A 55,053-nucleotide genomic window follows, 5' to 3' on the forward strand; every position below is an offset into this window, starting at 1 on the left:
CGTCGGAGCGGCCGCCCGGGCGGCCGCGCGGCCCCACATCGGCCGGATCACCACCGACGACATGACGGTGAGCGACCTGGCCTGGATGCCGACGACGCGCCGACTCCTCGGCGAGGCCGGCGTCACCTTCCAGCGCGCGCTCTCGCCGCACCCGCTGTGCTGCCCCGCCCGTGCGGCGATCCTCACCGGCCAGTACGCCCAGAACAACGGCGTCACCTCCAACCAGGCGCCGTTCAACTACGCCGCCCTGCACGAGGAGACCGCCCTGCCGGTGTGGCTCTCCCGGGCGGGCTACCGCACCGGTTTCACCGGCAAGTACCTCAACGGTTTCGGCACGAAGGGGCCGCGCCAGCCGGGCTGGGACTACTGGGACCCCACGATGATCGGCCAGTACGCCTACACCCCGTTCCAGATGTACAACAACGGCCGGCGCACCTGGTACCGCGGCATCAACAACGTCGACTACATCAACCGCAAGGTCGTCGACCTCGTCGAGGACTTCGCCGGCACCCGGCCGTTCTTCCTCTGGGCCTCGCAGGTCGCCCCGCACGGGCGCGTCGACCCCGCCAACGGCTACCCCTCCAGCGCGGTGGCCGTGCCGCCGCAGCGCTACCGGCGCGCGTTCGCCAACGTGCCGTCGCCGTCGCTGCGCGACCCGGGCTACCTCAGCGACGACGTGTCGGACAACAACGAGCTCGTCCAGTCCAAGAACCGGCCCGGCGCGGCGAAGATCAACGAGATCTTCCGCTCCCGGATCCGCAGCCTGCAGGCGGTCGACGACGGCGTCGCGATGCTGATCGCGGCCCTGCAGCGCACCGGTGAGCTCGAGGACACCTACATCTTCTTCACCAGCGACAACGGCTTCCTGGTGGGGGAGCACCACCTGGTCACCAAGAACGTGCCCTACCGCCAGTCCATCCGCGTGCCGCTGCTCGTGCGCGGCCCCGGGGTGCCGGCCGGCGAGGTGCGTGACCAGCGGGCGCTGATGATCGACCTCGCCCCGACCTTCGCCGACCTCAGCGGGGCCACCCCGCTGGTGCAGCAGGACGGCGTGTCGCTGGTGCCGACCCTCGAGGACGACGCCCCGCTGCGCCAGACCGTGCTCATCCAGGCCGGGCAGTCCAAGCAGACCGACGACGGCGGCACCGGCTGGTGGTGGCGCGGCGTCACCACCGAGCGCTACACCTACGCCCACTTCAACGGCGAGGACCTCGACGAGCTCTACGACCACGCGGTCGATCCGGCCGAGAACCACAACCTCGCCGACGACCCGCGCTACGCCGGGGTGCTGGCCGAGCTCCAGCGCCGCACGCAGGCCCTGCTCTCGTGCGCCGGCATCGAGGTGTGCAGCCGCGACTTCGGCCCCGAGCCGCTGCCCAGCGGCGACTGACGACGGCGCCGCTAGGCTGAGGCCGCCCGCCCCCGACCTTCCCGAAGGACCTGCACCGCCCTATGGACGGCTCCCCAGAACCGAGCCCGGACCCGAGCCCACATCCGAGCCCGGATCCGGGCCCCGCTCCGTCGCCCCGAGGTGACGGCGCGTGACGGCCTGGCTGCTGCTGGCGCTCGCCCTCGGCCTCGTGCTGCTCTGCGGGGTCTTCGTGGCCGCGGAGTTCTCCTTCGTCACCGTCGACCGCGCCCAGGTGGAGCGGGCGGCGGCCGAGGGTGACGCCCGGGCGGAGGGCGTGCAGCACGCGCTCCGGTCGCTGTCCACCCAGCTCTCGGGGGCCCAGGTCGGGATCACCGTCACCAACCTCGGGATCGGCTTCCTGGCCGAGCCGGCGATCGCCGAGCTGCTCCGCGATCCGCTGCGGGGGGCCGGCGTGCCCGCCGGCGGGGTCGCGCCGATCGCCCTCGCGACCGGCCTGGTGCTCTCCACGGTGCTGACGATGATCTTCGGCGAGCTGGTGCCCAAGAACATCGCGATCGCGGTGCCGCTCGCCACGGCCCGCGCCACCCAGGCGCCCATGCGGCTGTTCACCGCCGCGATGGCGCTGCCGATCCGGGTGCTCAACGGCTCGGCCAACGCACTCGTGCGCCGGCTCGGGGTCGAGCCCCAGGAGGAGCTGCGCTCGGCCCGGAGCGCGAGCGAGCTGTCCTCGCTCATCCAGCGCTCGGCCGACGTCGGCACCCTCGACGCCGACACCGCCGAGCTGATGGAGCGTTCGGTGGAGTTCGGCACGCGCACCGCCGGGGAGATCATGACCCCGCGGGTGCGCACCCGCGCGCTGCACCTCAACGACCGCGCCACCGCGGTGATCGAGCTGGCCCGGCACTCCGGCCACTCCCGCTTCCCCGTGCTTGACGACGACGACGCCGTGGTCGGCACCGTGCACGTCAAGGCCGCCGTGGCCCTGCCCGTGCACGAGCGCAGCACGACCAAGGTGCGTCACCTGATGGTGAAGCCGATCGTCGTGCCCGACTCGCTGCGGCTGGACCCGCTGCTGGCGCTGCTGCGCGCCGACGGGTTCCAGATGGCCATCGTGCTCGACGAGTACGGCGGCCAGGCCGGCATCGTGACCCTCGAGGACGTCGTGGAGGAGATCGTCGGCGACATCGCCGACGAGCACGACCGGCTCGGCGCCCGCGCCCGTGAGCGTGCCGACGGGTCGTGGTCGCTGTCGGGCCTGCTGCGTCCCGACGAGGTCGCCGACCTCACCGGCGTCGACCTGCCCGAGAGCGAGGACTACGACACCGTCGCCGGCCTGGTGCTCAAGGTGCTCGGTCGCATCCCGGTGGCCGGCGACCTCGCCGAGGGCGAGGTGCCCGACGCGACCGAGCACGACCCCGGCCGGACCCGGCTCGCGGTGCTGTCGGTCGAGCACATGGACGGCCTGCGGATCGACCGGCTCGCGCTGCGCCTGCCCCGCACCCCCGAGGAGGAGCGGTGAGCGACACCGCCGCCCTGCCGCTGGCCGCCGTCCTGCTGGCCCTCAACGCCTTCTTCGTCGGCGCCGAGTTCGCGCTGATCTCCGCGCGCCGCAGCCAGATCGAGCCCCGCGCGCAGGCCGGGTCCCGGATGGCCCGCACCACGCTGCGGGCGATGGAGAACGTCTCGGTGATGATGGCCGGCGCGCAGTTCGGCATCACCGTCTGCTCCCTCGGCCTCGGTGCCGTGGCCGAGCCGGCCCTCGCCCACCTGCTCGAACCCGGCTTCGAGCGCCTCGGGGTCGCGGAGGGCCTGGTGCACCCGGTGGCGTTCACGCTGGCGCTGCTGGTCGTGGTCTCGCTGCACGTGGTGCTGGGGGAGATGGTGCCCAAGAACATCGCGATCGCGGGCCCCGAGCGGGCGGCGCTGGTGCTCGGCCCGCTCCTGCTCGCGGTGGTCTACGTCCTGCGCCCGGTGATCCTGGTGCTCAACGCCCTGGCCAACGCCGTGCTGCGCACGCTGCGCATCGAACCGCGTGACGAGGTCTCCTCCTCCTTCACCCGCGAGGAGGTCGCCGCCCTGGTGGAGGAGTCGCGGGGCGAGGGCCTGCTCGAGGAGCAGGAGTACGACCGGCTCGCCGGCGCCCTGGGCTTCACCGAGAAGACCGCCGCCGCGGTCGTGCTGCCGCGCGCCGACCTCACCACCGTGCGACTCGGCGTCACCACGCCCTCGGACGTGGAGGCCCTGGTCGCCGCGACCGGCTTCTCCCGGTTCCCGGTGGTCGACCGCGACGGCGGCGACCTGGTCGGCTACCTCCACCTCAAGGACGTGCTGGAGCCGGACGGGGAGAAGCGCGAGACGCCGATCCCCGCACGGCTGCTGCGCCCGCTGGTCTCGGTGCTCGACACGACCCTGCTGCACGACGCGCTGGAGGTGCTGCAGCGCGGTGGCGCCCACATGGCCCGCGTGGTGACCCGTGAGGGGGTGACCGCGGGCGTGGTGACGCTCGAGGACGTCATCGAGGAGCTGGTCGGGGAGATCCGCGACGCCGCCCACCACGACCAGTCCGACGCCGGCGCGCCGGGTCGGGGCTGATCGCGGGGTGTCGATGGTTAGGGTGGCGGCGTGACCGACGCCCTGACGCCCGCCGACGGCGCCCGCGTCTGGACCCTGCCGAACCTGCTCAGCGGGCTGCGGCTGCTCGGGGTGCCGCTGTTCCTCTACCTCGTGCTCGGCCCCGAGGCCGACGCCGCCGCGCTCGCGGTGCTGGTGGTCTCGGGCGTCACGGACTTCCTCGACGGCTACCTCGCCCGCCGCCTGGACCAGCAGTCGGCGCTGGGGCAGGTGCTCGACCCCGTCGCGGACCGGCTCTACATCCTGGCCGTCGTCGTGGGCCTGGCGATGCGCGACGTCATCCCGTGGTGGCTCGCGGTCTCCCTGCCGCTGCGCGACGCGCTGATGTGGGGCCTGGTGCCGCTGCTGCGCACCCGCGGGTACAGCTCGCTCCCGGTGCACTTCCTCGGCAAGGCGGCCACGTTCAACCTGCTCTACGCCTTCCCGCTGCTGCTGCTCGGTGACGGTGACGGCACCGTCGCCACCCTGGCCCAGGTGTTCGGCTGGGCGTTCGCCTTCTGGGGCGTCGGGCTGTACTGGTGGGCGGGCATCCTCTACGCCTGGCAGGTCCGACGCCTGCTGCAGACCATGCCCCGCCTGCCCGCCTCCGCCACAGGCTGATGGGCGTCCTCCCGCGCCGGCCCGCACGGCGTCCCCCGGCCGCCGACGGCGGCTCGAGCGCCGACCTGCGGGCGCGGCTGCCGCTGCTGGTGCTGCTGTCCCAGCAGGCGCTGGAGGAGGACTACCTCGCCGCCGCCCGCCGCCGCGCCTCCGGTGCGGCGCCGCGGCCCCCGGGGCGGGCCCAGCGCACCGCGGCGGTGGTGGTGGCGGTCTTCGGGATCATGGCCGCCACCGCGTTCGTGCAGACCCGCTCCAACGCCGACATCGCCGACGAGAGCCGGGCCACGCTGATCTCCCGGATCGAGTCGCAGCGCGAGCGGGTGGCCCGCCAGCAGGAGCGCCTGGCCACGCTGCGCGCCCGCACCGGTGCGCTGGAGCAGCAGAACCGCGACCTCGGCGACACCGAGCAGGAGGCCTCCCTGCAGGTCGTGCGCCTCGGCGTCCAGACCGGCTTCGCCGCGGCCCGCGGTGAGGGCGTCCGCATCGAGGTCCTCGACCCGCCGGGGCCCGCGGGGGAGGGCTCCCTGCTCGACTCCGACCTCGCGCTCGCGGTCAACGGCCTGTGGGAGGCCGGTGCGGAGGCGATCGCCGTCAACGGCAACCGGCTCTCGACCCGCTCCGCGGTCCGCAGCAGCGGGCAGGCGATCCAGGTCAACACCGTCGGGATCTCGTCCCCGTTCGTGATCGAGGCCATCGGCGACACCGCCACGCTCGGCGCTCGCCTGTTCGAGACCAGTTCCGGCCTCGCGTTCCTCGGGCGCGTGGAGGGCTTCGGGCTGGAATACTCCGTCGAGAACGTCTCCGACCTCCGCCTGCCGGCCACGCCGCCCACCCTGCGCACCCTGCGCTCGGCCTCGGTCGCGCCGCAGGACCGCACCGACCCGGAAGGATCCGCCCCGTGATCGCCGCTCTCGGCCTGCTCGTCGGCGTCGTGCTCGGGCTGGTGCTGCAGCCCGACGTGCCGCTCGCCCTCGAGCCGTACCTGCCGATCGCCGTGGTGGCCGCCCTCGATGCGACCTTCGGCGGTCTGCGCGCCTATCTCGACGGTATCTTCGATGACAAGGTCTTCGTGGTCTCCTTCAGCAGCAACGTCGTCATCGCGGCGGGGATCGTCTACCTCGGCGACCAGCTCGGCGTCGGCGGTCAGCTGTCCACCGGCGTCATCGTCGTGCTCGGCATCCGGATCTTCTCCAACGCCGCCGCCATCCGCCGTCACCTCTTCCACGCGTGAGCGCCATGAGCGAGCCCGACGAGCACGAGCACCACGGGCAGGAGGGGCACGAGGGCCCCGAGCACCGCGCGCCCGAGGGTCCCGGCGCGGGGCGGCGCCGCCAGGTGGTGGTGGCGGTGCTGCTGGCGCTGCTGGGCTTCGCGGTGGTCGCCCAGATCCAGAACGCCGGCGCGCAGTCCTCCTACGCCGGCCTGCGCGAACAGGACCTCATCGACATCCTCCAGGGCCTGGCGGGCACCACGCAGCGCACCCAGGACGAGATCGAGCAGCTCACCGCCACCCGCGACGCCCTGCGCTCGGAGTCCTCGCGACGACGGGCGGCGCTCGACCAGGCCGCGCAGGAGCTCGACGACCTCAACGTGCTGGCCGGTCTGGTGCCGGTCACCGGTCCCGGGATCCGGGTCACGATCTCCGAGCCGTCCGGCGGAGAGGTCTCGGTCGGCTCGATGCTCGACACCATCCAGGAGCTCCGGTCGGTCGAGGCCGAGGCCATCCAGATCAACGGCTCGGTGCGCGTGGTGGCCAGCACCTCGATCGAGGAGGGACCCACCGGTCTGCTGGTCGACGGCCTCCAGCTCAGCGCGCCCTACGTCGTGGAGGCCATCGGCGTGCCGAGCACGCTCGCCGGTGCCATGAGCTTCCCGCTCGGCCCCCGCAGCCAGCTGGAGTCCGACGGCGCCGTGGTGGAGGTCGAGGAGCTGCAGAGTCTCGACATCTCCACCGTCCGGCAGCCCCAGCGCAGCCGGTACGCCGAACCGGCGGGCTGACCGGGAGGGGGCACTCGGCACGGCGGCCCCTCGGGCAGTAGCCTCCGCAGGAGACGTCGCACCGGAGCCCGCGCCACACCCGCGCGCCGGCCGGGGCGGGAGACGCAACATCGGGACGGGAGTCAGCGTGTATCCGGAGGACCTGAAGTACACCAGCGAGCACGAGTGGGTGCGCCGCGAGGGCGAGCACGCCGGTGCCGTGCGGATCGGCATCACCGACTTCGCCCAGGACGCGCTCGGCGACATCGTCTACGTCTCGCTGCCCGAGGTGGGGGAGCAGGTCGAGGCCGGCGCCACCTGCGGGACGCTGGAGTCGACCAAGTCGGTGAGCGACGTCTACGCGCCGATCTCGGGGGAGGTCGTGGCCCGCAACGAGACCCTCGACGCCACCCCCGAGCTGGTCAACAGCGACCCCTACGGCGCGGGCTGGCTGTTCGAGGTCGTGCCGGCCGACGCGGGGCAGGTCGACGGGCTGCTCGACGTGGCCGACTACACCGCGACCATCGAGGCCTGACTCTCCTGCCGCGGCGGGGCGCGGCTGGTAGGTTCGGCCCCACGCCGACCTCAACCCTGTCGTGAGGGTTGAGGAGCGTGACGGAACCGATCGAGACGAGACGGAGGGTGGGCGCGATGCCGTTCTGCACCGCCTGTGGCCGGCAGAATCCGGACGACGCCAACTTCTGCGCCCAGTGCGGCACCCGCCTGGTGGCCCTCGGCGCCGAGCCCGGTGCCCAGACCACCTCCACGATGCAGATCGGGCAGATCGGGCAGCTCTCCCAGGTGACGCAGGCCGGGCTCCGCCCCGGCCAGGACCCCACCGAGACCTCCGACCGCGCGCTCACCGCCGTCGACGCCGCGGCGGTCGACGCGCTCCCGGTCGGCCACGCGCTGCTGGTGGTGCAGAAGGGCCCCGGCGCGGGCAGCCGCTTCCTGCTCGACACCGACGTCGTCAACGCCGGGCGCCACCCCGAGAGCGAGATCTTCCTCGACGACGTCACCGTCTCGCGGCGCCACGCGGTGTTCCGCCGGCAGGGCGACACCTTCACCGTCGAGGACGCCGGCAGCCTCAACGGGACCTACGTCAACCGCGACCGGATCGAGACCACCTCGCTGCGCGACAGCGACGAGGTGCAGATCGGCAAGTACCGCCTGGTGTTCTTCGCCGGCCACGAGGACCGCGGCTGAGCCGTGGGCGCCGCTGCTGAGGGCGCACCGGAGAGCACCCGCTGGGGGATCGGCCAGGTGCTCGACCTGCTGCGCGAGGACTTCCCGTCGATCACGATCCCCAAGATCCGCTTCCTCGAGGACAAGGGCCTGATCAAGCCCGAGCGCACCCCGTCGGGCTACCGCAAGTTCGCCCCGCACGACGTCGAGCGGCTGCGGTACGTGCTCACGATGCAGCGCGACCACTACCTGCCGCTGAAGGTCATCGGCGAGCACCTCGACGCTCTCGACCGCGGGCTCGCCCCGCCGCCGATCGAGCCCACCCTGCCCACGGTGCCCGCGGCGGTGCTGGAGGCCGACGGCACGCCGAGCCCCGAGGAGTTCAGCCGCCGCGACCAGATCCGGCTCAGCCGGCGCGAGCTGGTCAAGCTGGCCGAGATCGACGAGGCGATGCTGGCCGAGCTGGAGCAGTTCGGCCTCGTCTCGCCCCGCACCGGCACGAACCACTACGACACCGAGGCGCTGATCATCGCGACCACCGCGCGCGAGCTCGCCGCGTTCGGCCTGGAGCCGCGTCACCTGCGCGGGTTCCGCGCCGCCGCCGACCGCGAGGTGGGTCTGGTGCGGCAGGTGGTGGCGCCGCTGCAGCGCACCCACGACGCCGGCGCCCAGGAGCACGCCGAGGACGTCACCGCCCGGCTGGCGGCGCTCTCGGTGCGCCTGCACGCGACGCTGGTGAAGGCCGGGCTGCGCCGCTGAGGCCGTCGCGCCCCCGGAGTAGGGTGGCGGTGTGCGCGAAGTCGATGTGATGGGTGTCCGTGTCGAGATGCCCTCCAACCAGCCGATCGTGCTGCTGCGGGAGGTCGAGGGCGACCGCTACCTCCCGATCTGGATCGGTGCGGTGGAGGCCACCGCGATCGCCTTCGCCCAGCAGGGCGTCGTGCCGCCGCGGCCCCTCACCCACGACCTCTTGCGCGACGTCCTCGACGCGACCGGCCACCCGCTCACCGAGGTGCGCATCACCGAGGTCCGCGACGGCGTCTTCTTCGCCACCCTGGTGCTCGGCTCGGGCGTCGAGGTCAGCGCCCGCCCCTCCGACTCCATCGCCCTGGCCCTGCGCACGGGCAGCCGGATCGTGTGCGCGGAGTCGGTGCTGGACGAGGCGGGCCTCGCGGTGCCCGCCGAGGAGGAGGACGAGGTCGAGAAGTTCCGCGAGTTCCTCGACCAGGTCACGCCCGAGGACTTCGAGAGCTGAAGTCTCAACCTCAGGTTGAGGGTGCGACACGCCGCCGGGTTCTTTGACCCTCCCTGTGACGGGGCCTACGGTGAGGTCACCTCGTCGTCGCCCCTCGTCGCCGGTCCCCGGCCGCGGCTCCCTTCCCTGGGGTTACCCTCGACGGAGTAGATCACCGGAGGAATCGTGAACGAGCTGACGCCCCACGCCGAGCAGGACGTCCCGCAGGACGACGCCGTGCGTGCCACGGAGAAGGCCGCGGAGCAGGGACTGCTCTTCACCGACGACGTCTCGCCGCTGCCCAGCGACCGCGGCTACCGCGGGCCGACGGCGTGCAACGCGGCCGGCATCACCTACCGCCAGCTCGACTACTGGGCGCGCACCGGCCTGATCGAGCCCGAGGTGCGTGGCGCCAAGGGCTCGGGCAGCCAGCGGCTCTACTCCTTCCGCGACATCCTCATCCTCAAGGTCATCAAGCGCCTGCTCGACGCCGGCATCTCGCTGCAGCAGATCCGGGTCGCCGTGGCCCACCTCCGGGAGCGGGGCACCGACGACCTCACCACCGTCACCCTGATGAGCGACGGCGCCTCGGTCTACGAGTGCACCTCCAACGACGAGGTCATCGACCTCCTCCAGGGCGGGCAGGGCGTGTTCGGCATCGCCATCGGCGGGGTCTGGCGCGAGATCGAGGGCACGCTGGCCCAGCTCCCCAGCGAGCGCGCCGACGAGCCCGCCGCCCCCTCGGCCGGCGACGAGCTGGCCGCGCGCCGCGCCGCCCGCAAGATCGGCTGACGCGCTAGGCTCGGTCACGCTGTCGATCCCACGTGGGAGAGTCCGGGCTCCGCACCGCGGGGCACCCGGCGCCGAAGGGGCAATTCCTCCCCGGAACCTCTCAGGCACCCGGACCACGTGGAGCAGGCACCTGTGGAGCCCGACGACGGGTGACAGAGGGGGAGGACGAGTCGACGCGTCCCCCGAGCCAGGAGCCCTGCCGTGACCCACGCCCCCCACCCGCGTCCCGAGCGTCCCTCCGGGGGAGCGGCGCCCTTCGCCGACCGTCACCTCGGCCTGCGCGAGGACGACGTCGCGAAGATGCTCGCCGCCCTCGGCCACGACAGCCTCGAGTCGCTCATGGACGCCGCCGTGCCGGCCGCGATCCGCAGCACCGCCCCGCTGTCCCTGCCGCCGGCCACCGGCGAGCGCGAGGTCGCCGCGATGCTGCGCGAGCTGGCCGGACGCAACACCCCCGGCCAGCCGATGATCGGCCTGGGCTACCACGCGACCTTCACCCCGCCCGTGATCCGGCGCAACGTGCTGGAGGACCCCTCCTGGTACACCGCCTACACCCCCTACCAGCCCGAGATCTCCCAGGGCCGGCTGGAGGCGCTGCTGAACTTCCAGACCATGGTGGGCGACCTCGTGGGCCTCCCGACGGCCAACGCCTCGCTGCTCGACGAGGGCACCGCCGCCGCGGAGGCCATGACCCTGGTGCGCCGTGCCGTGCGCAAGGCCGAGGGTCCCTTCGTCGTCGACGCCGACGCGCTGCCCCAGACCATCGAGGTGGTGCGCACCCGCGCGGAGGCGATGGCGATCGAGGTCGTCGTGGCCGACCTCGACCGGGTGGCGGACCTGCCCGCGGGGCCGTGGTCCGGGCTGCTGGTGCAGTACCCCGGTGCGAGCGGGGCCGTGCGGGATCCCCGACCGCTCATCGAGGCCGCCCACGAGCGCGGCGGTCTGGCCGTCGTGGCCGCCGACCTGCTGGCCCTCACCCTGCTGGAGTCCCCGGGCGCGTGCGGCGCCGACGTCGTCGTCGGGTCGACCCAGCGCTTCGGGGTCCCGCTCTTCTACGGCGGCCCCCACGCCGGGTTCATGGCCGTGCGGGCCGGGCTGGAGCGGCACCTGCCCGGCCGGTTGGTCGGCGTCTCGGTCGATGCCGAGGGCCGCCCGGCCTACCGTCTGGCGCTGCAGACCCGCGAGCAGCACATCCGCCGCGACAAGGCGACGTCCAACATCTGCACCGCCCAGGTGCTGCTGGCCGTCGTGGCCTCGATGTACGCCGTGTACCACGGTCCCGAGGGGCTGCGGGCGATCGCGCAGCAGGTGCACGAGGAGGCCGCGGGCCTCGCCGCCGACCTGCGCGGGGCCGGGGTCGAGGTCGTGCACGCGCACGCCTTCGACACCGTCCTGACCCGGGTGCCGGGACGGGCCGCCGACGTCGTGGCGGCGGCGCGCCAGGGCGGCGTGCACGTGCGCCACGTCGACGCCGACCACGTCGCCTTCAGCGTGGGGGAGACCTTCGACGACGCCGCCCGCGCGGCGCTCCTCGCCGCGTTCGGCGTGCCGGCCGACACACCGGCCGCCGCGGGGGCCGCGGCGGGCGTCGCGCTCCCGGAGGGGCTGACGCGCACGACGCCGTACCTGACCCACCCGGTCTTCCACGAGCACCGCTCCGAGACGCAGCTGCTGCGCTACCTCGCCCGGCTCTCGAACCGCGACTACGCGCTGGACCGCGGCATGATCCCGCTCGGCTCGTGCACGATGAAGCTCAACGCCACCACCGAGATGGAGCCGGTGTCCTACCCCGGGTTCGCCGAGCTGCACCCGTTCGTGCCCGCGGCCGACGCCGACGGCTACCGACAGCTGGTCGAGGAGCTGGAGGGCTGGCTGGCCGAGGTCACCGGCTACGACCGCGTCTCGATCCAGCCCAACGCCGGGTCGCAGGGCGAGCTCGCGGGCCTGCTCGCGATCCGCGGCTACCACCGCAGCCGCGGTGACGCGCAGCGTGACGTGTGCCTGATCCCGAGCTCGGCGCACGGCACCAACGCCGCCTCCGCGGTGATGGCCGGGATGCGCGTGGTGGTGGTCGGCTCGGCCGCCGACGGCACGGTGGACCTGGACGACCTGCGCGCCAAGTGCGCCGAGCACGCCGACCGGTTGGCGGCGATCATGGTCACCTATCCCTCCACCCACGGCGTCTACGAGGCGGCGATCACCGAGCTGTGCGAGGTCGTGCACGCCCACGGCGGCCAGGTCTACATCGACGGCGCCAACTTCAACGCCCTGCTGGGCTACGCCAAGCCCGGCGAGTTCGGGGGCGACGTCTCCCACCTGAACCTGCACAAGACCTTCTGCATCCCCCACGGCGGCGGCGGCCCCGGCGTCGGTCCGGTGGCCGTGCGCGCCCACCTCGCTCCGTTCCTGCCGACCCACGCCCAGCACCCGGAGGCCGGGCGGCGCGAGGGCATCGGCCCGATCTCGGCAGCCCCCTACGGCTCGGCCGGCATCCTGCCGATCTCGTGGGCCTACATCCGACTGATGGGGGCCGAGGGGCTGACCCGCGCGACCGCGCTCGCCGTGCTGTCGGCCAACTACGTCGCCCACCGCCTCGACGCCGCCTTCCCGGTGCTGCACCGCGGCGAGGGCGGACTCGTGGCCCACGAGTGCATCCTGGACCTGCGCGCGCTGGCCAAGGAGACCGGCGTCAGCGTCGACGACGTCGCCAAGCGCCTCATCGACTACGGCTTCCACGCCCCGACCATGTCCTTCCCCGTGGCCGGCACCCTGATGGTCGAGCCGACGGAGTCGGAGGACCTCGCCGAGATCGACCGGTTCTGCGACGCGATGCTGGCGATCCGGGCCGAGATCGCCCGGGTCGAGGCGGGGGAGTGGGCGCCGGAGGAGTCGCCGCTGCGGCGGGCGCCGCACACCACCCGGGCGCTGGTCGGCGACTGGGACCGTCCGTACCCGCGCGAGGTCGGGGCGTTCCCCACCGGCCTCGACCCCGACAAGGACTGGCCGCCCGTGGCACGGATCGACCAGGCCTACGGCGACCGCAACCTCGTGTGCTCCTGCCCCTCCCCGGAGGCGTTCGCGGAGTAGGACCCGCCCGTCAGCGGGCGGGGCGCACCTCGCCGTGGCCGACGTCGGCCGCACCGTCGCCGTCGCGCACGACCGCGGCCCAGTACACGGCACCGGCCGGCACGCGCACCGACACGGTCCGGCGCCCCGCCACGCGGGCGCCGCCGCGGGGCCGGTCGGTGCTGCCGGTGCCCCAGCGGAACGTCGCGACGCGCTCGTTGGGGTTGGTGACCAGCAGCCGGCGCGGATCGCGCGGTGCGCGACGGACCACGAGGTCGCGCAGCGCCGTGATGCGCAGGGTGACCGTCGAGAGCTCCCCGACGGTGCTCTGCGGCGGGCACGCGCGGTAGCGGAACGTGACGGTGCCTGAGGCGCCGTCCCGGGTCTCGATGAGGATCCGACGCGGGTCCGTGCCCCGCGTGCCGGCCGCGACCTTGCCCGCGGCCGCGCCGCTCAGCAGCACCTCGCAGACGTGGAGCACCTGCCCGGCGCCGTCGTCGTTGGCCAGCACCTTCAGGCTGCGCCGCGAGGCGTCGAAGACGCGGTAGGCGTCGGGGGACACCAGGGCGCGCGCCCCCACCGCGGCGGGTGCGACGGCGTCCGCCGGTGCGGCCGCGGCGGGAGCAGTCAGCAGCGGCGCGAGGAGGGCGAGCAGCGTGAGGACGGGTCGGATCGGGGCGGGCACGGGCGTCATGGTCTCAGACGCCGACCGGTTCCCCGGGCAGCACGGGCGTCACAGGGCCTGCGAGACCGTCGACATGTGGAAGTCGGGGATGCGCAGCGCCGGCGTCGCGGTGCGGGAGAAGTAGTCGTCGCCCCACTCCCGGCTGAAGCTCGGCACCGTGGCCGAGGCGTGGCTGAAGCGCTGCAGCAGCTCGAGGGGACGCTCGTTGAACCGGAAGTTGTTCGCCATGCCGACGATCTCGCCGTCGCGCACCACGTACACGCCGTCGCGGGTCAGCCCGGTGAGCAGCAGCTGCTGACGGTCGACCTCGCGGATGTACCACAGGCAGGTCAGCAGCAGACCGTCCTCGACGCCCGCGACGAGGTCCTCGATCCCCCCGGTGGCGCCGGCGACCTCCAGCACGAGGTTGTCGACGGCCGGGCCGACGGGCAGGCCGAGGAGGTCGGCGCTGTGCCGGGTGGTGATGAGGCGCTCGAGCACGCCGTCGGCGATCCAGTCGGTGCGCTCCAGCGGCAGCCCGTTGTCGAACACCGAGGAGGAGGGCCCGGAGGTGGCGGCGGTGGCGAACGGCTGGCACCCGAGCAGCGGATGGGCCGGGTCGGACCACAGCCCGACTCCGGGACGGGCGATCTGCTCGCCGACCCGGGTGCCGACACCGGAGCGGGAGTAGACCGACTGGCCGTCGGCGGCGTCGCGGGCTCCGGCCGCCCAGTAGGCGTCGATCATCAGGTCGGCCACGGCGCTCGGGGGCAGGATCGTGTCGTAGCGTCCGGCCGGCAGGTCGAGGCGGCGTGCGCCCCAGCCGATGCGGCGCTCGATCTCGGCGTCGAGGGCGGCGGCGTCGACGTCGGTGAAGTCGCGGGTCGCCCCGCCCACCCAGCAGCTGGTGGTCAGAGCGGCGTCCTTGCCGGTGCAACCGTAGTGACCGGTGGGCTGCACGTGGCGCAACCGCAACCCCGAGCTGGAGCCGAGGTAGAGGGTGGTGACCTCGTGGTTCACGAACCCGTAGAGGATCCGGCCCCCGGCGCGGGCCCGGGAGAACGCCTCGCCCAGGCCCGGGGCGAGGTCGTCGTAGACGTGGACGTCGGTGGGCTCGGGCGCCAGGTGCCAGTCGGGGGCGGCGTCGGTGGCGCCGACCAGGGGCCGCTCGTCCTCGGCGGGGGCGGCGGCCCGCGCCGCGGCGTCGGCGGCCGCGACGAGGTCGAGCACGCCGGGGGTGTCGGTGGCGGTGCCGCTCACCGACCCCACCCCGCGCCCGCCGTCGACCTCGGTGAGGGCGACCACGGTGACGTGCACCCGGTGCATGACGCCGTTGGTGGTCAGGGTGTTGTTGGCCCAGCGCAGGTTCGCCGAGGTGGTGTCGCGCACCATCACGACGCAGTCGGTGGAGGTCGAGGCCGCCAGGGCGCGCTCGACGAGCGTCTGCGGATCCAGCACCGACATCACAGGCCTCCCTCGGAGCGGGTGTTGAGCACGTTGACCCCGCGGAACAGCGAGGTCGGGCAGCCGTGGCTGACGGCCGCGACCTGACCCGGCTGGGCCTTGCCGCAGTTGAACGCCCCGCCGAGCACCCAGGTGTCGGGGCCGCCGACGGCCTCCAGGGAGCCCCAGAAGTCGGTGGTCGTGGCCTGGTAGGCCACGTCGCGCACCTGGCCGCGCAGCTCGCCGTCGCGGATCCGGAAGAACCGCTGGCCGGTGAACTGGAAGTTGAACCGCTGCATGTCGATCGACCAGCTCTTGTCGCCCACGACGTAGAGCCCGTCCTCGACCCGCGCGATCAGGTCGGTGGTGGAGGCGGGGTCGGGACCGTGGTCCGGCTCGAGGGAGACGTTGGCCATCCGCTGGATCTGCAGGTGGCCCGGCGAGTCGGCGTAGGCGCAGCCGTTGGAGCGGCCGTCGTTGAGCTCGGGCAGCATCGCCGCCATCGGCCGGTCGAGCTGATAGCCCACCAGCACGCCGTCGCGCACGATGTCCCAGCGCTGGGTGGCCACCCCCTCGTCGTCGTAGCCGATCGTGGCCAGGCCGTGCTCGATCGTGCGGTCGCCGGTGACGTGCATGACCGGGCTGCCGTAGCGCAGGGTGCCGAGCAGGCCGGGGGTGGCGAAGGACGTGCCGGCGTAGTTGGCCTCGTAGCCCAGCGCCCGGTCGAGCTCGGTGGCATGGCCGATCGACTCGTGGATCGTGAGCCACAGGTTGCTGGGGTGGATCACCAGGTCGGTGGGTCCGGCTTGCACCGAGGGCGCCTTGAGCTTCTCGGCCAGGAGCTCGGGCACCTCGTCCAGCTCGGCGTCCCAGTCCCAGGCGCCGTCCTGCGCGGACCCGACGACGTACTCCCATCCGCGGCCCACGGGCGGGGCGATCGAGGACATCGAGTCGACCGTGTCGGCGCTGGAGCCCATCGCCTCGAAGCCCGGTTCGAGCCGCACCCGCTGCTGGGTGGTGCGGGTGCCCGCGGTGTCGGCGTAGTACTTGTTCTCCTGCACCTGCAGCAGCCAGGCGCGGGCGTGGTCGACCGCCGCGCCGCGGCGCAGCCGCTCGGTCCAGTCGATGAGCACCGCGGCCTTGTCGGCCACCGCGACCTCCCACGGGTCGCGTCGGTAGGAGCTGACCCACGTGACGTCGTCGTGCACCGGCTCGGGGGCCAGCTCGACCTCGCGGGTCGTCATCCGGGCGGCGACCTCGGCGACCGCGATCGCCCGTTCGGCCACCGCGACGGCCTCGGCGACGGTGGGCACGACGCCGGCCGCGAAACCCCAGGCGCCGCGGTGCACGACCCGGACCGCGAAGCCGAGGTCCTCGGTGTCGCCGGCACCCTGCAGTACGCCGTCGCGCACCGAGAGCTGCTGGGAGCGCACCCGCTCGAAGCGGAAGTCGGCGTGCGACGCCCCCAGCGAGCGCGCCCGTTCGAGGGCGGCGTCCCCCAGCGCCCGGTAGGGGAGGGCGAGGAACGTGGGATCCAGACCACTCATGCCCGGCAACCTACCCCGCCCGCGACGCTCCACGCGGGGGGAGGCACTAGGGTCGCCGCCATGGGAAGTACGGCGGCACCCGGTCCGGCCTGGGTCGGCATCGGCGCTCAGCGCAGCGGCACGACCTGGCTCACCGACCTCATCACCCAGCACCCGCAGGTGGGGCTGGGCACCAACGGCAAGAAGGAGCAGCACCTGCTCCACAAGGTCGGGGACGGTCGTGTCGAGGCCGCGGACTACCTGGCGCTCTTCCCCCGCGAGGACGGCGTGCTGCGCGGTGACTGGACCCCGCAGTACCTGCGGCACGCCTCCACGCCCGCGGCGCTGGCGCGGCTGCTGCCGGAGGTGCCGGTGTTCGTGGTGCTGCGCGACCCCGTGGAGCGGTTCCGGTCGGCGATGCGGCTGGCCGCCACCCGCGGCAAGTCGTGGCCCTACCCGGTGCCGATCACGGTGCAGACATGGACGGGCATGTACGCCGACCAGCTGGACATGTGGGCGGCGGCCGTCGGTCGCGAGCGGATGCACGTGATGGTCTTCGAGCAGGTGCGCACCGACCCCGCGGGCACGCTGGGCGCGATGTGGGCCCGGCTCGGTCTCGACCCGGTGCCCCTCGTCGACGTCGACCAGGAGTCGACGTCGAGCTCGCAGGCCGACTGGGACTGGACGCCGGGGCTCCAGGAATCCCTGCGGGTGCTCTACGCCCCGCAGGTCGCGCGGCTGCGCGAGGACTGGGGCCTGGACGTCTCGGGCTGGCGCTCGTTCGCCTGACCGGCCGCTGCTGCGCAGGCCCTACAGCCGGACGCTGAGGGTGGACCCGTGGCGTGCCTTGTGCACGACCAGCTGGGTGGTGATGCGCTCGCGCATCTCCCCGACGTGACTCACCACCCCCACGACCCGCCCGCCGTCGCGCAGGGTGTCGAGGGTGTCGAGCACGTCGTCGAGGGTGTCGGCGTCGAGTGAGCCGAAGCCCTCGTCGACGAACAGGGTGTCCAGGCGCGCACCGCCCGCCTCGTCGGAGATGACGTCGGCCAGGCCGAGGGCCAGGGCGAGGCTCACGACGAACGTCTCCCCGCCCGAGAGGGTCGCGGGATCGCGGGTCTCGCCCGACCAGTCGTCGCGCACCGCCAGGGTGAGGCCGCCTCGGGTGTCGCCCGCCCCGCGCTCGGCGAGGTGCAGCAGGTGGTAGCGGCGATCACTCATGCCGGCCAGCCGCTCGTTGGCGGCCGCCACCACCTGGCTGAGCCGGTGGGCCAGGACGTAGGCCGAGAGCCGCATCCGGGCGCGGTTGTCGCTCGACCGGCCCTCCACGAAGGCGGCCAGGTGGGTGACGGCGGCCAGCCGCTGCGCGAGCGGGGTGTAGCGGTCCAGGATCGTGGCGAGCTCGGCCTCGTGGACCGCCAGACGCTCGGCGGTGTGCGCGGCCGCCCGATGGGCGGCATGGGCCGTCCGGGCCGCCTCGAGCGCCACGGCGTGCGCCTGCTCGGCGTCGGCGAGCTTCGGGGGTGCTGCCGGGAGGCCGTCCTCGGGAAGGTCCTCGAGACGGGCCGCGAGGGAGGCCCGGCGCTGCTCGACCTCGGTGACCCGGCGCTCCAGCTCCGCCACCTCCGCGGGGGGCAGGGCGGCGGCCGCCGCCTCGACGGCGTCGGCGAACCCGGCGTCGGTGACGGCCCGCTCGGCCTGCCGGCGGGCCTCCTCCTCGCGCTCGGCCGCCGCGGTGAGCGCGCGCTGCGCGGCAGCCAGGGCCCCGAGGGTGGCGGCAACGGTCTCGAGTGCCGCGCGCAGGCGCGCGGCCTCATCCCTGTCCGGGACCGTGTCCGGGACCGTGGCCGGTCCCGAGAGCGGTGAGGAGGCGGTGAGGTCGGCCAGCTCGAACAGGCCGAGCTGGTCGGCGGCGTCGTGGGCCGGCGGCGACGGCGCCGCGGTCGGGGCCTCGGGAGCACCGAGCAGGTGCCGGAGCTCACCGCCGAGCCCGGTGAGGGTCGCAGCGTGCGCGTCGACGGCGGCCTCGGCGGCGGCGTGGCGCTGGCGGCACTGCTGCAGCGCGTGCTGGGCCGACTCGAGCTCGGCGGCGGCGTGCTCGGGGAGCGCGGCGGGCCGGTCGGGACCGTCGTCGAGGTCCGCCAGGGCGCGCAGCGCCTCGCGCCGGGCGGCCGCCACGAGGTCGAGCAGCTCACCGGGCGTGGCCGGCGGCAGCGGTGCGTCGTGCCCGGCGCTCGCCTCGCGGGCGAGGTCGCCCTCGAGACCGCCCAGCAGACGCTCCAGCCGGGGCGTCACCCCCTGCTCGCCCTCGCGGGCCACCAGCAGCGCGCTCTCGGCGTCGGCGACCGCCGCGCGCGCGAGCCGCTCGGCGGCGGCGTCGGGGGCGTCGGCGGCGCGGCCGGCGGGTTCGGGGTGCTCCCGCGAGCCGCAGACCGGGCAGCACCCGCCGACGGCGAGACCGACGGCGAGCTCGGCCGCCATCCCGGTCAGGCGGGCCTCCTGCAGCTGCAGCAGGTGGTCCTTGCTGCGGACGAGCACCTCCTGCGCGGTGAGCACCTGGGTGCGGGCCAGCTCCAGCTCCTGGAGCAGGGCGGACCAGGCCGTGGCGACCTCCGCCCGCTGCTCCCATCGCGCGAGCCGCTCCCGCACCTCCCAGCGGGCGCGGACGGCCGCCAACGTGCGGTCGGCCCGGGCGGCCCGGTCGGTGGCGGCGTCGAGTGCGTCCTGCGAGGCCGACCGCTCCGCGTGTGCGGTGAGCGCGAGCTCGTGGGCGCGCTCGAGGCGCGTGAGCACCTCCACCACGGAACGGGTCGTGCCGAGCAGGGACTCGACCTCGGCGAGGCGGGAGGGGAGCGCGCCCAGGGGCGTGTCGGCGGGGAGCGCGTCCAGCGCCGCGCGGCCGTGCTCCCGTGCGGTGACGACGTCGGCCTGCGCGGCCGCCAGGGCGAGCGCGGCGTCGGCGTGCGCGTCGAGCCAGGCCGGCACCGGTGCCGCGCGCCGCGCCGGGGCGAGTCGGGCCAGGGCCGCGGCGTGGTCGGCGGAGGCGGCGTCGAGCTCGGCCTGCTCGGCCAGCGCCCCCTGCCAGCGTTGCCACCGCTGGGTGTCCTCGCGCCGACGCACGACCTCGTGGCGGGCGGCCTCCTCGGCGCGGGTGGTGAGGTCGAGCCGCTCCGCGGTGTCGGCGGCCTCGGCCTCGGCCCCGCGCCGCAGATCGGCGGCCCACGCCGCGCGGACGGCCAGGTCGTCGGGCACGGGGGCGGCCGCGCTCTCGCTCACCCGGCTGGAGAGGTCGTCGACCTCCGCCCGCAGGGCGGCCTCCTCGCGGCCGAGCGCGCGCCGGTGCTCGCGCAGCCAGGTCTCGAGGTGGTCGAACCGCTCGGTGCGGAAGACCCGGGCCAGCACCTGGTGACGCTCGTCGGCGCGCGCCCGCAGGAACTGCTGGAACCGGCCCTGCGGGAGCATCGCGATCTGGGTGAACTGACTGAGCGTGAGGCCGAGGACGTCGCCGAGGAGGTCGGCCGCCTCGTCGATGCGACTGCTGCGCGGCGTCCAGGCGCCGTCGACGAGCTCGGTGAGCACCACCCGCGCCTGCTCCGGGGTGGTGCCGGTGCCGCGCTTCTTGGGCCGCGCCCAGGCCGGGGAGCGCTCGATCCGGAACCGACGCCCCCCGAGGGTGGCCTCCAGCACGACCCGCGGCACCGCGCTCGGGGCGGCGTGGTCGCAGCGCAGCCGCTTGGCCGTGGCGCGGTCGCCGGGGACGTCGCCGAACAGTGCGAAGCACACGGCGTCGAGGACGCTGGTCTTGCCGGCGCCGGTGGGCCCGGTGAGCAGGAACAGCCCGGCCGCGCTGAGGGCGTCGAGGTCGATCTCGACGGGCTCGGCGAAGGGCCCGAACGCCTCGATGCGCAGCTGGTGCAGCCTCATCGGCCCGCCTCCGCCGCCGCCGTGCAGCACGCGTCGACGGCCTCCTGGAGCAGCGCCACCTCGGCGTCGGTGGCGGGGGCGCCGCGCAGCGCCTCGACGAACTCGGTGGCGATCTCGAGGTCGCCCCGCCCACGCGCGGGGGCACCGGGCGGTGCGCCGATCGGGGCGGCCGTGGACTCGAACCGCAGGACCAGGGCGTGGGGGAAGCGGCCGCGCAGCCGCTCCATCGCCTGGGAGGGGCGGACGACGTCGGTGAGGGTGGCCTCCACCCAGGCGCCGGTGGCGGGCTCGTGCTCGGCGGCGGTGAGCAGCTCCTCCAACGTGCCGCGCAGCCGGGCCAGCGGGCGTGGCACGGGAGCCGGCACGAACCGGGCCTCGGTGACGCCGTCGGCGCCGAGGTCGACGAGCCAGGAGCCCTTGGTCTGCTCGCTCTCGCTGAAGCTGTAGGCCAGCGGCGAGCCGCTGTAGCGCAGGTGGGGGGCGAGGGTGTGCGCGCCGTGGAGATGGCCCAGCGCCACGTAGTGCAGGTCGTCGAACAGGGTGGTGGGCACGCGTGCGACGCCGCCGACGCTGATGTCGCGCTCGGACTCGCTGGGGGCGGCGCCGGCCACGAAGGCGTGCGCCATCACGACGGCACGAGTGCCGTCGGGGCGCTCGGCCAGGTCGGCCCGCACGCGCCGCAGCGCCTCGCCGAGCACCGCCTCGTGGCTGCGGCTCGCCGGGCCCTCCAATCCGTAGAGCGGGGCGACGAGGCTGGGCTCGAGGTAGGGCAGGCCGTACACCGCGACGGTGCCGTGCTCGTCGGCCAGCAGCACCGGGGCGCCGACGTCGGCGGGGTCGGTGCGCAGGTGCACCCCGGCGGCGTCGATGAGCCGGGAGCTGAAGCCCAGCCGCAGCGCGGAGTCGTGGTTGCCGCTGGTGAGCACGACCCGGGCCCGGGAGGCGGCCAGCCGCACGAGGGCGTCGTCGAACAGGGCCACGGCGTCGACGGGCGGCAGCGCCCGGTCGTAGACGTCGCCGGAGACGACGACGAGGTCGACGTCCTCCGACTCCACGACCTCGAGGAGGTGGTCGAGGAAGGCGGCCTGGTGGGCGAGCATGCCCTCCCGGTGGAACGACCGACCCAGGTGCCAGTCGGAGGTGTGCAGCAGCCGCATGACCCCGACGGTAGGGGGGAGGTCCGACAGTCCGGGACGCGGCACGCCGTCAGTGGTAGCGCACGGTCCGATCAGGGCCGGTGAAGCCGAACAGCGCGAGCCCGGCCGAGCGCGCCAGGTCGACCGCCAGGCTCGTCGGCGCGCCCACGGCGACCAGGCTGCCCACGCCCACGGCGACGGCCTTCTGCACCAGCTCGAACCCGGCCCGACCGCTCACCACCAGGTAGGCCGCCCCCGGCTCCTCGCCGGCCAGCAGCCGCGCCCCGCACACCTTGTCGACGGCGTTGTGCCGGCCCACGTCCTCGCGCACCACGAGCAGCCGGCCCGCCGCGTCGGCGAGACCGGCGGCGTGCACGCCCCCGGTGCGGTCGAAGAGCCGCTGCCCGGCCCGCAGCGCCTGCGGCAGCCCGCGGACGACGGTGGGGTCGGGCGCGGGGTGGGCGGGGGCACCGGGAGCGGGAGCGGGCCGCAGCGCCGACTCGATGCTGTCGCGACCGCACACGCCGCACGCCGAGGACCCGGCGCTGAGGGCGTCGTGCTGGTGCGGGCGCCGCAGCGGCGGGTGCGCGAGGGTGACGGTGACGACGTTGAACTCCTGCTCCGGGCGCAGCGTCGCGTCGGTGCAGTAGGCGACCCGCTCGACCCCGCCCTCGGTGAGTCCCTCGTGGCGGCACCAGCCCGCGGCGAGCTCGAAGTCGTGCCCGGGGGTGCGCATCGTCAGCCACACGCGCTCGGCCGGCGCGCCGGGCCAGGCGAGCCGGATCTCCAGCGGCTCCTCGGTGATGACCCGGTCCTCGCGCCGGGCCGGCGCCTGCTCGGTGGTGCCGGCACGGTGCTCGACCACGCGGACCCGGGCGGTGGGCCCGGGACGCCGGGCCAGGTCGCCCCCGGTCATGCCCGCCGTCCGTCGGGGAAGCGGTCGCGGGTGCGGAGCACGCGGTCGAGGTCGTCGAGACGGTCGGCCACGCGCCGTGCGACGGCCGGCTCCACGACCCCGGGGGCCAGCAGCCCGCGCAGGGCGGCGACGTCGTCGGGGTGGCGGGCCGCGCCCGGGAAGAAGGCGTCGGCGGCGTCGGCGAGCACCCAGCCCGAGCGCACGGCGCTGGTGCCCGGGAGGTCGGCGACGTACCGGGCCAGGTAGGGGCGGGTGAGGTCGGTGAGGCCGGCGCTCCACAGGCCGCCACCGGCCGCGGTGAGTTCGTAGTTCGACACCTCCACCGCGCCGGTGAAGCAGTCCCAGGCCCAGGCCTTGGCCGCGGCGTCGGGCAGGCCCGCCCGGGCCCGGGCGTGGCTCACCTGGGCGACGGTGGCGGGCTCGGCGGCCAGGGCCGCGTCGAGGTCGGCCAGGTCGACGTCGCCGAGGTCGGCCCGCCGGACGAGCAGGCGCCAGCGCAGGTCGAGGTCGACCTCCAGCCCCGGCGGCGGCGCCTCCTGCCAGGCCCGGAGGACCGCGGCGTCGGTGCCGGTGCGGATCGCGGCGCGGAACGCCGAGAGCTGCTCCTCCGAGCCGGGGTCGGCGTCGGCCAGGGCGACGCGCGCCGCGGCGTGCAGTCGGGGGAGGGCGTCCGGCACCAGCGGCGCGACCTCGCCCAGCAGCCAGCCCAGCGTGCGGCGCGGGGTGTCCTCGGTGTCGGCCACGGGGAAGGCCGCCTCGGCGACGGCCAGGACCTCGGCGGGCGCGACCTCGCCGGCGGCGTAGCCGGAGCGGATGTTGTTCCAGATCGCCGCCAGCCGTCGGGCGTCCGGGCCGGCCGCGACGACCGCCGGGAGTGCCGCCATCGTCGCTGCGTCCGGGACGGCCACCACCCAGGTGCGCTCCTGCGGATCGAGCACCACCGCGGCCTCGGGCGCCGCCGCGAGCGCGGCGGTGGGCCCGTCGAGGTCGACCGCGGTGCGGCTCCAGCCGCCCCCGTCCTCGCCCCCGTCCTCGCGCACGTCGACGTCGAGCGCGTGGCGGCGCGGGCTCGGCGCGCCGTCGGGGCCGACGAGTCGAAGGACGCCCGCCGCGCGGTCGTGCCGCAGCTCGTCGACACCGGCCTGCAGCAGCCACGGCCCGACCAGGTCGGGGAGCGTCGTCGCCCCGGCGCGGGTCCAGGAGTCGACCAGGTCGGCGAGGGTGGCGTTGCCGAACCGGTGGCGGGTGAAGTGGTCGCGCGCCCCGGCGAAGAACACCTCGTCACCCATCGCGGCGCACCACTGCTTGAGGATGCTGGAGCCCTTGGCGTAGGAGATGCCGTCGAAGTTCTGCAGCGCGCTCACGGCGTCCTCGGCGCCGTTGCCGGCCACCGGGTGGGTGGAGGGGCGCTGGTCGGCCCGCAGGCCCCACTGCCGGCGGTCCCAGGAGTCGTGGGTCCAGGCGTCGTCGTACCGGGTGACATCGGCGGTGACGCGCTTGCCGAGGTACTCGGCGAAGGACTCGTTGAGCCACAGGTCGTCCCACCAGCGGGGCGTGGTGAGGTTGCCGAACCACTGGTGCGCCATCTCGTGCGCCACCGTCGTGGCGCGCTGGATGCGCAGCCCGCGGGTGACCCGGCTCTGGAAGACCAGGGTGTCGCGGAAGGTCACGCACCCGGGGTTCTCCATCGCCCCGGCGTTGAACTCCGGCACGAACGCCTGGTGGTAGTCCCCGAAGGGGTAGCGGATGCCGAAGAGGCGGTGCATCTCGTCGAAGCACTGGCGGGTGAGGGTGAACAGCTCCTCCGCGTCGGCGTCGAGGGCCGCCGCGAGGCTGCGCCGGGCGCTCAGACCCAGGCCGATGCCGTCGTGCTCCTCGCGCAGCACGTGGTACGGACCGGCCACCAGGGTCGTGAAGTAGGTCGACAGCGGCGCGGTCGGGCCGATCTCCCAGCGGCCCTCGCCGAGCTCGCGGGCCGGGGCGTTGCCGACCACGACCCAGTCCGGGGGCGCCGTGACCCGCACCGTGTAGGGGGCCTTGAGATCGGGCTGGTCGAAGCAGGCGAACACGGTGGGCGCGGCGTCCATGAACGACATGCCGTACACGTAGTCGCGGCCGTCGGCGGGATCGGTGGAGCGGTGCAGTCCCTCGCCGTCGCGCCGGAACGGCATCGTGGCGTGCACGCGCACCTCGTGCTCGCCCTCGGGCAGGTCGAGGGGGAACCGGCCGCCGTCGAGCAGCCCCACGTCCAGCGCCACGCCGTCCAGGTGCACCGCGTGCAGCGCCACCGGCTTGACGTCGAGGAACGTGCGCCCGCCGGCGCTGTGCAGCCGGATGACGGTGCGCGACCCGAAGGTGCGCGCGTCGCCCGCGAGGTCGAGGTCGAGGTCGTAGGACTCCAGGCGCAGCAGCGCGGCACGCGCCACCGCCTCGGACCGGAGCAGGCTGCGGGCTGAGGACACACTCACCCGCCCACCCTAGGCATGTCCTGTCAGGCTCGGGGGGTGAGCCCCGACCTGTCCTCGGCCCCCGGCCCGACGCCGTCCGACCGCCGTGCGGTGACCCTCGAGCGCACCGGTCCCGGCGCGTTCCGGCTGCGCAACGCGCGCGGCGGCGTGCTGGACGTCGGCACGGGACCCGACGACTTCAGCCCCGTGGAGCTGCTGCTGGCCGCCCTGGCCGGGTGCGCGGCGGTGAACATCGAGGAGATCACCTCCCGGCGCGCGCAGCCGACGTCGTTCGCGATCACCGCCTCGGGACGTCCGGTCCGCGACGCGGAGGGCGGTCGGCTGGAGGACCTCGTGGTCGACCTCGCCGCCGCCTTCGGCCCTGGGGAGGCGGGCGACGCGGCGCGGGCGATCCTCGCGCGGACCGTGCGCCAGACCCACGAGCGGATCTGTACGGTGTCGCGCACGGTGGAGCGCGGCACCCCGGTGGACTACCGGATCGACGGCGCGCCGCCGTTGGACCCGACCGGCTGACGTCCCCAGGAGGACCACCGATGGCACGCCCGACCCGCCCGTCCCGTGTCCGGCCCTGGCGCGTCGTGCCCGACCAGCAGGGCCGTCGGATCGTGGTGACCGGGGCCAACAGCGGTGTGGGCCTGGCCACGGCGGCGGCCCTGGCCCGGGCGGGCGGCGACGTCGTGCTGGCCTGCCGCAGCCCCGAGCGGGGGGAGCAGGCGCTCGCGGGACTTGGCCTGCCCGCCGAGGTGCGGGCGCGCACGCAGGTGCGGGCGCTGGACCTGTCCTCCCTGGCGTCGGTGGCGTCGTTCGCGCAGGAGGTGGCCGCCGACGGCGGCTGCGACGTGGTCGTCAACAACGCCGGGATCATGGCGGTGCCGTTCGGGCGCAGCGCCGACGGTGTGGAGCTGCAGCTGGCCACGAACCACCTGGGCCACTTCGCGCTGACGCTGCGTCTGCTGCCGGTGCTGCGCGACCGGGTGGTGGTGGTGTCCTCCCAGGCGCACCGCCAGGGGGTGCTCGACCTCGACGACCTCGACTGGACCCGCCGCGGCTACCAGCCCTTCGGCGCGTACGCGGCCTCGAAGCTGGCCAACCTGCTGTTCCTGGGCGAGCTGCAGCGCCGGCTCACCGCGAGCGGCTCCCGGCTGCGGGCGGTCGGGGCCCACCCGGGGACGACGGCGAGCGGGATCACCGGCCACACCGGGAACGGCCTGCTCAGCCGGGTCGGTGCCTGGGGGCACCGGCTGGTCGGCATGGCCCCGGACCAGGGCGCGCTGCCGCAGCTCTACGCCGCCACGATGGACGTGCCGGGCAACACCTACCTCGGCCCGCACGCGCTCGGCGAGATGCGGGGCTGGCCCGTGCCCGTCGGCCGCGCCCAGGCGGCGCTGGACCCCGACCTCGCCCGCCGGTTGTGGTCGTGGTCGGAGGAGCGCAGCGGACTGCGCTTCCCCGACCGCTGAGGCGCGGGCCGCTCAGCCCTGGATGTCGACGAACCCGATCTGCACGGGGGTCAGCGGCGTGCCGTCGCCGGGGCCGTTGCTGTCGTCGACGCCACCCTCGGCGATGCCCCGCACGACCTCGAGACCGGCCTCGTCGATGGTGCCGAAGACGTTGTAGAGCGGCTTGAGGGTGGTGTCCTCGTAGACGATGAAGAACTGTGAGCCGTTGGTGTCCGGGCCGGCGTTCGCCATCGCCAGGGTGCCGGCGGGGTAGGTCGCGAAGCCGGAGGCGTCGGCCGCGGGCGCACCGTCCAGCTCGTCGGCGAAGGAGTAGCCGGGGCCACCGAACCCGGTGCCGCTGGGATCGCCGCACTGGAGCACGCCGAAGCCGGGCGCGGTGGTGAGGCGGTGGCACGGGGTGTCGTCGAAGTAGCCCTGGCTGGCCAGGGAGGTGAAGGAGTTCACCGTGCAGGGCGCGACGGCGGCGTCGAGGGTGATCGGGATGTCGCCGGCGTCGGTCTCGATCACGGCGGCGACGTCGCCGGAGTAGGCGGCTGTGGCGGCCGGCGGGTCCGCGGGGCGCGCGGCGGGGGAGGTGGGGTCCTCGGTGTAGGTGCAGGGGGCGCCGGCCGGGTCCTCCGGCTGCGGGGCGTGGGTGCGCTCCGCGGCGGGGGCATCGACGCCGGAGCCGGCGGTGGGCTCGTCGTCGCCGCAGCCCGCGAGGGCGAGGGCGGTGCCGAGGGCGAGCAGGCTGGCCACCAGGCGGGCGGCGGGACGTCGCGTCATGGCGGCATCGTAGGCAGTCCCCGCGTCCGGCGGGCGGGCGGTGGGGTGGTGTGGCACGCTTCGGCGCATGTCCGATGCGCCCGAACCCCTCGTCCCGGCCCCGCTCATCGCCTCCGGCCCCTACGAGGGCTGGTCGCGCTACGCCGACCGGGCGCGCTCGCCCGAGGGTCGTACGGTCTTCTTCCGCGGCCCCGGATTCAACTGCGGCGACTGCGGCGTCAACACCCACGACGAGCAGGAGCAGTTCATGCTGCTCCCGGCGGTGTGGGCACAGGCCACCGAGCAGCCCGTGAACGACGCCGGCCCCCTGGCTCCGAACGAGGCGGGCTGCCTGATGCTGTGCGTGGGGTGCGCCGAGGCACGGCTGGGCCGCGAGCTCACGCCCGACGACTTCAACTGGGCGGTGCCGCTGAACCGGCTCGCCACCTACTCCGCGCGGCTGATGAACCGGATGGGGGACTGGTCCAACAGCCTCGACGCCGCCACCTGATCCGCTACTGCAGCGCCTGGCGCACCAGGTGCAGCGCGGCGACGACGGTGCGTCGCCGGATGAGCTCGCGGGTGCCGCCCAGCCGCAGCTCCCGGTGGTGCACCCGCCCCTCGACGTCGACGGCGACGTGCACGAGGCCGACCGGTTTGTCCGCGGTGCCGCCTCCGGGTCCGGCCACCCCGGTGATCCCGACACCGACCGTGGTGCCGAGCCGGGCGCGGGCGCCCGCGGCCATCCCCTGGGCGACCTCGCGGCTCACCGCGCCGAGACGCTCGATGAGCTCGGCCGGGACGCCGACCTCCGCGGTCTTGGCCTCGTTGGCGTACGTGACGAACCCGCCGAGCAGGTAGGCCGAGGACCCGGGCCGGTCGGCCAGCCGGCCGGCGAGGAGCCCGGCGGTGCACGACTCCGCCGTGGCGATGGTGGCCGCGCGGGCGAGCAGCAGCTCGGCCACGACGTCGTCCAGACGGCGGCCGTCGTCGCTGAACACCTGCGCGCCGAAGCGGGTGTGGAGGAAGTCGAGGAGGCCGGCGTAGGCCGCAGCGGCGTCGGGGGCGTAGCGGGTGACGATCTCCAGCTCACCGTCGCGCACGCAGGTGGTGACCTCCAGCCCGGCGTCGGCGAGCGGGCCGTGGGTGTCCTCGTGGTCGCGGAGGGCGGCGGCGAGCTCTGCTTCGGGCGGACCCCAGATGCGCACCTCGGACTGGCGCAGCTCGACGGCGCGCGCCAGCACCGCCCGCACGGCGGGGACGGCGACGGCGTCGGTCCACATCGGTCGCAGCTCGCTGGGCGGTCCGGGCAGCACGACCACGGGTGCGCCCGGTCCGGGCACCACCAGCCCGGGGGCGGTCCCGACGGGCTCCAGGACGGCCGCGTCGTCGGGCACCATCGCCTGCTTGCGGATGCCCGCCGCGGCGGCCGCGCCGGGCGGCGCCCAGCCGCGCTGGGCGTGCAGCCCGGCCACGATGGCGGCGATGCGGGCCTCGAGATCGGGGTCCAGCCGCAGCGCGCGGCCCTGCACCTCGGCGACCACCGCGGTGGTGAGGTCGTCGGCCGTGGGGCCGAGCCCCCCGGTGGTGAGCACGAGGTCGTGGTCGGCGAGCTGGAAGCGCAACGCCGACGCGAGATCCTCCGGACGGTCGCCGACCACGACGATCCGACCGACGTCGACCCCCAGCCCGCGCAGCGCCTCGGCGAGCCAGGGACCGTTGCGGTCGGTCACCCGTCCGGTGAGCACCTCGGTGCCGGTGACGACGATGCCGGCCCGCACGGGGCTCGCGACGGGGAGGGCCATGCAGCGATCGTAGGCGGGCGCGACCGGGCGCTCGTCACCCCTCGGCGGGCTGCAGCCCGGTGGCGTCGAGCACCCGCTGCAGCACCGGTGCGAAGGCGCGGGCGAGGGCGCCGTACCCGAGGTCGTTGGGGTGGAACCGGTCGGCCGCGGTCATGCCGCGCCAGGAGTCGGGACCGGCGGTGCGGAAGTCGACCAGGTGCAGCCGGCCGGCCGCCGCGGCGTCGTCGAGGTGGCGGTTGGCGGCCTGGGCGGGGCCGCGGGGGTGGGGGAGGGTGCCGGCACCCGCACCCCGCGGCAGCCGCTCGACCAGGGTGCGCATGCGCTCCGGCAGCGCGCGGCGGTGCGCGCGCCCGCCGACGAGGTCGTTGGTGCCGGCGAGCACGGTGACCAGGCGCGGTTCGACCGGGAGGTGGTCGAGCAGCGGCACCTGCTGGGCCAGCACGTCGTCGACGCGGGCACCGGTGGCGGAGAGGTTGACCACGAGCAGGTCGTGGCCGACGGCGCGCATCTGGTCCGCGACCTGGCCCACCCACCCCCGGGCGGGGGAGGAGGCCCCCACCCCCTGCCCGAGGGAGTCGCCGAGCACGACCCACAGGCCGAGCCGGCCGGTGCCGCCGGCGTGGGTGCGGGTGAGGACCTCGCGGTTCTGGGCGGCCCAGAAGTCAGCGTAGGGCGCCACCTGGCCGTAGACCTCGCGCACCCCGCTCCACACCCGCCCCGCGGCGCGCACCAACGGTCCCGGCCCCCGGCCGGTCCGGTTGTCGTAGCGCAGCAGCGGCTCCATGTCCCCAGTCTGGTCCGACGGCGGGGGTTCCATGCCACCCCCGCACGGATTGGTCCCGGTCCGAGGCCGATTCGAGACGGTCGGCGCCCGCGCCCTGCCCCGTCCGGGCCAGACCGGCTGGCAGACCGGCTGGCACACTGGCCCGATGCGGACCGTCCTCAACGTCGTGTGGCTCGTGCTCTGCGGGGCCTGGATGGCGTTCGGCTACGCCGTGGCCGGCGTGATCTGCTGCCTGCTGGTGATCACGATCCCGTTCGGCATCGCCTCCTTCCGGATCGCGCTGTACGCGCTGTGGCCCTTCGGGCGCACGGCGCGGGTGCGCAGCGACGCGGGCGCCGGCTCGGCGATCGGCAACGTGGTGTGGCTGGTGGTTGCCGGCTGGTGGTTGGCCCTGGGGCACCTGGTCACCGGCGTGGCGCTGTGCCTGACGGTCATCGGCATCCCGCTGGGGGTCGGGAGCTTCAAGATGATCCCGCTCTCGCTGCTGCCGCTGGGTCGCGAGATCGTGGACGTGGCCTGATGGCGATCCTGCACCGGGCGACCATCCGGCCCTCCAAGCTCGAGTGCCTCGCCCTGCTGCTGGGCACCGACCCCGCCGCCCTCGAGATCCGCGGGGCGTACCGGTTCGACGACCCGGCCGGCGAGGTCGGTCTCGAGGGCTTCGTCGTCGCGACGCCCGCGGGTGATCGTCACGCGGTGCTCACCTACCGTGGGGCGCCCCTGGCGGACGTCGTCGAGGTCACCACCATGGAGCACAGCGTGCTCGGCCCGCGCTGGATCTACGACGCCGGGCTCGACCCGGTCGGGCGGAACGTGTTCGCCGCCGCGCTCGCCGGTGACCTCGCCCAGGCGGCGGAGGAGATCCACGACGGCGACACCGTGGTCGGCACCCGCGAGCCGTCGGCGCGGGTGGCGGTGCTCGGCACCCCGGCACCGGGACCGGTCCGGGTCCTGCGCGAGCTCCGGGCCCCGGTCGAGGGCGACACCGGTCTGGTGGTCTCGTGGGACCGCGGCCGCGGACTCGCCGTCACCACCGGCTGAACCGGCCGTCCTCCTCGCCCAGCAGCAGGCCGTAGACGGCGACGTCGTGACGCTCCTCGCCCACGGGGGTCGCGGAGCGCAGCACGCCCTCCAGCGCGAACCCCAGTCGTTCCGCCACCGCGCGGCTGCGCCGGTTGTCCACCGAGGCGCGGATCTCGGCGCGGACGATCTCGGGATCGGGCCGCAACCGGTCCAGCACGCGGTGGGCCGCGCGGGTCACGAGGCCGCGACCCTCGGCGTCGGCGTCGATCCAGTACCCGATGGCCGCGGTACCCAGGAGGCGGTCGAGGGTCGCGCCGATCGCCCCGACGATGACGCCGTCCTGGAGGATCACCAGCGGCAGTCGGCGGCCGTCGATCCAGTCCTGCACGCCCACGCGCGTGAAGGCGCGGCCGCCCTCGATCGTCTGCTCGCCGTGGGCCCAGCCCTCCCAGCGTCGCAGCCGGTCGAGGTTGCGCAGGGTCAGCTCGTGCACGGGGCGCACGGTGGCGAGATCGCGCAGGCCCAGGGCCGCGCCGTCGCCGAGGTCGTGGAGCAGGAAGGGGGTCACGCCGCCGTGCTTCCCGCCGCGCCGGTCGGCAAACCGGACGCGGGCTGTGACCGTCCGTCCCTCACGATGGATGCGTGAGGATGGACCCATGAGGATCGGACTGCTCACCAGCGGCGGCGACTGCCCCGGGCTGAACGCCGTGATCCGCGGCGCGGTGCTCCACGGCATCAAGAGCTTCGACGACGAGTTCGTCGGCTTCCAGCGCGGCTGGCGCGGACTGCTCGACGGCGATGCCGTGCCGCTCACGCGGACCGAGGTGCGCGGCCTGGCCAAGGAGGGCGGCACGATCCTCGGCACCTCCCGCACCAACCCGATCGAGGCGCCCGGCGGGGGAGTGGAGACGGTGCGGCGGGTGCTGGACGATCACGGCGTCGATGCGGTGATCGCGATCGGCGGTGAGGGCAGCCTCGCGGGGGCGAAGCGGCTCAGCGACGCCGGCCTGCCGATCGTGGGGGTGCCCAAGACGATCGACAACGACCTGCGCGGCACCGACTACACCTTCGGCTTCGACACCGCGGTGCAGATCGCGACCGACGCCATGGACCGGCTGCGCACGACCGGCCAGTCGCACCGGCGCTGCATGGTGGCGGAGGTGATGGGCCGCCACGCGGGCTGGATCGCGCTGCACTCGGGCATGTCGGCCGGCGCCCACGCCGTCCTGATCCCGGAGCAGCGGGTGCCGATGAGCGAGCTGTTCACCTGGGTGCGGGAGGTGCACGAGCGCGGTGTCGCCCCGCTGGTCGTGGTCGCGGAGGGCTTCCTGCCCGAGGGGTTCGACGAGGAGTTCGCCGGCGGCGGGTTCCAGGAGGACGGTCGGCCGCGGCTCGGGGGCGTGGGGGAGTACCTCGCCGCCCAGATCGCCGAGGGCGCCGGCGTCGACACCCGCTACGCGATCCTGGGCCACGTGCAGCGGGGCGGCGCCCCGACCGGGTTCGACCGGGTCCTGGCGACCCGGTTCGGCATGGCCGCCGTCGACCTCGTGCGCGCCGGCGGGTGGGGGCGGATGGTGGCCCTGCACGGCACCGAGATCGTCCCGGTCGACTTCACCGAGGCCCTCGGCGGCCTGAAGACGGTGCCGCAGCACCGGTGGGACCAGGCCCGCGCCCTGTTCGGTCGCTGAGCCCAGCCGGATCGGGTACCCGTACTCAGGCGCATCGCGTCGGGCCGGACGAGGCTGGGGGAGTCCCGTTCCTCGTCGAGAGGCCCCACCGTGTCGTCCTCGCTGTCGCCCGTCCGCGCTGCCCTCCCGGCGTCCGTCCCTCCGTCGCCGGCACGGATCGCCCTCGGTGCGGTCGGTGTCCTGGTGCTGCAGCTGTTGCTCGTCCTGCTCGCGGCGGTCCTCGAGACGACCCCCGGCGACGGCGGGATCGACTTCGGGTTGACCGGGTTCCTCGTGCTGCTGTGGCTGTACGGCGGCTGGGCGGTCCACGGCGTTCTCGTCGGTGCGCCGCTGGTGGTGGCATCGCTCGCCCGGCGTCACCCTCGGACGTCGTGGTGGGCGGCCGCGGCCGGACTCGGCGCGGCGACGCTGCTGCAGCTCGCTCTGGTCGTGCTGGTCGCGGTGGAGTCTGGGCCCTACGTCGCCGTCAGCCCGCCCTCCTACGCCGTCGCCCTCGGCATGGCCTCCGTGATCCCCGCGCTCGCGGCAGGACTCCTGTGGCGCCGCCTGATGCTGAGCCGGCCGACCCGTCGCGGCGCGGGCGGCTGAGGTGGGTGCCGCGCCGACCCGATCGCGTCAGGACCGGGGCATCGTCGTCTGTCTGGCCGCCGGCGGTCTCGCCGTCGTGCACGTGCTGCTCCTCGTGCTCGCCGAGCGGCGGGAACCCGATCCGTCCGGGTTCGGTTGGTGCCGCTCGCCGGGGGAGGTGTTCGACACCTGCCTGGTGGCGCCGCTGGCGTTCCCGGCACTGGCCTGGACCTGGACGGGCTGGCTTCTGGTCCCCCTCCTCACCCTGCTGCCGGCGTGGCGGGTGCGGCGCGGGACGACGTGGGCGCCCTGGATCGCCGTCGGTGGTGTCGGTGTCCTGGGAGTCGCGGCGGTGGCCGATCCGGTGCGTCTCTACGCCGAGGATCCCGGCCTGGGGGCGCTGCCGACCACGTTCGTCGCCCTGACGCTGGCCGCCGGCGCCGTGCCGGTCGTGGGCGCGGTGTTGCTGGTGGGCTGGTGGAGGCGTCGGGTGCCCCCGGGTGACGTCAGGTAGGACTGCCCGTGCGGTGTGGTCCACCGCACGACGCCCGGGCTGAGCACTTCCGCCCGGTAGCCGTGATGGGTCTTCAACCGGTGGTGATGTCGGCACAGCGCCATCAGGTTGGCGCTCGAGGTGGGCCCGCCGTGGGCGTGGGGTTCGACGTGGTCGAGGTCGCACCGGCCGGCCGCGATCTCGCAGTGGGGGAAGCGGCAGGTGCGGTCCCGCAGGCGGATCTGCCGGGCCAGGGACTCGCTGGGCCGGTACCCGCTCTCGACCACGACGGCGCCGAGGTCGACCACCGGGCGGACCACTACGTGGGTGCGCGGCCGACCGCACCAGGCGGCCGCGAGGTCGCCGAGCATCGCCTGGAGCGAGCGACCGGATCCGATGCCGGCGTGCACCACGGGATCGGTCCCGGCGAGGGCCTCCGGTGTCGCGTGCACGACCAGTTCGACCCGCCGGGGCGTGGTGACCTCGTCCGGATCGGCCCCGGCCAGGAGCGCCGCGGCCGCTGCTGGGTCGGCGAGCAGGCCGAGGGCACGGGCCCGTCGGTATCCCCTCGACGCGCCGGCGGGCACGCTGTCGTCGGCGTCGGGCAGCAGGTCGGCGAGGGTGTCGAGCGTACGGTCGAGGTCGTCGAACTCGGCGTACTCGCCCTGGGCGGTGAGCTCGACCAGTCCGCTGTCGCCGAGGCGGTGACCGTGGACGGTGACGTGCAGCGCGTCCAGTCGCTCCAGCGAGGCGGCTTCGACGTGGTCGGGGTACAACGCGATCATCGTGGCCTGGATGAGGTTGCCCAGGCTGATCGGACCGATCGTGGCGAGCCGTGCGGAGGCGTCGAGGTCGACCGCGCGGGCGACGTCGTCGGGGGCGCCCGCGATGGCGACCGCCACGCGCCGCGCCCGCCAGGGGTCGACCTCGCCGGCGAGCAGCACCCGCCAGCAGCGGGGGAGTCGGTGCACCAGGGTGAGGGCGTCGCGCAGGAGCGAGGTCGCGGCGGCACGGCCCAGGTCGGCGGCCGTCGCGAACCCGGTGACGGCGTCCTCGCTCATCGGCGGGAGACCGGCCCACGACGGCGAGTCGGGTGTCTCCTCCGGCTCCAGACCCACGAAGTGGGCGGCCAGTGCGTCGTCGGACACCGACGCCGTCGGCCGGGGCTCACCGGTGCGGGGATCGAGGTCCGGATGGGCCTCCGCCCACGCCACCGCGAGGAGCAGGAGGTCGACCTCGGCCGTGCGCGCGACCTGTCGCCGCTCGGCGATCCGGGCGGCGAGCTCGGTCGTCGTCACCGGGGCAGGAACGGGCCCACCGTCGACGACCGGGTCCGAGATCATGAAACCACTCTATGCGAACACATGTTCGAACACCAGGGCGGATCCACACCACGCCCGCGTCGCGCCCGCGGGGGTGGGTCTCAGCGGGGCGACACCCCGTCACACTGGCGCCGCGGGTCGTGATGGCGCAGGCACGGACGAGGGAGGCGCACCGATGGGGACCACCGGACGAGAGGAGGGTCCCGAGGACGACGCGCGTCGGGACGAAGGGGTTGGTGAGGGCGCCCTCGCCCTGAGCAGTCGGCGCGGGCGCTGGCTGCTCACGGTCGCGGTGCTGGGCTCGGCGGTGGCGCAGATCGAGGCGACGGTGGTGAACATCGCCCTGCCGGCGATCGGGAGCGACCTCGACGCCGACGTCGCCGCCCTGCAGTGGGTGCTCAACGGCTACCTGCTCAGCCTGGCCGGCCTCGTGCTGCTCGGGGGGTCACTGGGGGACCGGCTCGGTCGCCGGCGTGTCTTCGTCCTCGGCGTGGCGCTCTTCACGCTCACCTCGGCCCTGTGCGCCGCGGCGCCGAACGTCGAGACCCTCGTGGCGGCGCGGGTGCTGCAGGGTGTCGGTGCCGCACTGCTGACCCCGGGGAGCCTGGCGCTGCTCGAGAGCCTGCTGCGTCCCGAGGACCGGGCCCGGGCGATCGGTGCGTGGTCCGCACTCGGAGGCGTCGCAGCGGCGCTCGGTCCACTGCTGGGCGGTTGGCTGGTGGAGTACTCCTGGCGGTGGGTCTTCCTGGTGCCGGTGCCGCTGGGGCTGCTGGTCGTGGTCGTCGGCACGACGCGCATCCCCGAATCGCGCGACCCGGGGGCCTCGGGTCGACTGGACGCGGTCGGCGCGGTTCTGGCCACCGCCGGACTCGGACTCCTCACCTTCGCCCTGATCAGCGCCTCGGACGGCGATCGGGCCGCGGTGGGTGTCGCCGTCGTCGTCGGGATGCTGGCCCTCGTCGGCTTCTGGCGCTACGAGTCGCGGCACCGTGATCCGATGCTCGACCCGACCCTGTTCGCCTCGCGCACCTTCACCGTCGCCAACCTGCTCACCTTCGCCGTGTATGCCGGCCTGGGCGGGGTGTTCTTCCTGTTCGTGGTCTTCCTGCAGACGACGATGGGCTACACCCCGCTGCAGGCAGGGTCGGCGTCGCTGCCGATCACGGTGCTCATGCTCGTGCTCTCGGCGCGCGCGGGCGCGGTGACCACGCGCCTCGGCCCACGGCTGCCGCTGACGGTGGGCGCCGTCCTCATCGCGGCGGGCATGCTGCTGCTGAGCGCGATCGACCCGGGGGAGCGGTACCTCACCTCGGTCCTGCCCGCCGTGGTCGTGCTGGGCCTGGGGCTCGCCAGCACGGTCGCGCCGGTCACGGCCACCGTCCTCGGCGCCGTGGAGGACCGGCACGCCGGCATGGCCTCGGGCATCAACAACGCCGTCGCCCGCACCGCCCAGCTCGCGGCGGTCGCGGCACTGCCGCTCGTCGTCGGACTCACCGGCGACGCCTACGACGATCCCGTCGCCCTCGCCACCGGCTTCGAGCGCGCCATGTGGATCACCGCCGCCCTGGCCCTCGTGGGCGCCGTCCTCGCGGCCGTGGGTCTCCCGCCGGGGCCCTCGTCGCCGCCTCCCGGACCCGTCGCCACCGATCGGAGCGCCGACGACGCGACGCATCTGAGCTGCGGCGTCGCAGGACCACCCGTACGGCCCACCCGCCGGCGACACTGAGCCCCGTGTGACCAGGAATGCTTCGCCGAGGTTCTCGACCGCGATCCGTGGATGGGGCGGGACGACCTGGGGGACCTGATGACGGGTCCGACCGGCGCCATCATCTGACATAATGTCACTTATCGGCATCATGTCCGCTAGGTAGTGCACGCACCGCGGTCCGCCGGAGAGCACGAGGACGTCGGCTCCTTCGCCGCACGCCGCCACATGCAGGCTCACGCCGTCATCGGCGGCGACGATGATCGAATCCGCACGGCACTCGCTGGTGGGTCAGGCGTCGCGGCACACGTCGACCACGAGTCGACCCGGACCGCGAAGGTAGGCCGCTTCGGTGCCCCAATCGGTCCTGAGGGGCCCCGCGAGCAGTTCGGCGCCCGCTGCGACGGCGCGGTCCACGGCCGCGTCGACGTCGTCGACGTGGTGATGAAGGATCACGCCGTCGAGTTGGCCCCACGGGACCATGGCGTCCCGTGACAGCATCACCCTGAGGCCCCCCGCGTCCAGCTCGCCGAAGTTCGGGTCGGCCGCCACGACACGCCACCCGTAGGCCTCGGACAGCATCCGCGTTGCCGCCGGGACGTCGTCCACCTGAAGATCGATTGCTTGAACCGTCATGCCCGAGCCCTTCGTCTGACCTTGTGGGCACGGTAGCGAATCGGACCGCGCAGCGCGGTCCTCGCGAACGCCTGGGTTTGGGACACTGTGCAATGCTTATTACATGATTACAAATGAGCAGCAAGAGCGGATCGCGGGCTGGTTCTCCGGCCGCGTGCCCGCGCAGTGGCAACCCGTCGACGTCACGGTCGACAAGGAGGAGATCACGATCGTCCTCACCACCCCCGACGTCGAGCTGGCCGACGACGCCACCGACGCGGTGCGCGCCGAGGCCCGGGCGGGACGCGCGTCGGCGTTCCGTGAGGAGACGCGCGAGCAGCGCATGGAGATCGCGCGCGAGGCGCAGCACCGCTACGAGCGCAAGGTCTCCTGGGGCCTGGCGATCGGCGACCAGCGGGTGCTGTGGACCCACGTGTCGGCACCGGTGATGACCCGGTTGCGCCAGCCCGAGCGTCGGGTGCTCGACACCCTCGTCGACGCCGGCGTGGCCCGGTCGCGAAGCGACGCGCTCGCGTGGTGCGTGCGTCTGGTCGGCCAGCACGAGGGCGACTGGATCACGCGGCTGCGCGAGGCCATGGACTCGGTCGCCCAGGTGCGCTCCGAGGGTCCCGCGGCCTGAGACGCCGGCCGAGCGGCCCCCGGGCCGGACCGGGCGACGTCAGGACGGCGTCTCCCGGTCCGGCTTGCGCCACACCGAGACGTGGTCGGTGCTGGCTTCCCGCGGCGGCGGTGCGCCGGGCTACAGCGCCAGGACCTCCCACAACGGCGACGGGACGGCGTCGAGCTCGACGGCGTCGGCCAGGATCCGGGCGTAGCGCGCCTTGTTGCCCGACCGGGCCGACAGGAACCGCCGGAACTGGCGGTGCTGGTCCCAGGCGCGCAGCGCCGGCTGGTGCTGCAGCCGGCGGAACGAGGCGAGGTCGCCGTGGACCTCCAGCAGCTGCAGCATCACCCGACCGCCGACGGCGCGCAGCAGCTCGTCCTCGAGATCCTCCTCGCAGGCGAAGAACCCCAGCTCCTCCAGTCGCCACCGGTCCTCCACCGCGCCGAGCCCGGCCGCCTCGAGGGCCGACCTGACATAACGCTCTTCGGGCACGTCGTAGAGGCCGCGCAGGTTCAGGCCGCGCCGTGCCGGCAGCGTCTCCACCAGGAAGCGGCGCAGGTTGGTGATCCCCCCGAGCTCGACGATCTCCACGCCCTCCGCAACGAGGTCCCGGCCGAGCCGGGCCGCCAGCGTCTCGAGGGCCACGCGGTCGCTGGCCCCCTCGACCACGAGCAGCGGCGCCGACGCCATCGGCTCAGGCCCCGCTCCCCCGGCGCACCTGCGCCGCGAGCGCCGTCACCTCCGCCGGACCCACCCGGCAGCAGCCGCCCACCCGGCGCGCGCCCTGGGCGATCCAGCCGTCCACGGCCTCGGCGGTGAACGCCGACTCACCCTCCCAGGCTCGGGCGACGGCGTCCCAGGTCTGGCCGCCGTTGGGGTAGACCACCGCCGGGCCCGTCCCGACGGCGGCGAGGGCGGCGGCGACGTCCTCGGGCGGGGTGCAGTTGACCCCGACGGCCACGATCTCGGCGACGTCGGCGGCCATCGCGACCGCCTCGGTCAGCGGCTCGCCGCGCCGCGTCCGACCCCCGGGCGCGGCCGAGAGCGAGAGCCACGCGGGCACCCCGGTGCCGTCCAGTTCCGCCAGCACCGCCTCGACCTCCGCGAGGCACGGGACGGTCTCCACCGCCAGCAGATCGGCCCCCTCCCCCACGCATCCGCCGAGCACGTCGAGCCGAGGTCGGTGGAAGCGCCGCAACGCGGCGACGTCGACGTCGTAGTCGCCGCGGTACTCCGAGCCGTCGGCGAGCATCGCGCCGTACGGGCCCACCGAGGCCGCCACCCAGCCCTGCGGTGCCACCTCGTCGCGCGCCCGCGCGGCCAGTGCGACGCTGCGCCGCAGCAGCTGCTCGACCTCGGCCGCGCTCGTGCCGACGGCGGCGAAGCCCTCGGCGCTGACCTGGTACGACGCCGTCGTGGCGACCTCCGCGCCGGCCCGGAAGAACTCGGCGTGCGCCGCGACGATCGCCTCGGGGTCGTCGGCCAGCAGCCGCGCCGACCACAGCGCCGAGCTCAGGTCGTGGCCGTGCTGTTCGAGCAGCGTCGCGAGGCCGCCGTCGAGCACGACGGGGCGCGCGCCGGCGGTGTCCGCGAGCGAGGGGCGGGGCGTCATGGCCCCATCCTGCCGCGCGCTCAGGCGCGGCGGCGACGCCCGAGGATCATCGCCGCCGCCACGAGCGCGAGCACGATCATCAGCCCGCCCAGGCCCCGGGCGGTCCACAGCAGCGCCTCGGAGTGCACGATCGCGCCCTCACGTGCGCCCCAGAGCGGCCCGAAGGACGGACGACGTCGCTCGGGCTGGTCGTAGGCCAGGGCCACGGCGACCGCGAACGGCAGGACCAGCAGGTAGGCGACGATCAGCAGCGTCGCGATCGCCGGCGCCGGGCCGGCGGGTCGACGGCCCTCGCGCGGGCGCCAGGTGCGCACGAGCACGACCACCGGGACCGCGACCAGCAGGGCCGCCAGGAACCCCAACAGTCCCGCGAATCCCTGCAGGACCGGCAGCCCCAGCCACGCCGCGATGCCCGCGCCCGCCGGGAGTCCGTCCACGGCCACCGCCGCCGCCACACCGAGCGCGGTCGCCGCCAGGTAGGCCGCGGTGAGGGCCACGACACCCCATCCGGGTCGCGGCCAGGACATCGGCACCCGCAGCTGCTCGCCGCCACGGGTCCACGGCAGCGACCAGTCGCCCAGAGCCGGCGCGTGCACCGCGAGCCACGTGAGCCAGACGACGACCGCGAGAGCGGCGACGCCGGCCTGGCCCGCGATCCACCACGTCACCGACAGCGTGGATCCCGCGCCGTCCTCGCTCACCCGGCCCAGCAGGGCGGCGTCGAGCAGGGCGCTCGCCATGATCACGGCCGCGAGCAGGACGCGCGCGGCCCGGGGCTCGCTCACCCGTCGAGGCGGGCCAGTTCGGCCGGGGTGAGCTCGAGGTCGGCGGCCGCGGCGGAGTCGAGGATCGAGCCCGGCCGCTTCGCGCCGGGGATCGGGATGACGCACGGCGACTGCGCGATCTCCCAGGCCAGGGCGACCTGCTGCGGCGAGACGCCCCGCTCGGCGGCCACGGCGGCGAACGCGGGATGGTGCTCGCCGAGGGTCTTGGCGTCGCCCAGCCCGCCGAGCGGGCTCCACGCGAGGAAGGCCAGCCCCAGCTCCTCGCACACCTCGATCTCGGGTGCGCTGGACCGGAAGGCCGGGGAGAACTGGTTCTGCACGCTCACCAGGGCGCTGCCGAGCACCTCGTGGGCGAGCCGGATCTGGGCCGGGTCGGCGTTCGACAGACCGACCCTCCGCACCAGCCCGGCGTCGTGGACCTCCCGGAGGGTGGCGAGGACGTCCTCGTAGGGGACCGCCGGGTCGGGACGGTGGTGCTGCCACAGGTCGATGACGTCGACCCCGAGCCGGCGCCTGCTGGCCTCAACGGCGGCGAGCAGGTGCTCGCGCGAGGAGTCCAGACCCCAGCCGCCGCCCTCGGTGCGCACGTGGCCCGCCTTCGTGGCGAGCAGCACCCGGTCGCGGACACCGAGCTCGTCGAGCAGCGAGGCGATCAGCTCCTCGTTCGCGCCCTGCGCGGCGGCCCCGCGCTCCTCCCCCGGCCCGTAGGCGTCGGCGGTGTCCAGGAGCGTGACTCCGGCCTCCAACGCGGCGCGCAGCGTGTCGAGCAGCTGCTCCCGGGGCTGGGAGCCGGTCTGGTCGAAGGTCATCAGGCCCAGACCGATGACTCCGACGTGCGTGGTGCCGGTGGCGGCGTTGCCGATCGTGCGAGTCTGCATGCACTCCCTCCTACCCGCCCCACCCCCGATGAGTCCCGACGTGCCGAGGAGTCGATGCGACCATGACCACACCCCTGCCGCCCGGCGGCCCCTGGGACGCGCCCACCACGCTCGAGCTGCCCCGCGATGCGGGGCCCGTCGCCGTCCTGGCCTTCACCGGCGTCGGCTTCGCCGATCTCGGACGGTGCTTCGACGACGGCTTCTCCCGGCTCGCCGCGCTGGGGCCGACCGGTCCGGGCTACGCCGTGTACACCGGCGAGGTCGGACCGGGGACCACCTTCGACCTCACGATCGGCTTCCCGGTGCGCGAGGGGACCGTCCTGCCCGAGGACGCCGACGGGATCAGCCTGACCGTCCTCCCCGCGGGACCCGCCCTGGCGCTGACGCACCACGGTGGATTCGAGGGCCTCGGTGGCTCGTGGGCACGGCTCACCGACGTGGCCGGCGCGGCCCGGGTCCGGGGGATGCTGGAGGTCTACACCACCGACCCCAGCGTCACCGCCGAGCCCGACCTGCGCACCGACCTGTTCCTCCTGCTCTGAGGGTCCCCGGACTGCCCTGAGGGTCCCCGGGACCCGGCCCGCCGCAGCGGACCGGGCCCCGGGGGCGCGTCTCAGCCGGCGCGGCGCCGGAACATCCGCTGCGCCCCGGACGCCTCGGCCCGGTGCGGTGCCCGCACCTTGCCGCCCCGGCGTGCCGTGCCCTGCGGCCGGCCCTGCCCGCGCTGCTCGAGGGCATCGCGGAACTGCTGCCTCATGCGGTCCTGATCGGTCATGCGCCACCTCCGTCCGGCCGGTCCCCCGGCCTGTCGGTCCTTGCTCGGATCGGTCCCGCCACGCGGCGGGAGGGGCCCCACGAGCACCGTGCCACGACCTCCCGACCGACGCCACCGGGTTTCCGCCACCCCGATCGGCGACCCCGGCCCGCCACCCGCATCGGCCATGACGCAGGGTGGAGGGCATGACCACCGTTCCCCTGACCCTGCTCGGACTCGGCCGGATGGGAGTGCCGATGGCGCACCGCCTCGCCGCGGAGGGCTGGTCGGTCACCGCGTGGAACCGCACGCCGCGGGACCTGCCGGACGCCGAGGGCCGCCTCACGGTCGAGACCGACCTCGCCGCCGCCCTCCAGGACGCCGAGATCGTGCTGCTCGCCCTCTTCGACGCCGCGGCCTGCGAGGAGGTGCTCGCCCTCGCCCGACCCCACCTGCGACCCGGCGCCCTCGTCGTCAACACCGCCACGGTCGGCCCCCAGGAGGCCGCCGCCCTCGCGGCCGCGGGCGGAGCCGACTACGTGCACGCGCCCGTCGTCGGCTCGGTGCCGCAGGTCGAGGCCGGGTCGTTGGTGGTGCTGGCCGCGGGCCCGCGGGTCGAGGAGGCCCGGGTCCCGCTCGCCGCGCTCGGTGAGGTGCGGGTGCAGCCCGATGCGACCACCGCCGCGGGACTGAAGCTCGTCGCCAACGCCAGCATCGGCACCGCCCTGCTCGCCCTGCGCGACACCCTCACCCAGGCCCGTGCCCTCGACCTTCCGGACGCCGAGGTGCTGGACGTGCTCTCGGTCGGGCTGCTCGGGACCCTCGTGACCCGCAAGCGGCCGTTCCTGGAGGGCGCCGACCTGCCCGCCCAGTTCACCCTCGGCGCCCTCGCCAAGGACCTGCGCCTGCTCGACGACGCCACCCCGGTCGCCTTCACCGCCGCAGCGCGCATCGCCGCCCACCTGACCGATCCCGCCGTCGGCCCCGACGCCGACATCGCCGCCGCCGTGACGGCACCCGACCCGACTGGGAGCTGATCGAGCCTGGAGGTGATCGGGCCAGGAGCTGACCCGGGCCGTTCACCGACCCGCCACCGCGGCGTCGGGCCGAGGTCGGCCCAGGTCGTCCTGGGCGCACCAGCGTGGCTTCCGGAGCCCGGTCCCGGGCTCCGTGGACCTCACCTCGGGAGCCCCTCGTGTCCGACCCCTCCTCCGTCCCTTCCTCCGGCCCCTCGTCCGGCCCGTCGTCCGGCCTGGTCGTCCGCCCCCGCCGTCGCACCGTGCTCACCGGCGCCGCCGTCGTCGGCGGGGTGGGCTCGCTGACGCTGCTCGGCGTCCCCGCACCCGCCGGCGCCCAGCCGCTGCCCGACCCGTTCACGCTCGGCGTGGCCTCGGGCGACCCGCTGCCCGACTCGGTGGTGCTCTGGACCCGGCTCGCCCCCGCCCCACTGGCCGCCGACGGGCGCGGCGGCATGCCCGACCGCGACGTCCCGGTGCTGTGGGAGCTGGCCGGCGACGAGCGGTTCCGCCGGGTCGAGCGCCGCGGCCTCGCCGTCGCGCGCAGCGCGGCCGCCCACAGCGTGCACGTCGAGGTCGGCGGGCTGCGACCGGGCCGGGAGTACTGGTACCGCTTCCGCACCGGTCGGCACCTCTCGCGGGTCGGGGCCACCCGGACCGCCCCGGCGCCGGGCGCGCGCGTCGCGGCCCTGACCTTCGGCGCCGTGTCGTGCTCGCAGTTCGAGCACGGCTTCTTCACCGCCTACCGCCACCTCGCCGACGAGCGACCGGAGGTGGTGTTCCACCTGGGTGACTACCAGTACGAGTACCGGGCCGGCGACTACACGGTCCCCGGCGGCAACGTGCGCGACCACGAGGGACCCGAGACCGTCGACCTCGCCGGCTACCGCCAGCGCCACGCGCAGTACAAGACCGATGCCGACCTGCAGGAGCTGCACGCCGTGGCGCCGTGGTCGGTGATCTTCGACGACCACGAGGTCGACAACAACTGGGCCGGCGCGATCCCCGAGCGCCCCGCCGAGAGCGCGGGCTTCCTCGCCCGGCGGGCCGCGGCGTTCCAGGCCTACTACGAGAACATGCCGCTGCGGCGCGCCTCGATCCCCCGCGGCCCCGACCTGCAGGCTTACCGCCGCTTCGGCTGGGGCTCCCTGGCCACGGTGCACCTGCTCGACACCCGGCAGTACCGCGACGACCAGGCCTGCGGCGACACCGTGGCGATCGGCTGCACCGACGCCCTCGACCCCGCCCGCAGCCTGTGCGGTCCCGCCCAGGAGCGCTGGCTGCTCGACGGGCTCGCCGCGTCCCCGGCCCGCTGGCAACTGCTCGCCCAGCAGGTCTTCTTCTCCCGCCGCGACTTCGCCGCCGGACCGAACGTGGCCCTGAGCATGGACGGCTGGGACGGCTACGCCGCCAACCGCGACCGGCTGCTGCGCGGCATCGAGGAGCGCGACGTGCGCGACGTCGTGGTGCTCACCGGCGACGTCCACCGCCACTACGCCGGCACCGTGCTGGCCGACTTCGACGACCCGGACTCCCGCCCCCTCGCCACCGAGCTGGTCACGACCTCGGTGACCAGCGGCGGCGACGGCACCGACCGCTCCGAGGCCACCGACCGCCAGCTGGTGGAGAACCCGTGGCTGGCCTTCGCCAACAGCCAGCGCGGCTACCTCAGCGCCACCCTCACCGAGTCCGACCTCACCGCCCGGTTCCGGGTGCTGCCCTACGTCCTCCGCCCCGGGGCGCCCGTGTCGACCCGCGCGACCTTCGTCGTGGAGTCGGGCGACCCGACCCTGCACCCCGCCTGACCCGCCCTGCCCGAGGAGATCCACCATGACCCGCGCCCTCACCGACCGCCGCGGACCGATCGTCGTCGCGGTCGTCACCGCCCTGATCGCCGTCTCCACCGTCCTCTCCCCGCCGGCCGCGCGTGCGGCGTCGTTCAGCGGGAGCCTCGCCGCGGCGGTCGCCGCGCTCCCCGTCGCCGCAGAGTCCAACAGCGGCTACGACCGCGCCCTGTTCCCCCACTGGATCGACGCCGATCGGGACTGCCAGTCCGCCCGCGCGGAGGTGCTGATCAGCGAGGCCGTGCCCGGGACGCCGCTGACCTTCACCAGCAGCGGGAACTGCACGGTGGCGACCGGACGCTGGTCGTCCTACTACGACCGCGCCACCTGGACCGCGGCCGCGGACGTCGACATCGACCACCTGGTGCCGCTCGCCGAGGCCTGGGGCTCCGGTGCCCGCACGTGGACCACCGCGCGCCGCCAGGCGTTCGCCAACGACCTCGCCGACCCCCGCACCCTCGTGGCGGTGACCGACTCCGTGAACCAGGCCAAGGGCGACCAGGACCCCGCCACCTGGCTGCCGACCTACGACCGGTGCCGCTACGTCGCCGAATGGGTCGCCGTGAAGCTGCGCTGGGACCTGGCGGTGGACCCCGCCGAGCGCAGCGTGCTCCAGCAGTACGCCGGACAGTGCACGGTGACGGTCACCGTCACCGGGGCCTGACACTCGCCCCGGGTCCGCCCCGGGGCCGGACGTCCGGGATCGCCCTGCGGGTGTGCTCGCACCCCGCGGGGCGGCCCAGGATCGGGACGTGCCTGAAGGTCATACCCTGCATCGCTTCGCCCAGCGCCACGGCCGGATCCTCGACGGCCACCGGGTGGGGGTGAGCAGCCCGCAGGGGCGCTTCGCCGAGGGCGCGGCGCGCATCGACGGCGCCGTCGTCGAGCGCACCGAGGCCTACGGCAAGCACCTGTTCCACCGCATCGAGGACCACTGGCTGCACATCCACCTCGGCCTGTTCGGCAAGTTCCGCGACGGCCCGCTCCCGGCCCCGGAACCCCGCGGCGCGCTCCGCCTGCGGATGACCACCGAGGACCACTGGATCGACCTGCGCGGACCCACCGCCTGCGAGCTCCTGGTCGACGACGAGCGCGCCGCGCTGCTCGCCCGTCTCGGCCCGGACCCGCTGCGACGCGACGCCGACCCCGACGCCGTGCTCGCCCGGCTCGCGCGCAGCCGCGCCCCCATCGCCACCCTGCTCATGGACCAGTCCGTGGTGGCCGGGATCGGCAACGTGTACCGCGCCGAGATCCTGTTCCGGCACCGGATCGACCCCTACTCCCCCGGCCGCGACCTCGACGCCGGCGTGTTCGCCCTGCTGTGGGCCGACCTGGTGACGCTCATGCGCGCGGGCGTGCGCTCGGGCCGCATCGTCACCACCGATCCCGCCGACCGCGAGCACCCCAGCGGCCGTGTGCGGCGCGGCGAGGCCCACTACGTCTACCGGCGCACCGGCCTGCCGTGCCGACGGTGCGGGACCCCGATCGCCACTGCGGTGATCGCGGCCCGCAACCTGTTCTGGTGTCCGGCCTGTCAGGCCTGAGCCCGCGACGCGGGGGCTAGCCTGGGCCGGTGACCCCCGAGCCCCGCCCCCGCCCCGGCGCGTCGGCGGTGGAGGCGCTGGGTCTCCTCGCGCCGCTGCTCGGGCTCGCCGGGCGCGCGCTGCGTCGTGCCGCGACGGGCCGGCTGGGCCGCGCCGAGCGGGAGGCGTGGCAGCGCCTGCTCGAGGTGGTCGCCGCCTTCCGCGAGGGGCTCGCCTCCGGCGCGGAAGCGCCCACCGCGGGCCACTCCTCCGGCACGTCCGACACGGTCCCGGAGGACGACGGGGACGCCGCGGGCCACGCTGATCCGGTGGACCCGGTGGACCCGGTGGACCCGGCGTCGGTGATGGCGCTGATGGCGGCCCTGGACGCGCTGGCGGTGGCGATGGTCGCCACGGGCCGTCCCGATCGTGCGGAGGCCGCCGAGACGGCCGCCCGGGTGCGCGACGCGCTGCGGACTCGGCTCATCGGGTCGACCTCGTAGTCCTTCGGGGCCACGGACCCCTCATTCCGGGCACGCAGGTGCCGAACTGCTTCCTACCGTCGAGCCACGACGTGAGGAGGACCACATGTTCGACACCGCTTTCGACCACGACTCGGCCGGTCAGCACCTGACGCGCGACCGGCCCTGCTCCACCTGCGGACACGCGCCGCACACCTTCCTCGCCTGTTCCGACACCTGCGGCTGTCGACCGCTCGGGGTCGACCGCGTGCTGGCCGGCTAGGCGCGGGGAGGGCCCATCATGGGGAGGGCATACCGCGGCACACCACTGCTGTCGCCGAGCGACCGGCACCTGGTGTCCCGCTTCTCGTACGGCGTCACCCCGGAGCTCGCCGCCCGGGTGCGCAAGGCCGGCGGCGCGCGCCGCTGGTGGCAGGCCGAGCTGAACGCCGGGACGGCTGATCCGGGCGCCGGACAGATCGACGGCTGGTGGCCGGACCTGGACGACGACCCCGGCCGGCTGTGGATCAACAGCCGGGCCCGCGGCAGCGACCGCACCGGCTACAAGGTGATGATCGACTACCAGCGCTGGTGCCTGGCGCGACGCATCGTCGCCGACCGGCAGCCGCGCGAGGTGATGACGGAGTTCTGGGAGAACCTGTTCAACGTCCCGACCCTCGGCGACCCGTCGTTCGTGCAGCGCTTCGACTACGGCCAGACGATCCGGCGCAACGCGTTCGCCTCCTACGAGACGATCCTCACCGCTGCGGTCACGCACCCCGCGATGCTGCTCTACCTCGACCAGTGCTCCTCCACCAAGGAGCACCCGATCGAGAATCTCGGGCGCGAGCTGCTGGAGCTGCACACGGTGGGCCGCGGCGCCTACGACGAGTCCGAGGTGGTGGCCTCGGCCCGCATCCTCACCGGCTGGCTGGTGCGCACGGCGTTCAAGACCTCCGACATGGCCAGCTGGGACCGCTACTACGACCCCGCCGAGCACTGGACCGGCACGGTCCGGGTGATGGGCTTCAGCGACGCCAACCGCGACCCCCGCGACACCGGGCTGCTCGGCCGCTACCTGCGCTACCTCGCCCGGCACGAGCGCACCGCGCTGCGGGTGGCGCAGCGGCTCGCGGTGAAGTTCGTCAGCGACACCCCGTCGCGGCGGCTGGTCGAGAACCTGGCGCGGGTCTACCTCGCGAACGACACCGAGATCGTGCCGGTGCTGGAGGCGCTCGTCTCCGACCGTGAGTTCCAGGGTGCGGTCGGCCGCAAGGTCCGCGACCCCGGCGAGGACATCGTCGCCACCCACCGGGCGCTGGGGTCGCGGATGTCCAAGCCCCGCACCGACGACGACGCCGCCCAGGTGACGCTCTACCAGTCCTCGCTGATGGGGCAGACGCCGTTCTCCTGGCCGCGGCCCGACGGCTCGCCCATCGACAACGCCAGCTGGTCGACCCCCGCCCGCATGCTGGGGTCCTTCAAGGTGCACCACAACCTCGCCCACGGCGCGTGGCCCAACCGTGGGGTCACCTACCGGTCGGCGTCGTCGTGGCTGCCGCCGCTGCCGGCACGGTTCAGCCAGGTGGTGGACCACCTCTCGCGCCAGATCCTGCACCGGCCCGCCAGCGACCGGCTGATCCGCGCCTGCGCGGCCGCGACGGGCCAGCAGCCCGGCGAGACCGTCACCTCCGGCCACCCGGTGGCCCACGCCCAGCTGGATCTGGTGCTGACCACGATCCTCGACTCCCCGGAGCACCTCGCGCGATGACGACCTCGACCCCCGACCACGTGACCACCGACCCCCTGGCCCCCGGCCCCGGGAGCACGCCGGCGGACGACGCCCCCACGTGCTGCGACCCGACCCTGACCCGCCGACGGCTGCTCGAGGCCACCGCCCTCGCGGCCGCGACGGGCGGGACCACCGCGGTGTTCGGCGACGCCGTGCTGCAGACCGCCTACGGCGCCCCGCGGCCCGGACGGCCGGTCCTCGTGGTGCTGTCCCTGCGGGGCGCCGCCGACGGGCTCAGCATGGTCGCGCCCTACGGCGACCCGACCTACCTGGCCTGCCGCGGCTGGCAGGCCATCGGCTCGGACCGCGTGTGGGGCGGCGACGGGTTCTTCGGCTGGAACGACGACCTCAAGGCCCTCCAGCCGCTGTGGAACAGCAAGCGGCTGGCGGCCGTGCACGCCGTGGGCCTGCCGATCCCCAACCGCTCCCACTTCTCGGCGATGGAGCAGATCGAGGACGCCGACCCGACGTCGTCGGTGCGCACCGGCTGGCTCAACCGGCTGATCGGCCTGCGTGACGGCGGCCCGCTGGCGGGCTTCAACGTCGACGAGGGCGTCACGCCGACCTCGCTGTCGGGCCCCGCGCCGTCGATGGGCGCGGCGCAGGTGGACCGTGTGTCCATCGCCGGGTCGACCTCCCCCACCGATCGCCGGATGCGGTCGCTGCACGCGCTGTGGGACGGCGAGGGTGGCGCGCTCGGCCTGGCCGCCCGGCGCAGCTTCACCGTGGTCAAGGACTTCAAGCCCGTCCTCAAGGCGAGCGCGAAGCCCCGCAACGGGGCGAAGTACCCCAACGGCGACCTCGGGACGGCCCTGGGCACGGCGGCCCGCGTGATCCGCGGCGACGTCGGGGTGCAGGTGCTCACCGTCGACTACGGCGCCTGGGACATGCACGCCAACCTCGGGGTCAACGGGGGCGACATGAGCAAGCACTGCCAGACCCTGGCCCAGGGCATCGCCGCCTTCTTCACCGACCTCGGCCAGGACGGCGACCGCGTCACCCTCATCACCGTCACCGAGTTCGGGCGCCGGATGCAGCTGAACTCCCAGCAGGGCCTGGACCACGGCTGGGGCTCGGTGATGCTGCTGGCCGGGGCCGGGGTGAACGGCGGGCGGTTCTACTCCCGCTTCCCCGACCTCGACGACACCCTCGAGGCCGACCTCACGGTGACCACCGACTACCGCACGATCCTCTCCGAGATCGTCGAGGCCCGTTTCGGCGTGGCCCGCAACAAGGTCTTCCCCGGATTCGCCGAGCGGGCGCAGACCGGACTGCTGCGCCCGGCCTGACACCCGGGCTCAGGATGTCGCGCTATCTCACATGTGAGTTAGCGTGGGCCGCATGGTCGTCGACTACAAGGGCCGCATCGGGAACCTCATCCGCGACGCGCGCAAGCATCGCGGGCTCACGCAGGCGCAGCTCGCCGAGCTGCTGAGCACCAGCCAGAGCGCGATCAACCGGATCGAGAAGGGGCACCAGAACCTGTCCCTGGAGATGCTGGCGCGCATCGGCGAGGCCCTGGACTCCGAGATCGTCTCCCTCGGCGCCGGCCCCACCCACCTGCGGGTGCAGGGGCCCACCACGCTGTCGGGCTCGATCGAGGTCAAGACGTCGAAGAACGCCGGGGTCGCGCTGCTGTGCGCCTCCCTGCTCAACCGTGGCCGCACCGTGCTGCGCCAGGTCGCGCGCATCGAGGAGGTCAACCGGCTGCTCGAGGTGCTCGACTCCCTCGGGGTCCAGACCCGCTGGCTCAACGACGACAACGACCTCGAGATCGTGCCCCCTGCCGAGCTCGACCTCTCCCGGATCGACGAGGCGGCTGCCCGACGCACGCGCTCGGTGATCATGTTCCTGGGTCCGCTGCTGCACCGCGCCGACGTCTTCGACCTCCCCTACGCCGGCGGCTGCAACCTCGGCACCCGCACCGTGGAGCCGCACCTCGCCGCCCTCCAGCACTTCGGTCTGGAGGTCAAGGCCACCGACGGCAGCTACCACGCCACGGTCAACCGGGCGCTGGAGCCGACCCGCCCGATCGTGCTCACCGAGCGCGGCGACACCGTCACCGAGAACGCCCTCATGGCCGCCGCCCTGCACCCGGGCACCACCACGATCCGCAACGCCTCGTCGAACTACATGGTCCAGGACCTGTGCTTCTACCTGCAGCGCCTCGGCGTGCGCATCGACGGCGTGGGCAGCACGACGCTGGTGGTGCACGGCCTGGAGCGCATCGACGTCGACGTCGACTACGCCCCCTCCGAGGACCCGATCGAGGCGATGTCGCTGCTGGCGGCCGCCATCGTGACCCGCTCCTCGATCACCATCACCCGGGTGCCGATCGAGTTCCTCGAGATCGAGCTGGCGGTCCTGGAGGGCATGGGCTTCGACTACCGCCGCAGCGAGGAGTACCCGGCCCGCAACGGTCACACCCGCCTGGTCGACATCGAGACCCGGCCCTCGACGCTGCGCGCCCCCCTGGACAAGATCCACCCGATGCCGTTCCCGGGCCTCAACATCGACAACCTGCCCTTCTTCGCCGTCATCGGGGCGGTCGCGCAGGGCACGACCTTCCTGCACGACTGGGTGTACGAGAACCGGGCCATCTACCTCACCGAGCTCACCAAGCTCGGCGCCCAGGTCAAGCTCCTCGACCCCCACCGGGTGATGATCGAGGGCCCCACGTCGTTCTCGGGCGCCGAGCTGGTCTGCCCGCCCGCCCTGCGGCCCGCGGTCGTGATCCTGCTGGCGATGCTGGCCTCCAAGGGCACCTCGGTGCTGCGCTCGACCTACGTCATCGCCCGCGGCTACGAGGACCTCGCCGAGCGTCTGAACACCCTGGGCGCCAACATCGAGACCTTCCGCGACATCTGAGGCCGTCCTCCCGGCGGGTGCGGACCGTTCCCGCGATACTGGGGCGGTGACGTCACCGCGGACGGGCCGGGCCTACCTCGACGCCCCCTCGGAGCAGTCCGGGGCGGTGCTTGCACTGGCCCATCGTGGCGGGGCGCGCCATCCGGACCTGATCGGCATCGAGAACACGATCCGGGCCTTCGAGCACGCCGTGGCGCTGGGCTACCGCTACCTCGAGACCGACGTGCACCTGACCCGTGACGGCGTGCTCGTGGCGTTCCACGACACGGTGCTCGACCGCGTCACCGACGGCCGGGGGCCGATCGCCGCACTCCCCTGGGCCGCGGTGAGGGAGCTGCGGGTCGGTGGCCGTGAGCCGATCCCGCGCCTGGACGACGTCCTGGACGCCGTGCCTGGCCTGCGGTTCAACATCGACCTCAAGGCGCCCGGCACCCCCGACGCCCTCGCCGCCGTGGTGGCGCGTCGGGGACTGGCGGACCGCGTGCTCGTCGGGTCCTTCGACCACCGACGCCTGGTCCGGTTCCGGCGCCTCACCGCGGGCTCGGTGGCCACCGCGGCCAGCCCGCCCGAGATCACCACGGTCCTCACCGGTGCCCCGCTGCTGGCCCGGCGGGTGGCGCGCGGCTTCGACGCCCTGCAGGTGCCGCGGCACGCCCTCGGCGGTCGGGTGCCGGTGACCACCGACCGACTCGTGCGACGCGCGCACGCCGCAGGCGTCCCCGTGCACGTCTGGACCATCGACGACGCCGCCACGATGACCGCCCTGCTCGACCAGGGCGTGGACGGCCTGTTCACCGATCGCACGGACACCCTGGCCCGGGTACTGCAGGATCGGGGTCGATGGTGGAGGGAGACCACATGAGCACGTCCCCGGGGATCGCCGACCTCGAACCGCTGCGACGACGTCGCGAACAGCGCGCCTGGACCTGGTACGACTGGGCCAACAGCGCCTACTTCACGACCGTGCTCTCGGTGCTGTTCGGCCCCTACATGGCCACCGTCGCCGGTCGTGCCGCCGGATGCGGGGAGGAGGTGGAGGGCTGCGAGCGCACCCTGTCGGTGCTCGGCCTGGGCGTCGCGCCCGGCTCGCTGCCGTTCTACCTCACCAGCTTCGCCACGATCCTGAGCGCGTTCGTGCTGCCGTTCGTGGGCGCGCTGGTGGACCGCTCGCCCCGCAAGCGCCTCCACCTCGCCGCGTTCGCGTGGAGCGGGGCCGCGACGGCGTCGCTGCTGTTCTGGATGCGCGACGACCAGTGGCAGATCGGAGCGGTGGCGGTGGTGGTCTCCAGCGTGCTCGCGGGCTGTTCGCTGGTGAGCTACTCCGCGCTGCTCGTCGACATCTCCGATGAGCAGGAGCGCGACGCGCTGTCCTCGCGGGGCTGGGCGTTCGGGTACCTCGGGGGCGGGGTGCTGCTGGCGCTCAACCTCGTGCTCGTGCTCGGCAACGACGCCTTCGGCATCTCCACCGAGCTCGCCGTGCGGCTCTCGATGCTCTCGGCCGCGGTGTGGTGGGCGGCCTTCACGATCATCCCGGTCACGCGACTGCGCGACCGGCCGCCGAGCGCCCCCGAGGGACCCGGCGGCAGCCTGGTGGACCGCAGCTTCGGGCAGCTGCGGCGCACGCTGCGCGAGCTGCGCTCCTACCCGATGACCCTGCGGTTCCTGGTGGCCTACCTCTTCTTCAACGACGGCATCCAGACCGTCATCTACGCCGCCTCGACCTACGGGGAGAAGACCCTGGGGTTCGGCACCTCGGTGCTGATCGGCACGATCCTGCTCATCCAGTTCGTCGCCTTCGGCGGGGCCCTGCTCTTCGGTCGCCTGGCGGCCCGCTACGGCAGCTACACCCCGATCCTGCGCGGCCTCGCGGTGTGGATCGTCATCGTCGTCGTGGCGTTCTTCCTGCCGGCCCGGAACGTGGCCCTGTTCCTCCTGGTCGCCGTGGGCATCGGCGTCGTGCTCGGCGGCACCCAGGCGCTCTCGCGCTCGTTCTTCAGCCTGCTGATCCCCCGGGGGCGGGAGGGGGAGTACTTCGCCCTCTACAACGCCTGCGAGCGCGGCACCTCCTGGCTCGGCACCTTCGTCTTCGGTCTGGTCTTCCAGCTCACCGACTCCTACCGTCCGGCGCTGCTCGCGCTGCTGGTCTTCTTCGTCGTCGGCGGCGCGCTGCTGCTGCGCGTCGACCCCGAGCGCGGCATCCGCGAGGCCGGCAACGACGTCCCCCTCGCTCTGCGGCGCGCGTCGGTGTGAGGTTGCGCGAACCCGGCGTGGAATCTTGGAGGGCTGGGTAACGTTGAACCCACGACAGGGTGCGACCGCACCCGAGGACGCGCTCCCCCGAGCGCGACGACAGCGGGAGGTGGCCCATGGCCGAGCGCACGCTGCGCGGCGCACGACTGGGTGGACAGAGCTTCGAGGACGAGCGCGGCATCGAGTTCGCCGCGCGCCAGCAGGTGGGATACCGCTGCGCCCAGGGGCACGAGTTCGAGATCACGATGTCGATGGAGGCCGAGATCCCGGCCGTGTGGGAGTGCCCCCGATGCGGCACCGAGGCCCTCAGCACCGCCGGCATCGAGCGGGAGGAGAAGGTCGAGAAGCCCGCCCGCACCCACTGGGACATGCTCCTCGAGCGCCGCTCGGAGAAGGAGCTGGAGGACATCCTCAAGGAGCGCCTGGAGCTGCTCCGCGGCGGTGAGATCGGTCCCGCCCACCTGCACCGCCCCGCTCCCAAGAAGCGCAAGGCCTCGGTCTAGGCCGACCTCGACGAGGCGTCCGCTGCGGCGGACGCCCCGATCGAGCGGGTCAGTCGATCACCTCGCCCCGGACGACGTCGTCGCCGGGGCGAGTCGTCGTTCCGGGCCCGGGACGCGCACCGACCCGCGCGGCGACGGCGCCGTCGAGGCGCCGGGCCACCACCCGCGCGAGGACCCGTCGGAACACCGGCCGGGTGAAGGGCAGGATCAGGGCGATGCCGAGCAGGTCGCTCACGAACCCCGGGGTCAGCATCAACGTGCCGCCGATGAGGATCAGGGCCCCGTCGGCCAACTCGGTGGCGGGCATCCGACCGCTGTCCAGCGCACTGCGCAGGGCCCGCCACGCGCGTCCGCCCTCGCGCTTGATCAGCCAGCTGCCGAGCAGGCTGTCGGCGACGAGCAGCGCGATCGTCCACCACGCGCCGATCACCTGGCCCACCTGCACCAGGACGTAGATCTCCACCAGCGGCACCACGATGAAGGCGACGAACGCGATCCACAGCAGGGGACGGCGGCGACGTCGGGTGGGGGTCGGGGCGCTCATGGGCCCATCCTAGGAGGGCGGGCGAAGGCCTTCCCGCGGCTGCGCGGCCGGGCCGCTCCAGCGTTCCCAGCGACGACGCACGCCCCATCCGGTGATGCGTCGCAGCGACTCCCAGGCCACCTGTCCGCTCATCTTGGACTCCCCGTGCACCCGCTCCACGAAGTCGATCGGCACCTCGGCCACCCGCAACCCGGCGGCCAGGGTGCGCGCCACGAGATCGGTCTGGAAGACGTACCCGGTGGAGGCGATCGTGGCGAGGTCGACCGACTCCAGGGTGGTGCGACGGTAGAGCCGATAGCCCGCGGTGGCGTCGCGCACGGCGATCCCCAGGAGCAGGCGGACGTAGAGGTTGCCGCCGCGCGAGAGCAGCTCGCGGCGTCGGGGCCAGTCGATCACGCGACCCCCGGGCACCCAGCGCGACCCGATCACCAGGTCGGCGTCCACCAGCGCGGCCCGCA

56 protein-coding genes and 1 riboswitch (1 of these 57 only partly in view) are annotated in these 55,053 nt (G+C 74.5%); of the genes, 36 read left to right on the forward strand and 20 right to left on the reverse strand.

Annotation, left to right across the window (positions count from 1 at the left end):
• The 13 genes from ACERUJ_RS10270 to gcvP all read left to right on the forward strand — a co-directional run.
• Window positions 1-1,390, forward strand: a 1,390-nt coding sequence (locus ACERUJ_RS10270) for a sulfatase (RefSeq protein WP_370248426.1), incomplete at its 5' end; no start/stop codon positions are given.
• 151 nt (window positions 1,391-1,541) lie between these two features.
• Window positions 1,542-2,891 (forward strand): hemolysin family protein, encoded by a 1,350-nt coding sequence (locus ACERUJ_RS10275; RefSeq protein WP_370248427.1) that lies wholly within the window; start codon window positions 1,542-1,544, stop codon window positions 2,889-2,891.
• Window positions 2,888-3,964 carry a hemolysin family protein gene (locus ACERUJ_RS10280; RefSeq protein WP_370248428.1) on the forward strand — a complete coding sequence of 359 codons (1,077 nt, stop codon included), beginning with the start codon at window positions 2,888-2,890 and terminating at the stop codon, window positions 3,962-3,964. The genes ACERUJ_RS10275 and ACERUJ_RS10280 overlap by 4 nt, the downstream gene beginning before the upstream one ends.
• A 30-nt stretch (window positions 3,965-3,994) precedes the next feature.
• On the forward strand, window positions 3,995-4,603 hold the full coding sequence (locus tag ACERUJ_RS10285; RefSeq protein ID WP_370248429.1) for a CDP-alcohol phosphatidyltransferase family protein: 609 nt from the start codon (window positions 3,995-3,997) through the stop codon (window positions 4,601-4,603).
• Window positions 4,603-5,505 (forward strand): DUF881 domain-containing protein, encoded by a 903-nt coding sequence (locus ACERUJ_RS10290; RefSeq protein ID WP_370248430.1) that lies wholly within the window; start codon window positions 4,603-4,605, stop codon window positions 5,503-5,505. Before ACERUJ_RS10285 ends, ACERUJ_RS10290 begins: the two co-directional genes overlap by 1 nt.
• The gene (locus ACERUJ_RS10295) at window positions 5,502-5,834 is read left to right on the forward strand and encodes a small basic family protein (RefSeq protein WP_370248431.1); all 333 of its coding nucleotides are present in this window, start codon (window positions 5,502-5,504) and stop codon (window positions 5,832-5,834) included. Before ACERUJ_RS10290 ends, ACERUJ_RS10295 begins: the two co-directional genes overlap by 4 nt.
• A gap of 5 nt (window positions 5,835-5,839) precedes the next feature.
• Window positions 5,840-6,601: a DUF881 domain-containing protein gene (locus tag ACERUJ_RS10300; RefSeq protein WP_370248432.1), complete on the forward strand. Its 762-nt coding sequence runs from the start codon at window positions 5,840-5,842 to the stop codon at window positions 6,599-6,601.
• A gap of 127 nt (window positions 6,602-6,728) precedes the next feature.
• Window positions 6,729-7,115, forward strand: a complete 387-nt coding sequence (gcvH, locus tag ACERUJ_RS10305; protein WP_370248433.1) for a glycine cleavage system protein GcvH — start codon at window positions 6,729-6,731, stop codon at window positions 7,113-7,115.
• 116 nt (window positions 7,116-7,231) lie between these two features.
• Complete coding sequence (locus ACERUJ_RS10310; RefSeq protein ID WP_370248434.1) at window positions 7,232-7,786, forward strand: FHA domain-containing protein; 555 nt, start codon at window positions 7,232-7,234, stop codon at window positions 7,784-7,786.
• Between the two features lie 3 nt (window positions 7,787-7,789).
• Window positions 7,790-8,524, forward strand: coding sequence for a MerR family transcriptional regulator (locus tag ACERUJ_RS10315; RefSeq protein WP_370248435.1), 735 nt, complete (start codon window positions 7,790-7,792; stop codon window positions 8,522-8,524).
• 31 nt (window positions 8,525-8,555) lie between these two features.
• Complete coding sequence (locus tag ACERUJ_RS10320; protein ID WP_370248436.1) at window positions 8,556-9,020, forward strand: bifunctional nuclease family protein; 465 nt, start codon at window positions 8,556-8,558, stop codon at window positions 9,018-9,020.
• A gap of 174 nt (window positions 9,021-9,194) precedes the next feature.
• On the forward strand, window positions 9,195-9,791 hold the full coding sequence (locus tag ACERUJ_RS10325) for a MerR family transcriptional regulator (protein ID WP_370248618.1): 597 nt from the start codon (window positions 9,195-9,197) through the stop codon (window positions 9,789-9,791).
• Window positions 9,792-9,814: 23 nt separating this feature from the next.
• Window positions 9,815-9,917, forward strand: a riboswitch (glycine riboswitch).
• A gap of 75 nt (window positions 9,918-9,992) precedes the next feature.
• Window positions 9,993-12,878: an aminomethyl-transferring glycine dehydrogenase gene (gcvP, locus tag ACERUJ_RS10330; RefSeq protein WP_370248437.1), complete on the forward strand. Its 2,886-nt coding sequence runs from the start codon at window positions 9,993-9,995 to the stop codon at window positions 12,876-12,878.
• A 10-nt stretch (window positions 12,879-12,888) separates the two neighbouring features.
• Here the strand turns inward: gcvP and ACERUJ_RS10335 are convergent, their stop codons facing one another.
• Genes ACERUJ_RS10335 through ACERUJ_RS10345 form a run of 3 tightly spaced genes read right to left on the reverse strand, consistent with a single transcriptional unit; the run spans window position 12,889 to window position 16,511 of the window.
• Window positions 12,889-13,542: a hypothetical protein gene (locus tag ACERUJ_RS10335; RefSeq protein ID WP_370248438.1), complete on the reverse strand. Its 654-nt coding sequence runs from the start codon at window positions 13,540-13,542 to the stop codon at window positions 12,889-12,891.
• Between the two features lie 48 nt (window positions 13,543-13,590).
• On the reverse strand, window positions 13,591-14,985 hold the full coding sequence (locus tag ACERUJ_RS10340; protein ID WP_370248439.1) for a metallopeptidase TldD-related protein: 1,395 nt from the start codon (window positions 14,983-14,985) through the stop codon (window positions 13,591-13,593).
• Window positions 14,985-16,511 (reverse strand): TldD/PmbA family protein, encoded by a 1,527-nt coding sequence (locus tag ACERUJ_RS10345; RefSeq protein ID WP_370248440.1) that lies wholly within the window; start codon window positions 16,509-16,511, stop codon window positions 14,985-14,987. Before ACERUJ_RS10345 ends, ACERUJ_RS10340 begins: the two co-directional genes overlap by 1 nt.
• Before the next feature lie 60 nt (window positions 16,512-16,571).
• On the opposite strand from ACERUJ_RS10345, the gene ACERUJ_RS10350 reads away from it, so the two are divergent.
• Complete coding sequence (locus ACERUJ_RS10350; protein WP_370248441.1) at window positions 16,572-17,279, forward strand: sulfotransferase; 708 nt, start codon at window positions 16,572-16,574, stop codon at window positions 17,277-17,279.
• Between the two features lie 21 nt (window positions 17,280-17,300).
• Here the strand turns inward: ACERUJ_RS10350 and ACERUJ_RS10355 are convergent, their stop codons facing one another.
• From ACERUJ_RS10355 to pepN, 4 genes are read right to left on the reverse strand one after another with little or no spacing between them, the layout of a single operon-like run.
• The gene (locus ACERUJ_RS10355) at window positions 17,301-20,414 is read right to left on the reverse strand and encodes an AAA family ATPase (RefSeq protein ID WP_370248442.1); all 3,114 of its coding nucleotides are present in this window, start codon (window positions 20,412-20,414) and stop codon (window positions 17,301-17,303) included.
• Window positions 20,411-21,571: an exonuclease SbcCD subunit D gene (locus ACERUJ_RS10360; protein ID WP_370248443.1), complete on the reverse strand. Its 1,161-nt coding sequence runs from the start codon at window positions 21,569-21,571 to the stop codon at window positions 20,411-20,413. Before ACERUJ_RS10360 ends, ACERUJ_RS10355 begins: the two co-directional genes overlap by 4 nt.
• Before the next feature lie 49 nt (window positions 21,572-21,620).
• The gene (locus ACERUJ_RS10365) at window positions 21,621-22,466 is read right to left on the reverse strand and encodes a formate dehydrogenase accessory sulfurtransferase FdhD (protein ID WP_370248444.1); all 846 of its coding nucleotides are present in this window, start codon (window positions 22,464-22,466) and stop codon (window positions 21,621-21,623) included.
• The gene (gene pepN, locus ACERUJ_RS10370; RefSeq protein ID WP_370248445.1) at window positions 22,463-24,934 is read right to left on the reverse strand and encodes an aminopeptidase N; all 2,472 of its coding nucleotides are present in this window, start codon (window positions 24,932-24,934) and stop codon (window positions 22,463-22,465) included. Before pepN ends, ACERUJ_RS10365 begins: the two co-directional genes overlap by 4 nt.
• 36 nt (window positions 24,935-24,970) lie before the next feature.
• Here pepN and ACERUJ_RS10375 point away from each other — a divergent pair, with 36 nt between their 5' ends.
• A complete protein-coding gene (locus tag ACERUJ_RS10375; protein WP_370248446.1) occupies window positions 24,971-25,447 on the forward strand; it encodes an OsmC family protein in 477 nt (158 codons plus the stop codon).
• A gap of 20 nt (window positions 25,448-25,467) precedes the next feature.
• Window positions 25,468-26,394 carry an oxidoreductase gene (locus ACERUJ_RS10380; protein ID WP_370248447.1) on the forward strand — a complete coding sequence of 309 codons (927 nt, stop codon included), beginning with the start codon at window positions 25,468-25,470 and terminating at the stop codon, window positions 26,392-26,394.
• A gap of 12 nt (window positions 26,395-26,406) precedes the next feature.
• On the opposite strand, the gene ACERUJ_RS10385 is transcribed toward ACERUJ_RS10380, so the two are convergent.
• Window positions 26,407-27,159 carry a peptidylprolyl isomerase gene (locus ACERUJ_RS10385; RefSeq protein ID WP_370248448.1) on the reverse strand — a complete coding sequence of 251 codons (753 nt, stop codon included), beginning with the start codon at window positions 27,157-27,159 and terminating at the stop codon, window positions 26,407-26,409.
• 67 nt (window positions 27,160-27,226) lie between these two features.
• On the opposite strand from ACERUJ_RS10385, the gene ACERUJ_RS10390 reads away from it, so the two are divergent.
• Window positions 27,227-27,649 (forward strand): hypothetical protein, encoded by a 423-nt coding sequence (locus tag ACERUJ_RS10390; protein WP_370248449.1) that lies wholly within the window; start codon window positions 27,227-27,229, stop codon window positions 27,647-27,649.
• Between the two features lie 4 nt (window positions 27,650-27,653).
• On the opposite strand, the gene ACERUJ_RS10395 is transcribed toward ACERUJ_RS10390, so the two are convergent.
• Both ACERUJ_RS10395 and ACERUJ_RS10400 read right to left on the reverse strand, forming a co-directional pair.
• Window positions 27,654-28,943, reverse strand: a complete 1,290-nt coding sequence (locus ACERUJ_RS10395) for a competence/damage-inducible protein A (RefSeq protein WP_370248450.1) — start codon at window positions 28,941-28,943, stop codon at window positions 27,654-27,656.
• A 34-nt stretch (window positions 28,944-28,977) separates the two neighbouring features.
• On the reverse strand, window positions 28,978-29,727 hold the full coding sequence (locus ACERUJ_RS10400; RefSeq protein WP_370248451.1) for an SGNH/GDSL hydrolase family protein: 750 nt from the start codon (window positions 29,725-29,727) through the stop codon (window positions 28,978-28,980).
• Window positions 29,728-29,872: 145 nt separating this feature from the next.
• Here ACERUJ_RS10400 and ACERUJ_RS10405 point away from each other — a divergent pair, with 145 nt between their 5' ends.
• Together ACERUJ_RS10405 and ACERUJ_RS10410 are read left to right on the forward strand one after the other, a co-directional pair.
• The gene (locus ACERUJ_RS10405; protein ID WP_370248452.1) at window positions 29,873-30,247 is read left to right on the forward strand and encodes a YccF domain-containing protein; all 375 of its coding nucleotides are present in this window, start codon (window positions 29,873-29,875) and stop codon (window positions 30,245-30,247) included.
• The gene (locus ACERUJ_RS10410) at window positions 30,247-30,768 is read left to right on the forward strand and encodes a hypothetical protein (RefSeq protein WP_370248453.1); all 522 of its coding nucleotides are present in this window, start codon (window positions 30,247-30,249) and stop codon (window positions 30,766-30,768) included. The genes ACERUJ_RS10405 and ACERUJ_RS10410 overlap by 1 nt, the downstream gene beginning before the upstream one ends.
• Here the strand turns inward: ACERUJ_RS10410 and ACERUJ_RS10415 are convergent.
• A complete protein-coding gene (locus ACERUJ_RS10415; RefSeq protein WP_370248454.1) occupies window positions 30,755-31,318 on the reverse strand; it encodes a GNAT family N-acetyltransferase in 564 nt (187 codons plus the stop codon). The two genes, ACERUJ_RS10410 and ACERUJ_RS10415, sit on opposite strands and share 14 nt — an antisense overlap.
• Before the next feature lie 88 nt (window positions 31,319-31,406).
• Between ACERUJ_RS10415 and ACERUJ_RS10420 the strand changes: the two genes are divergently transcribed.
• Together ACERUJ_RS10420 and ACERUJ_RS10425 are read left to right on the forward strand one after the other, a co-directional pair.
• A complete protein-coding gene (locus tag ACERUJ_RS10420) occupies window positions 31,407-32,438 on the forward strand; it encodes an ATP-dependent 6-phosphofructokinase (RefSeq protein ID WP_370248455.1) in 1,032 nt (343 codons plus the stop codon).
• A gap of 183 nt (window positions 32,439-32,621) precedes the next feature.
• Window positions 32,622-33,026, forward strand: coding sequence for a hypothetical protein (locus ACERUJ_RS10425; protein ID WP_370248456.1), 405 nt, complete (start codon window positions 32,622-32,624; stop codon window positions 33,024-33,026).
• A 351-nt stretch (window positions 33,027-33,377) separates the two neighbouring features.
• On the opposite strand, the gene ACERUJ_RS10430 is transcribed toward ACERUJ_RS10425, so the two are convergent.
• On the reverse strand, window positions 33,378-34,841 hold the full coding sequence (locus tag ACERUJ_RS10430; RefSeq protein ID WP_370248457.1) for an HNH endonuclease signature motif containing protein: 1,464 nt from the start codon (window positions 34,839-34,841) through the stop codon (window positions 33,378-33,380).
• Between the two features lie 154 nt (window positions 34,842-34,995).
• On the opposite strand from ACERUJ_RS10430, the gene ACERUJ_RS10435 reads away from it, so the two are divergent.
• Complete coding sequence (locus tag ACERUJ_RS10435; protein ID WP_370248458.1) at window positions 34,996-36,546, forward strand: MFS transporter; 1,551 nt, start codon at window positions 34,996-34,998, stop codon at window positions 36,544-36,546.
• Window positions 36,547-36,816: 270 nt separating this feature from the next.
• Here ACERUJ_RS10435 and ACERUJ_RS10440 read toward each other — a convergent pair whose 3' ends face one another.
• Window positions 36,817-37,161 (reverse strand): VOC family protein, encoded by a 345-nt coding sequence (locus ACERUJ_RS10440; RefSeq protein WP_370248459.1) that lies wholly within the window; start codon window positions 37,159-37,161, stop codon window positions 36,817-36,819.
• A 103-nt stretch (window positions 37,162-37,264) separates the two neighbouring features.
• Here ACERUJ_RS10440 and ACERUJ_RS10445 point away from each other — a divergent pair, with 103 nt between their 5' ends.
• Complete coding sequence (locus tag ACERUJ_RS10445) at window positions 37,265-37,780, forward strand: hypothetical protein (protein ID WP_370248460.1); 516 nt, start codon at window positions 37,265-37,267, stop codon at window positions 37,778-37,780.
• A 120-nt stretch (window positions 37,781-37,900) separates the two neighbouring features.
• Here the strand turns inward: ACERUJ_RS10445 and ACERUJ_RS10450 are convergent, their stop codons facing one another.
• The 4 genes from ACERUJ_RS10450 to ACERUJ_RS10465 are packed head-to-tail and all read right to left on the reverse strand — an operon-like array spanning window position 37,901 to window position 41,040.
• Window positions 37,901-38,455, reverse strand: a complete 555-nt coding sequence (locus tag ACERUJ_RS10450; protein WP_370248461.1) for a TOPRIM nucleotidyl transferase/hydrolase domain-containing protein — start codon at window positions 38,453-38,455, stop codon at window positions 37,901-37,903.
• Between the two features lie 4 nt (window positions 38,456-38,459).
• Entirely contained in the window at window positions 38,460-39,377 is a 918-nt protein-coding gene (gene mmuM, locus ACERUJ_RS10455) for a homocysteine S-methyltransferase (protein WP_370248462.1), read from the reverse strand.
• Window positions 39,378-39,397: 20 nt separating this feature from the next.
• Window positions 39,398-40,162, reverse strand: coding sequence for a hypothetical protein (locus tag ACERUJ_RS10460; protein ID WP_370248463.1), 765 nt, complete (start codon window positions 40,160-40,162; stop codon window positions 39,398-39,400).
• Window positions 40,159-41,040, reverse strand: a complete 882-nt coding sequence (locus ACERUJ_RS10465; protein ID WP_370248464.1) for an aldo/keto reductase — start codon at window positions 41,038-41,040, stop codon at window positions 40,159-40,161. The genes ACERUJ_RS10460 and ACERUJ_RS10465 overlap by 4 nt, the downstream gene beginning before the upstream one ends.
• Before the next feature lie 62 nt (window positions 41,041-41,102).
• Between ACERUJ_RS10465 and ACERUJ_RS10470 the strand changes: the two genes are divergently transcribed.
• On the forward strand, window positions 41,103-41,582 hold the full coding sequence (locus ACERUJ_RS10470; protein WP_370248465.1) for a GyrI-like domain-containing protein: 480 nt from the start codon (window positions 41,103-41,105) through the stop codon (window positions 41,580-41,582).
• A 71-nt stretch (window positions 41,583-41,653) separates the two neighbouring features.
• Here ACERUJ_RS10470 and ACERUJ_RS10475 read toward each other — a convergent pair whose 3' ends face one another.
• Window positions 41,654-41,797, reverse strand: a complete 144-nt coding sequence (locus tag ACERUJ_RS10475; RefSeq protein ID WP_372715305.1) for a hypothetical protein — start codon at window positions 41,795-41,797, stop codon at window positions 41,654-41,656.
• Window positions 41,798-42,000: 203 nt separating this feature from the next.
• Between ACERUJ_RS10475 and ACERUJ_RS10480 the strand changes: the two genes are divergently transcribed.
• The 12 genes from ACERUJ_RS10480 (at window position 42,001) to ACERUJ_RS10535 (ending at window position 54,051) form a co-directional block, all read left to right on the forward strand.
• A complete protein-coding gene (locus tag ACERUJ_RS10480; RefSeq protein WP_370248467.1) occupies window positions 42,001-42,831 on the forward strand; it encodes an NAD(P)-dependent oxidoreductase in 831 nt (276 codons plus the stop codon).
• 158 nt (window positions 42,832-42,989) lie between these two features.
• A complete protein-coding gene (locus ACERUJ_RS10485; RefSeq protein ID WP_370248468.1) occupies window positions 42,990-44,615 on the forward strand; it encodes an alkaline phosphatase in 1,626 nt (541 codons plus the stop codon).
• Between the two features lie 25 nt (window positions 44,616-44,640).
• Window positions 44,641-45,318, forward strand: coding sequence for an HNH endonuclease family protein (locus ACERUJ_RS10490; protein WP_370248469.1), 678 nt, complete (start codon window positions 44,641-44,643; stop codon window positions 45,316-45,318).
• 88 nt (window positions 45,319-45,406) lie between these two features.
• Window positions 45,407-46,198, forward strand: coding sequence for an Fpg/Nei family DNA glycosylase (locus ACERUJ_RS10495; RefSeq protein WP_370248470.1), 792 nt, complete (start codon window positions 45,407-45,409; stop codon window positions 46,196-46,198).
• 29 nt (window positions 46,199-46,227) lie between these two features.
• On the forward strand, window positions 46,228-46,680 hold the full coding sequence (locus ACERUJ_RS10500) for a hypothetical protein (protein WP_370248471.1): 453 nt from the start codon (window positions 46,228-46,230) through the stop codon (window positions 46,678-46,680).
• 85 nt (window positions 46,681-46,765) lie between these two features.
• On the forward strand, window positions 46,766-46,921 hold the full coding sequence (locus ACERUJ_RS10505) for a hypothetical protein (RefSeq protein ID WP_370248472.1): 156 nt from the start codon (window positions 46,766-46,768) through the stop codon (window positions 46,919-46,921).
• Window positions 46,922-46,993: 72 nt separating this feature from the next.
• Window positions 46,994-48,409: a DUF1800 domain-containing protein gene (locus tag ACERUJ_RS10510; RefSeq protein ID WP_370248473.1), complete on the forward strand. Its 1,416-nt coding sequence runs from the start codon at window positions 46,994-46,996 to the stop codon at window positions 48,407-48,409.
• Window positions 48,406-49,719 carry a DUF1501 domain-containing protein gene (locus tag ACERUJ_RS10515; RefSeq protein ID WP_370248474.1) on the forward strand — a complete coding sequence of 438 codons (1,314 nt, stop codon included), beginning with the start codon at window positions 48,406-48,408 and terminating at the stop codon, window positions 49,717-49,719. Before ACERUJ_RS10510 ends, ACERUJ_RS10515 begins: the two co-directional genes overlap by 4 nt.
• Window positions 49,720-49,771: 52 nt before the next feature.
• Window positions 49,772-51,298 carry a UDP-N-acetylglucosamine 1-carboxyvinyltransferase gene (locus ACERUJ_RS10520; RefSeq protein WP_370248475.1) on the forward strand — a complete coding sequence of 509 codons (1,527 nt, stop codon included), beginning with the start codon at window positions 49,772-49,774 and terminating at the stop codon, window positions 51,296-51,298.
• A gap of 46 nt (window positions 51,299-51,344) precedes the next feature.
• On the forward strand, window positions 51,345-52,160 hold the full coding sequence (locus tag ACERUJ_RS10525; protein ID WP_370248476.1) for a glycerophosphodiester phosphodiesterase: 816 nt from the start codon (window positions 51,345-51,347) through the stop codon (window positions 52,158-52,160).
• Complete coding sequence (locus ACERUJ_RS10530; protein WP_370248477.1) at window positions 52,157-53,548, forward strand: MFS transporter; 1,392 nt, start codon at window positions 52,157-52,159, stop codon at window positions 53,546-53,548. The genes ACERUJ_RS10525 and ACERUJ_RS10530 overlap by 4 nt, the downstream gene beginning before the upstream one ends.
• Before the next feature lie 116 nt (window positions 53,549-53,664).
• The gene (locus tag ACERUJ_RS10535; RefSeq protein ID WP_370248478.1) at window positions 53,665-54,051 is read left to right on the forward strand and encodes an RNA polymerase-binding protein RbpA; all 387 of its coding nucleotides are present in this window, start codon (window positions 53,665-53,667) and stop codon (window positions 54,049-54,051) included.
• A gap of 49 nt (window positions 54,052-54,100) precedes the next feature.
• Here the strand turns inward: ACERUJ_RS10535 and ACERUJ_RS10540 are convergent, their stop codons facing one another.
• Window positions 54,101-54,595, reverse strand: a complete 495-nt coding sequence (locus ACERUJ_RS10540) for an FxsA family protein (protein WP_370248479.1) — start codon at window positions 54,593-54,595, stop codon at window positions 54,101-54,103.
• Window positions 54,596-54,604: 9 nt separating this feature from the next.
• A protein-coding gene (locus ACERUJ_RS10545; RefSeq protein WP_370248480.1) for a polyprenol monophosphomannose synthase crosses the window boundary here: on the reverse strand, window positions 54,605-55,053 show its 3' portion. It continues 328 nt past the right edge of the window; the window shows 449 of its 777 coding nt (coding positions 329-777); its start codon lies beyond the right edge, outside the window; its stop codon occupies window positions 54,605-54,607.

The sequence above is a fragment of the Nocardioides sp. genome (assembly GCF_964228225.1).
In the GTDB taxonomy this organism is placed as follows: domain Bacteria; phylum Actinomycetota; class Actinomycetes; order Propionibacteriales; family Nocardioidaceae; genus Nocardioides.

What these genes read in the sequence shown, in the direction of transcription:
- ACERUJ_RS10290 (WP_370248430.1), top strand. Translation starts at nt 4,603, where the DNA reads ATGGGCGTCCTCCCGCGCCGGCCCGCACGGCGTCCCCCGGCCGCCGAC.
- ACERUJ_RS10300 (WP_370248432.1), top strand. Translation starts at nt 5,840, where the DNA reads ATGAGCGAGCCCGACGAGCACGAGCACCACGGGCAGGAGGGGCACGAG.
- ACERUJ_RS10310 (WP_370248434.1), top strand. Translation starts at nt 7,232, where the DNA reads ATGCCGTTCTGCACCGCCTGTGGCCGGCAGAATCCGGACGACGCCAAC.
- ACERUJ_RS10340 (WP_370248439.1), bottom strand. Translation starts at nt 14,985, where the DNA reads ATGTCGGTGCTGGATCCGCAGACGCTCGTCGAGCGCGCCCTGGCGGCC.
- ACERUJ_RS10345 (WP_370248440.1), bottom strand. Translation starts at nt 16,511, where the DNA reads ATGAGTGGTCTGGATCCCACGTTCCTCGCCCTCCCCTACCGGGCGCTG.
- ACERUJ_RS10350 (WP_370248441.1), top strand. Translation starts at nt 16,572, where the DNA reads ATGGGAAGTACGGCGGCACCCGGTCCGGCCTGGGTCGGCATCGGCGCT.
- ACERUJ_RS10355 (WP_370248442.1), bottom strand. Translation starts at nt 20,414, where the DNA reads ATGAGGCTGCACCAGCTGCGCATCGAGGCGTTCGGGCCCTTCGCCGAG.
- ACERUJ_RS10360 (WP_370248443.1), bottom strand. Translation starts at nt 21,571, where the DNA reads ATGCGGCTGCTGCACACCTCCGACTGGCACCTGGGTCGGTCGTTCCAC.
- ACERUJ_RS10365 (WP_370248444.1), bottom strand. Translation starts at nt 22,466, where the DNA reads ATGACCGGGGGCGACCTGGCCCGGCGTCCCGGGCCCACCGCCCGGGTC.
- ACERUJ_RS10380 (WP_370248447.1), top strand. Translation starts at nt 25,468, where the DNA reads ATGGCACGCCCGACCCGCCCGTCCCGTGTCCGGCCCTGGCGCGTCGTG.
- ACERUJ_RS10385 (WP_370248448.1), bottom strand. Translation starts at nt 27,159, where the DNA reads ATGACGCGACGTCCCGCCGCCCGCCTGGTGGCCAGCCTGCTCGCCCTC.
- ACERUJ_RS10390 (WP_370248449.1), top strand. Translation starts at nt 27,227, where the DNA reads ATGTCCGATGCGCCCGAACCCCTCGTCCCGGCCCCGCTCATCGCCTCC.
- ACERUJ_RS10395 (WP_370248450.1), bottom strand. Translation starts at nt 28,943, where the DNA reads ATGGCCCTCCCCGTCGCGAGCCCCGTGCGGGCCGGCATCGTCGTCACC.
- ACERUJ_RS10400 (WP_370248451.1), bottom strand. Translation starts at nt 29,727, where the DNA reads ATGGAGCCGCTGCTGCGCTACGACAACCGGACCGGCCGGGGGCCGGGA.
- ACERUJ_RS10405 (WP_370248452.1), top strand. Translation starts at nt 29,873, where the DNA reads ATGCGGACCGTCCTCAACGTCGTGTGGCTCGTGCTCTGCGGGGCCTGG.
- ACERUJ_RS10410 (WP_370248453.1), top strand. Translation starts at nt 30,247, where the DNA reads ATGGCGATCCTGCACCGGGCGACCATCCGGCCCTCCAAGCTCGAGTGC.
- ACERUJ_RS10420 (WP_370248455.1), top strand. Translation starts at nt 31,407, where the DNA reads ATGAGGATCGGACTGCTCACCAGCGGCGGCGACTGCCCCGGGCTGAAC.
- ACERUJ_RS10430 (WP_370248457.1), bottom strand. Translation starts at nt 34,841, where the DNA reads ATGATCTCGGACCCGGTCGTCGACGGTGGGCCCGTTCCTGCCCCGGTG.
- ACERUJ_RS10435 (WP_370248458.1), top strand. Translation starts at nt 34,996, where the DNA reads ATGGGGACCACCGGACGAGAGGAGGGTCCCGAGGACGACGCGCGTCGG.
- ACERUJ_RS10440 (WP_370248459.1), bottom strand. Translation starts at nt 37,161, where the DNA reads ATGACGGTTCAAGCAATCGATCTTCAGGTGGACGACGTCCCGGCGGCA.
- ACERUJ_RS10445 (WP_370248460.1), top strand. Translation starts at nt 37,265, where the DNA reads ATGATTACAAATGAGCAGCAAGAGCGGATCGCGGGCTGGTTCTCCGGC.
- ACERUJ_RS10450 (WP_370248461.1), bottom strand. Translation starts at nt 38,455, where the DNA reads ATGGCGTCGGCGCCGCTGCTCGTGGTCGAGGGGGCCAGCGACCGCGTG.
- mmuM (WP_370248462.1), bottom strand. Translation starts at nt 39,377, where the DNA reads ATGACGCCCCGCCCCTCGCTCGCGGACACCGCCGGCGCGCGCCCCGTC.
- ACERUJ_RS10465 (WP_370248464.1), bottom strand. Translation starts at nt 41,040, where the DNA reads ATGCAGACTCGCACGATCGGCAACGCCGCCACCGGCACCACGCACGTC.
- ACERUJ_RS10470 (WP_370248465.1), top strand. Translation starts at nt 41,103, where the DNA reads ATGACCACACCCCTGCCGCCCGGCGGCCCCTGGGACGCGCCCACCACG.
- ACERUJ_RS10475 (WP_372715305.1), bottom strand. Translation starts at nt 41,797, where the DNA reads ATGAGGCAGCAGTTCCGCGATGCCCTCGAGCAGCGCGGGCAGGGCCGG.
- ACERUJ_RS10480 (WP_370248467.1), top strand. Translation starts at nt 42,001, where the DNA reads ATGACCACCGTTCCCCTGACCCTGCTCGGACTCGGCCGGATGGGAGTG.
- ACERUJ_RS10490 (WP_370248469.1), top strand. Translation starts at nt 44,641, where the DNA reads ATGACCCGCGCCCTCACCGACCGCCGCGGACCGATCGTCGTCGCGGTC.
- ACERUJ_RS10505 (WP_370248472.1), top strand. Translation starts at nt 46,766, where the DNA reads ATGTTCGACACCGCTTTCGACCACGACTCGGCCGGTCAGCACCTGACG.
- ACERUJ_RS10515 (WP_370248474.1), top strand. Translation starts at nt 48,406, where the DNA reads ATGACGACCTCGACCCCCGACCACGTGACCACCGACCCCCTGGCCCCC.
- ACERUJ_RS10520 (WP_370248475.1), top strand. Translation starts at nt 49,772, where the DNA reads ATGGTCGTCGACTACAAGGGCCGCATCGGGAACCTCATCCGCGACGCG.
- ACERUJ_RS10530 (WP_370248477.1), top strand. Translation starts at nt 52,157, where the DNA reads ATGAGCACGTCCCCGGGGATCGCCGACCTCGAACCGCTGCGACGACGT.
- ACERUJ_RS10535 (WP_370248478.1), top strand. Translation starts at nt 53,665, where the DNA reads ATGGCCGAGCGCACGCTGCGCGGCGCACGACTGGGTGGACAGAGCTTC.
- ACERUJ_RS10540 (WP_370248479.1), bottom strand. Translation starts at nt 54,595, where the DNA reads ATGAGCGCCCCGACCCCCACCCGACGTCGCCGCCGTCCCCTGCTGTGG.